This is a genomic window from Roseitalea porphyridii (assembly GCF_004331955.1).
Lineage (GTDB): Bacteria > Pseudomonadota > Alphaproteobacteria > Rhizobiales > Rhizobiaceae > Roseitalea > Roseitalea porphyridii.
In genome coordinates, this window is record NZ_CP036532.1 from 3,354,328 (window position 1) to 3,408,890 (window position 54,563).

At 66.6% G+C, this 54,563-nt stretch carries 62 protein-coding genes and 1 tRNA gene (2 of these 63 only partly in view); 37 read left to right on the forward strand and 26 right to left on the reverse strand.

Features of this window, described 5'->3' with window-relative positions:
* A protein-coding gene (gene acsA, locus E0E05_RS16375) for an acetate--CoA ligase (protein ID WP_131617666.1) crosses the window boundary here: on the reverse strand, positions 1–916 show its 5' portion. Its footprint begins 830 nt before the window's first position; only the first 916 of its 1,746 coding nucleotides appear in the window; the start codon lies at positions 914–916; the stop codon falls past the left edge of the window.
* Between the two features lie 359 nt (positions 917–1,275).
* Here acsA and atpD (E0E05_RS16380) point away from each other — a divergent pair, with 359 nt between their 5' ends.
* The 9 genes from atpD (E0E05_RS16380) to E0E05_RS16415 are packed head-to-tail and all read left to right on the forward strand — an operon-like array spanning position 1,276 to position 7,894.
* Complete coding sequence (atpD, locus tag E0E05_RS16380; protein ID WP_131617667.1) at positions 1,276–2,691, forward strand: F0F1 ATP synthase subunit beta; 1,416 nt, start codon at positions 1,276–1,278, stop codon at positions 2,689–2,691.
* A 7-nt stretch (positions 2,692–2,698) separates the two neighbouring features.
* Entirely contained in the window at positions 2,699–3,055 is a 357-nt protein-coding gene (locus tag E0E05_RS16385; RefSeq protein ID WP_210215734.1) for a F0F1 ATP synthase subunit epsilon, read from the forward strand.
* On the forward strand, positions 3,052–3,354 hold the full coding sequence (locus E0E05_RS16390; protein WP_131617669.1) for an AtpZ/AtpI family protein: 303 nt from the start codon (positions 3,052–3,054) through the stop codon (positions 3,352–3,354). The genes E0E05_RS16385 and E0E05_RS16390 overlap by 4 nt, the downstream gene beginning before the upstream one ends.
* Complete coding sequence (locus tag E0E05_RS16395; protein WP_131617671.1) at positions 3,347–3,646, forward strand: ATP synthase subunit I; 300 nt, start codon at positions 3,347–3,349, stop codon at positions 3,644–3,646. Before E0E05_RS16390 ends, E0E05_RS16395 begins: the two co-directional genes overlap by 8 nt.
* 3 nt (positions 3,647–3,649) lie before the next feature.
* Complete coding sequence (locus E0E05_RS16400; RefSeq protein WP_131617672.1) at positions 3,650–4,378, forward strand: F0F1 ATP synthase subunit A; 729 nt, start codon at positions 3,650–3,652, stop codon at positions 4,376–4,378.
* Between the two features lie 2 nt (positions 4,379–4,380).
* Positions 4,381–4,662 carry a F0F1 ATP synthase subunit C gene (locus tag E0E05_RS17430; RefSeq protein WP_063718552.1) on the forward strand — a complete coding sequence of 94 codons (282 nt, stop codon included), beginning with the start codon at positions 4,381–4,383 and terminating at the stop codon, positions 4,660–4,662.
* Positions 4,584–5,465 (forward strand): F0F1 ATP synthase subunit B family protein, encoded by an 882-nt coding sequence (locus E0E05_RS16405; RefSeq protein ID WP_158629401.1) that lies wholly within the window; start codon positions 4,584–4,586, stop codon positions 5,463–5,465. The genes E0E05_RS17430 and E0E05_RS16405 overlap by 79 nt, the downstream gene beginning before the upstream one ends.
* A complete protein-coding gene (locus tag E0E05_RS16410; RefSeq protein ID WP_280176646.1) occupies positions 5,458–7,002 on the forward strand; it encodes an alternate F1F0 ATPase, F1 subunit alpha in 1,545 nt (514 codons plus the stop codon). The genes E0E05_RS16405 and E0E05_RS16410 overlap by 8 nt, the downstream gene beginning before the upstream one ends.
* Positions 6,989–7,894 (forward strand): F0F1 ATP synthase subunit gamma, encoded by a 906-nt coding sequence (locus E0E05_RS16415; protein WP_131617674.1) that lies wholly within the window; start codon positions 6,989–6,991, stop codon positions 7,892–7,894. Before E0E05_RS16410 ends, E0E05_RS16415 begins: the two co-directional genes overlap by 14 nt.
* Positions 7,895–8,302: 408 nt before the next feature.
* Here the strand turns inward: E0E05_RS16415 and E0E05_RS16420 are convergent, their stop codons facing one another.
* Both E0E05_RS16420 and E0E05_RS16425 read right to left on the reverse strand, forming a co-directional pair.
* Complete coding sequence (locus tag E0E05_RS16420; protein WP_342212209.1) at positions 8,303–8,671, reverse strand: ABC transporter permease; 369 nt, start codon at positions 8,669–8,671, stop codon at positions 8,303–8,305.
* Positions 8,554–9,408 carry a ParB/Srx family N-terminal domain-containing protein gene (locus tag E0E05_RS16425; RefSeq protein ID WP_244597817.1) on the reverse strand — a complete coding sequence of 285 codons (855 nt, stop codon included), beginning with the start codon at positions 9,406–9,408 and terminating at the stop codon, positions 8,554–8,556. Before E0E05_RS16425 ends, E0E05_RS16420 begins: the two co-directional genes overlap by 118 nt.
* A 211-nt stretch (positions 9,409–9,619) precedes the next feature.
* Between E0E05_RS16425 and E0E05_RS16430 the strand changes: the two genes are divergently transcribed.
* From E0E05_RS16430 to E0E05_RS16440, 3 genes are all read left to right on the forward strand, one after another.
* A complete protein-coding gene (locus E0E05_RS16430) occupies positions 9,620–9,799 on the forward strand; it encodes a DUF3489 domain-containing protein (protein ID WP_131617675.1) in 180 nt (59 codons plus the stop codon).
* 152 nt (positions 9,800–9,951) lie between these two features.
* Positions 9,952–10,299, forward strand: coding sequence for a DUF2924 domain-containing protein (locus E0E05_RS17940; RefSeq protein ID WP_428977604.1), 348 nt, complete (start codon positions 9,952–9,954; stop codon positions 10,297–10,299).
* A 149-nt stretch (positions 10,300–10,448) separates the two neighbouring features.
* The gene (locus E0E05_RS16440; protein ID WP_192900422.1) at positions 10,449–11,456 is read left to right on the forward strand and encodes a restriction endonuclease; all 1,008 of its coding nucleotides are present in this window, start codon (positions 10,449–10,451) and stop codon (positions 11,454–11,456) included.
* Between the two features lie 99 nt (positions 11,457–11,555).
* Here E0E05_RS16440 and E0E05_RS16445 read toward each other — a convergent pair.
* A tRNA-Ser gene (locus E0E05_RS16445) sits at positions 11,556–11,645 on the reverse strand.
* A gap of 354 nt (positions 11,646–11,999) precedes the next feature.
* Here E0E05_RS16445 and E0E05_RS16450 point away from each other — a divergent pair.
* The 3 genes from E0E05_RS16450 (at position 12,000) to E0E05_RS16460 (ending at position 13,793) form a co-directional block, all read left to right on the forward strand.
* Complete coding sequence (locus E0E05_RS16450; RefSeq protein WP_131617676.1) at positions 12,000–12,695, forward strand: 50S ribosomal protein L21; 696 nt, start codon at positions 12,000–12,002, stop codon at positions 12,693–12,695.
* Positions 12,696–12,820: 125 nt separating this feature from the next.
* Complete coding sequence (gene rpmA, locus E0E05_RS16455; protein WP_131617677.1) at positions 12,821–13,081, forward strand: 50S ribosomal protein L27; 261 nt, start codon at positions 12,821–12,823, stop codon at positions 13,079–13,081.
* A 103-nt stretch (positions 13,082–13,184) separates the two neighbouring features.
* Entirely contained in the window at positions 13,185–13,793 is a 609-nt protein-coding gene (locus E0E05_RS16460) for a GNAT family N-acetyltransferase (protein WP_039723259.1), read from the forward strand.
* Positions 13,794–13,812: 19 nt separating this feature from the next.
* Here the strand turns inward: E0E05_RS16460 and E0E05_RS16465 are convergent, their stop codons facing one another.
* Positions 13,813–14,640 (reverse strand): endonuclease/exonuclease/phosphatase family protein, encoded by an 828-nt coding sequence (locus E0E05_RS16465; protein ID WP_244597822.1) that lies wholly within the window; start codon positions 14,638–14,640, stop codon positions 13,813–13,815.
* A gap of 121 nt (positions 14,641–14,761) precedes the next feature.
* On the opposite strand from E0E05_RS16465, the gene obgE reads away from it, so the two are divergent.
* From obgE to E0E05_RS16525, 12 genes are all read left to right on the forward strand, one after another.
* Positions 14,762–15,814 carry a GTPase ObgE gene (gene obgE, locus E0E05_RS16470; RefSeq protein ID WP_131617678.1) on the forward strand — a complete coding sequence of 351 codons (1,053 nt, stop codon included), beginning with the start codon at positions 14,762–14,764 and terminating at the stop codon, positions 15,812–15,814.
* A 3-nt stretch (positions 15,815–15,817) separates the two neighbouring features.
* The gene (proB, locus tag E0E05_RS16475; protein WP_131617679.1) at positions 15,818–16,933 is read left to right on the forward strand and encodes a glutamate 5-kinase; all 1,116 of its coding nucleotides are present in this window, start codon (positions 15,818–15,820) and stop codon (positions 16,931–16,933) included.
* Positions 16,934–16,998: 65 nt separating this feature from the next.
* Positions 16,999–18,285, forward strand: a complete 1,287-nt coding sequence (locus tag E0E05_RS16480; RefSeq protein WP_131617680.1) for a glutamate-5-semialdehyde dehydrogenase — start codon at positions 16,999–17,001, stop codon at positions 18,283–18,285.
* A gap of 44 nt (positions 18,286–18,329) precedes the next feature.
* Positions 18,330–18,986 carry a nicotinate-nucleotide adenylyltransferase gene (locus E0E05_RS16485; RefSeq protein ID WP_244597824.1) on the forward strand — a complete coding sequence of 219 codons (657 nt, stop codon included), beginning with the start codon at positions 18,330–18,332 and terminating at the stop codon, positions 18,984–18,986.
* A gap of 140 nt (positions 18,987–19,126) precedes the next feature.
* Complete coding sequence (gene rsfS / locus E0E05_RS16490; RefSeq protein WP_039723269.1) at positions 19,127–19,507, forward strand: ribosome silencing factor; 381 nt, start codon at positions 19,127–19,129, stop codon at positions 19,505–19,507.
* Between the two features lie 31 nt (positions 19,508–19,538).
* Positions 19,539–20,024: a 23S rRNA (pseudouridine(1915)-N(3))-methyltransferase RlmH gene (gene rlmH, locus E0E05_RS16495; protein ID WP_131617681.1), complete on the forward strand. Its 486-nt coding sequence runs from the start codon at positions 19,539–19,541 to the stop codon at positions 20,022–20,024.
* A gap of 78 nt (positions 20,025–20,102) precedes the next feature.
* Positions 20,103–20,516: a VOC family protein gene (locus E0E05_RS16500; RefSeq protein ID WP_131617682.1), complete on the forward strand. Its 414-nt coding sequence runs from the start codon at positions 20,103–20,105 to the stop codon at positions 20,514–20,516.
* A gap of 65 nt (positions 20,517–20,581) precedes the next feature.
* A complete protein-coding gene (locus E0E05_RS16505) occupies positions 20,582–22,003 on the forward strand; it encodes a murein hydrolase activator EnvC family protein (RefSeq protein ID WP_244597826.1) in 1,422 nt (473 codons plus the stop codon).
* A gap of 5 nt (positions 22,004–22,008) precedes the next feature.
* Positions 22,009–23,337: a S41 family peptidase gene (locus E0E05_RS16510; protein ID WP_131618107.1), complete on the forward strand. Its 1,329-nt coding sequence runs from the start codon at positions 22,009–22,011 to the stop codon at positions 23,335–23,337.
* Positions 23,338–23,438: 101 nt separating this feature from the next.
* Positions 23,439–24,671, forward strand: coding sequence for a divergent polysaccharide deacetylase family protein (locus E0E05_RS16515; RefSeq protein ID WP_131617683.1), 1,233 nt, complete (start codon positions 23,439–23,441; stop codon positions 24,669–24,671).
* 3 nt (positions 24,672–24,674) lie between these two features.
* Positions 24,675–25,208 carry an RNA pyrophosphohydrolase gene (locus E0E05_RS16520; protein ID WP_131617684.1) on the forward strand — a complete coding sequence of 178 codons (534 nt, stop codon included), beginning with the start codon at positions 24,675–24,677 and terminating at the stop codon, positions 25,206–25,208.
* Between the two features lie 75 nt (positions 25,209–25,283).
* Positions 25,284–25,787, forward strand: coding sequence for a GNAT family N-acetyltransferase (locus tag E0E05_RS16525; RefSeq protein ID WP_131617685.1), 504 nt, complete (start codon positions 25,284–25,286; stop codon positions 25,785–25,787).
* Positions 25,788–25,845: 58 nt separating this feature from the next.
* On the opposite strand, the gene E0E05_RS16530 is transcribed toward E0E05_RS16525, so the two are convergent.
* The 9 genes from E0E05_RS16530 to E0E05_RS16570 form a co-directional block, all read right to left on the reverse strand.
* Complete coding sequence (locus E0E05_RS16530; protein ID WP_131617686.1) at positions 25,846–26,253, reverse strand: F0F1 ATP synthase subunit epsilon; 408 nt, start codon at positions 26,251–26,253, stop codon at positions 25,846–25,848.
* A gap of 4 nt (positions 26,254–26,257) precedes the next feature.
* Positions 26,258–26,446, reverse strand: a complete 189-nt coding sequence (locus E0E05_RS16535) for a hypothetical protein (protein ID WP_039723247.1) — start codon at positions 26,444–26,446, stop codon at positions 26,258–26,260.
* Between the two features lie 55 nt (positions 26,447–26,501).
* Positions 26,502–27,950: a F0F1 ATP synthase subunit beta gene (gene atpD / locus E0E05_RS16540; protein WP_131617687.1), complete on the reverse strand. Its 1,449-nt coding sequence runs from the start codon at positions 27,948–27,950 to the stop codon at positions 26,502–26,504.
* A 17-nt stretch (positions 27,951–27,967) separates the two neighbouring features.
* A complete protein-coding gene (locus tag E0E05_RS16545; protein WP_131617688.1) occupies positions 27,968–28,843 on the reverse strand; it encodes a F0F1 ATP synthase subunit gamma in 876 nt (291 codons plus the stop codon).
* 36 nt (positions 28,844–28,879) lie between these two features.
* On the reverse strand, positions 28,880–30,409 hold the full coding sequence (gene atpA, locus E0E05_RS16550; RefSeq protein WP_131617689.1) for a F0F1 ATP synthase subunit alpha: 1,530 nt from the start codon (positions 30,407–30,409) through the stop codon (positions 28,880–28,882).
* A complete protein-coding gene (locus E0E05_RS16555; RefSeq protein WP_131617691.1) occupies positions 30,409–30,966 on the reverse strand; it encodes a F0F1 ATP synthase subunit delta in 558 nt (185 codons plus the stop codon). Before E0E05_RS16555 ends, atpA begins: the two co-directional genes overlap by 1 nt.
* Positions 30,967–31,175: 209 nt before the next feature.
* Positions 31,176–31,568: an AGROH133_08824 family phage infection protein gene (locus E0E05_RS16560; protein ID WP_131617692.1), complete on the reverse strand. Its 393-nt coding sequence runs from the start codon at positions 31,566–31,568 to the stop codon at positions 31,176–31,178.
* Entirely contained in the window at positions 31,568–32,503 is a 936-nt protein-coding gene (locus E0E05_RS16565; RefSeq protein ID WP_131618108.1) for a DMT family transporter, read from the reverse strand. The genes E0E05_RS16560 and E0E05_RS16565 overlap by 1 nt, the downstream gene beginning before the upstream one ends.
* Positions 32,504–33,044: 541 nt before the next feature.
* Entirely contained in the window at positions 33,045–35,243 is a 2,199-nt protein-coding gene (locus E0E05_RS16570; RefSeq protein WP_131617694.1) for a primosomal protein N', read from the reverse strand.
* Positions 35,244–35,331: 88 nt separating this feature from the next.
* Between E0E05_RS16570 and fsa the strand changes: the two genes are divergently transcribed.
* Positions 35,332–35,985 (forward strand): fructose-6-phosphate aldolase, encoded by a 654-nt coding sequence (gene fsa / locus E0E05_RS16575; RefSeq protein WP_131617695.1) that lies wholly within the window; start codon positions 35,332–35,334, stop codon positions 35,983–35,985.
* A 32-nt stretch (positions 35,986–36,017) separates the two neighbouring features.
* On the opposite strand, the gene E0E05_RS16580 is transcribed toward fsa, so the two are convergent.
* The 3 genes from E0E05_RS16580 to msrA form a co-directional block, all read right to left on the reverse strand.
* Complete coding sequence (locus E0E05_RS16580) at positions 36,018–36,998, reverse strand: endonuclease/exonuclease/phosphatase family protein (protein ID WP_131617697.1); 981 nt, start codon at positions 36,996–36,998, stop codon at positions 36,018–36,020.
* 41 nt (positions 36,999–37,039) lie between these two features.
* On the reverse strand, positions 37,040–37,942 hold the full coding sequence (locus tag E0E05_RS16585) for a lysophospholipid acyltransferase family protein (protein WP_131617699.1): 903 nt from the start codon (positions 37,940–37,942) through the stop codon (positions 37,040–37,042).
* 154 nt (positions 37,943–38,096) lie between these two features.
* The gene (gene msrA / locus E0E05_RS16590) at positions 38,097–38,747 is read right to left on the reverse strand and encodes a peptide-methionine (S)-S-oxide reductase MsrA (RefSeq protein WP_131617700.1); all 651 of its coding nucleotides are present in this window, start codon (positions 38,745–38,747) and stop codon (positions 38,097–38,099) included.
* 174 nt (positions 38,748–38,921) lie between these two features.
* Between msrA and E0E05_RS16595 the strand changes: the two genes are divergently transcribed.
* Complete coding sequence (locus E0E05_RS16595) at positions 38,922–39,635, forward strand: fused DSP-PTPase phosphatase/NAD kinase-like protein (protein WP_210215736.1); 714 nt, start codon at positions 38,922–38,924, stop codon at positions 39,633–39,635.
* Positions 39,636–39,752: 117 nt separating this feature from the next.
* A complete protein-coding gene (locus tag E0E05_RS16600; RefSeq protein WP_158629402.1) occupies positions 39,753–40,721 on the forward strand; it encodes an alpha/beta fold hydrolase in 969 nt (322 codons plus the stop codon).
* 4 nt (positions 40,722–40,725) lie between these two features.
* Here E0E05_RS16600 and E0E05_RS16605 read toward each other — a convergent pair whose 3' ends face one another.
* The 7 genes from E0E05_RS16605 to E0E05_RS16635 all read right to left on the reverse strand — a co-directional run bounded on the left by E0E05_RS16605 (position 40,726) and on the right by E0E05_RS16635 (position 47,282).
* Positions 40,726–41,505, reverse strand: coding sequence for a succinate dehydrogenase iron-sulfur subunit (locus E0E05_RS16605; protein WP_131617704.1), 780 nt, complete (start codon positions 41,503–41,505; stop codon positions 40,726–40,728).
* A gap of 174 nt (positions 41,506–41,679) precedes the next feature.
* A complete protein-coding gene (locus E0E05_RS16610; protein WP_131617705.1) occupies positions 41,680–43,272 on the reverse strand; it encodes a sulfatase-like hydrolase/transferase in 1,593 nt (530 codons plus the stop codon).
* Positions 43,273–43,444: 172 nt separating this feature from the next.
* Positions 43,445–45,292, reverse strand: coding sequence for a succinate dehydrogenase flavoprotein subunit (gene sdhA / locus E0E05_RS16615; protein ID WP_131617706.1), 1,848 nt, complete (start codon positions 45,290–45,292; stop codon positions 43,445–43,447).
* A 1-nt stretch (position 45,293) separates the two neighbouring features.
* On the reverse strand, positions 45,294–45,674 hold the full coding sequence (sdhD, locus tag E0E05_RS16620) for a succinate dehydrogenase, hydrophobic membrane anchor protein (protein ID WP_039725204.1): 381 nt from the start codon (positions 45,672–45,674) through the stop codon (positions 45,294–45,296).
* A gap of 11 nt (positions 45,675–45,685) precedes the next feature.
* Entirely contained in the window at positions 45,686–46,117 is a 432-nt protein-coding gene (gene sdhC, locus E0E05_RS16625) for a succinate dehydrogenase, cytochrome b556 subunit (protein WP_131617707.1), read from the reverse strand.
* A 207-nt stretch (positions 46,118–46,324) separates the two neighbouring features.
* A complete protein-coding gene (locus E0E05_RS16630) occupies positions 46,325–46,660 on the reverse strand; it encodes a hypothetical protein (RefSeq protein WP_131617708.1) in 336 nt (111 codons plus the stop codon).
* Between the two features lie 49 nt (positions 46,661–46,709).
* A complete protein-coding gene (locus tag E0E05_RS16635; RefSeq protein WP_131617709.1) occupies positions 46,710–47,282 on the reverse strand; it encodes a sigma-70 family RNA polymerase sigma factor in 573 nt (190 codons plus the stop codon).
* Positions 47,283–47,677: 395 nt separating this feature from the next.
* Between E0E05_RS16635 and E0E05_RS16640 the strand changes: the two genes are divergently transcribed.
* The 3 genes from E0E05_RS16640 (at position 47,678) to E0E05_RS16650 (ending at position 49,940) form a co-directional block, all read left to right on the forward strand.
* Entirely contained in the window at positions 47,678–48,151 is a 474-nt protein-coding gene (locus E0E05_RS16640) for an invasion associated locus B family protein (RefSeq protein WP_131617710.1), read from the forward strand.
* A 129-nt stretch (positions 48,152–48,280) separates the two neighbouring features.
* Positions 48,281–49,498 (forward strand): dual-specificity RNA methyltransferase RlmN, encoded by a 1,218-nt coding sequence (gene rlmN / locus E0E05_RS16645; protein ID WP_244598087.1) that lies wholly within the window; start codon positions 48,281–48,283, stop codon positions 49,496–49,498.
* A 1-nt stretch (position 49,499) separates the two neighbouring features.
* Positions 49,500–49,940, forward strand: a complete 441-nt coding sequence (locus E0E05_RS16650) for a hypothetical protein (RefSeq protein WP_131617712.1) — start codon at positions 49,500–49,502, stop codon at positions 49,938–49,940.
* On the opposite strand, the gene E0E05_RS16655 is transcribed toward E0E05_RS16650, so the two are convergent.
* Both E0E05_RS16655 and E0E05_RS16660 read right to left on the reverse strand, forming a co-directional pair.
* Positions 49,931–51,016, reverse strand: coding sequence for a TraB/GumN family protein (locus E0E05_RS16655; RefSeq protein WP_131617713.1), 1,086 nt, complete (start codon positions 51,014–51,016; stop codon positions 49,931–49,933). The genes E0E05_RS16650 and E0E05_RS16655 overlap by 10 nt on opposite strands.
* A gap of 54 nt (positions 51,017–51,070) precedes the next feature.
* Positions 51,071–52,009 (reverse strand): tyrosine recombinase XerC, encoded by a 939-nt coding sequence (locus E0E05_RS16660; protein ID WP_131617714.1) that lies wholly within the window; start codon positions 52,007–52,009, stop codon positions 51,071–51,073.
* Positions 52,010–52,090: 81 nt separating this feature from the next.
* Here E0E05_RS16660 and rimM point away from each other — a divergent pair, with 81 nt between their 5' ends.
* The 4 genes from rimM to E0E05_RS16680 all read left to right on the forward strand — a co-directional run.
* Positions 52,091–52,636 carry a ribosome maturation factor RimM gene (rimM, locus tag E0E05_RS16665; RefSeq protein ID WP_131617715.1) on the forward strand — a complete coding sequence of 182 codons (546 nt, stop codon included), beginning with the start codon at positions 52,091–52,093 and terminating at the stop codon, positions 52,634–52,636.
* Positions 52,633–53,346 carry a tRNA (guanosine(37)-N1)-methyltransferase TrmD gene (gene trmD / locus E0E05_RS16670; protein ID WP_131617716.1) on the forward strand — a complete coding sequence of 238 codons (714 nt, stop codon included), beginning with the start codon at positions 52,633–52,635 and terminating at the stop codon, positions 53,344–53,346. The genes rimM and trmD overlap by 4 nt, the downstream gene beginning before the upstream one ends.
* A 192-nt stretch (positions 53,347–53,538) precedes the next feature.
* Positions 53,539–54,069, forward strand: a complete 531-nt coding sequence (gene rplS / locus E0E05_RS16675) for a 50S ribosomal protein L19 (RefSeq protein ID WP_131617717.1) — start codon at positions 53,539–53,541, stop codon at positions 54,067–54,069.
* A 173-nt stretch (positions 54,070–54,242) separates the two neighbouring features.
* On the forward strand, positions 54,243–54,563 hold the 5' end (the start) of the coding sequence (locus E0E05_RS16680) for a transporter substrate-binding domain-containing protein (RefSeq protein ID WP_131617718.1). It continues 480 nt past the right edge of the window; only the first 321 of its 801 coding nucleotides appear in the window; it begins with the start codon at positions 54,243–54,245; its stop codon lies off the right edge, out of view.

Genomic DNA, 54,563 nt, shown 5'->3' on the forward strand with positions numbered 1-54,563 from the left:
AATACCAGATCTCGACCTTCTCGTCCCGGACTATGCCGTACCAGCGCTCCAGATCGAACTCGGCCTCGTCGACGATCATCGTCACCCGATGCACGAACGGCGCGATGATGCCATAGGATGTGCCCGTCACCCAGCCCGGATCGGCCGTGCACCAGTAGACCGCACCCGGCTTGAGTTCGAGCGCGTAGCGGCCGGAATGGGCGTGATAGACCACGGCCTGGTGGACGTGGACGGCGCCCTTGGGCTTGCCGGTCGTGCCCGAGGTGAAATGGATCAGCGCGGTGTCCTCGGGCCGCGTGTGGACCACCTCGAATTTGTCCGAGGCCGAATCCAGGGCCGGGCCCAGCGCCACGCACCCTTCCGGCGCCTCGTCCGCGTCGGCAATCAGCACCAGCTTCAGCGAGGGAATTTCGTCGCGCCATGGCGCGATCTTGCGCTTGTAGAGCGCGGCGGTCGTCAGAAGCACGTTGGCTTCGCCGATCTCCATGCGCGTGCGGATCGGCTCGGGCCCGAAGGCGGAGAACAGCGGCGTGAACACCATGCCCGCCTTCAGCGCGCCGATTGCCGCCGCGTAGAGTTCGGGGACCCGGCCCATCAGCGCAAACAGGCTGTCCCCACGCTCGATGCCGTGATCCCGGAGCACGTTGGCAAAGCGCGACGACAAAGCCGCCATGTCGGCATAGGTCAGCGCGCGCCGGCTGTCATCCTTGCCGATCCAGCGCATGGCGACCTGATCGCCATAGCCGTGCTCAACGTGACGATCGATGGCCTCATAGCCGATGTTTAACGCGCCGCCCGGCAGGCCATCGAGCAGCGCTTGTGCGTCGTCCCAGGAAAACGCCGCGCGTGTCGCGTCCGGGTCGGCCATGGCCGCGCCCGCCCGCTCCTGGCGGCCCTTGGTGATGATCTCCTCCATGCCGCAGTCCTCCCTGCTGCACGAACCAACCGTGCAGCAGGGCCGGACAGCGCGACATGACCTAGGTCAAGCGATCGGGCCGGGTGACATCGCCGTGTAAACGGCCGAATTCGGGTGGGCACCCACGGCTGCCCGCGGCCCGCCGCCGCTGTCGATTATCGACCACGGCATTAACCTTGATCAAGGACAGGCCGGCGGCGCTAATTCAGTTTCACATCAAGCATTGCGACGATGCGCGCAGGTCAGGCAGCCGGGAGTCGCGCAAGTGTGATACTTTGTGGCCGGCAGCGGTTCGCCCCTACGAGCGGGCGAGCGGGGCCGCCAGCCACGACGACTGTACATGCGGGGAGTGATCCGAATTGACCGGCGACCAGATCGGCCACATCGTTTCCCTTCAGGGCGGTATCGCCGACATCCGCTTCTCGGACGCGGTACCGGAAATCGGCTCCCGGCTGGTCACCCTGTCAGAGCCGGCGATGACGATCGAGGTTTCCAGCCTTCCGGGCGCCGACACCGCGCGCGGTCTGGTTCTCGATCCAGCGCCGGAGTTGCGTCTGGGGCTTGGCGTGCGCGACACAGGCGGGCCGCTGACCGTGCCTGTGGGGGGAGAGTTGCTCGGCCGCATGCTGAACATCTTCGGCGAGACGATCGACGGCAAGGCACCACTCGAAGACCTCCCGCGCCGCTCGATCCGTGGCCACAAGGTTCCGCTGGCCCACCGGCGCGTCGAAGGGGAGATGTTCCATACCGGCATCAAGGCCATCGACCTGCTGAGCCCGCTCGAAAGGGGCGGCAAGGCGGGCCTGTTCGGTGGCGCCGGTGTTGGCAAGACCGTTCTGATTACCGAGATGATTCACAACATGGTCGCCGAATATGAGGGAATCAGCCTGTTCTGCGGCATCGGCGAACGCTGCCGCGAGGCAGAAGAGCTCTATCGCGAAATGCATCAGGCCGGCGTTCTTGACCGAACCGTCATGGTGTTTGGGCAGATGAACGAAAGCCCCGGCATTCGTTTCCGGGTCGGGCACGCCGCGCTGACCATGGCCGAGTATTTCCGTGACGACCAACGACAGAACGTGCTGGTGCTGATCGACAACATCTTTCGCTTCGTCCAGGCCGGCTCAGAGGTCTCTGGCCTTCTGGGCCGTATTCCGTCACGCGTCGGCTACCAGCCAACGCTCGGCACCGAGCTTGCCGAACTCGAAGAACGCATCTGCTCCACCGACCGCGGCACGATGACGTCCATCCAGGCCGTCTACGTACCCGCCGACGACTTCACCGATCCGGCCGCCACGCATACCTTCTCGCACCTTTCGGCCTCAATCGTGCTGTCGCGCAAGAAGGCCTCCGAAGGGCTCTACCCGGCGATCGACCCGCTCAAGTCCTTCTCCAAGATCCTGACCCCGGGCGCGGTCAGCGATCGCCACTACCGGGTCGCGCGCGCGGTACGCAACACGCTCGCCGAATATGAGGACATGAAGGACATCATCGCGATGCTGGGGCTCGAGGAACTGTCCGAAAAGGACCGGGCGACGGTCCGGCGCGCGCGGCGTCTAGAACGGTTCCTGACCCAGCCCTTCTTCTCGACCGGACAGATGACGGGGCAAGCGGGCCGGTTCGTCGATCTGGAGGACACGCTGACGTCGTGCGAGCGGATACTCGCCGACGAGCTGGCGGGCCGTGAGGAAGGCGCTTTTTACATGATCGGTTCGGTCGAAGAACTGGAACACAACGGGAAGGCACTCGGCGATGCGGCTCAAGATCGTGACTCCTGACCGGATAATGCTGAACCAGCCGGTCAGCCGCATCGTGGCCGAGGGTCCGGACGGGGCCTTCGGCATGCTGCCCCTACATGTCGACTTCGTCACGCAGCTCGTTCCCGGAATCCTCGTCTACGAGGATCGACAGGGCCGTGAGCACTATGCCGGGATCAATTCAGGCACGCTGGTCAAATGCGGCGCGGAAGTGCTGGTCTCGACGCGTGGCGCCGTGCTCAGCGACGATCTAGAAAGACTGCGGCGGCGCGTCGCCGCCGAATTCAGGCAGACCGATGAAACCGAACGGGCCGCACGAGCAGCTCTGGCGCGCCTGGAAGCCCAGATGGTGCGCCGGTTCCGCGAACTGGATTTGCCCTCATGACGACGAACGAAGACGACAACACCGACCGGGACGAAGCCACCCAGATCGCCCACAAGGCTCGGCGCAAGCAAAGGGCGGAACGCGCGCATTCGGAAAGCCCATGGTTCGGCCTTGGTCTGTTCGGGCTTGTCGGCTGGGCGGTGGCGGTGCCGACGGTGGCCGGCATCGCGCTGGGGCTTTGGCTCGACGGGCGCATCGCCTCAGACACCTCGTGGACGCTGGTCTGCCTGTTCGCCGGCGTCGCACTGGGCTGTCTGAACGCCTGGTTCTGGGTGCAGCGGGAGAGTCGCGATGATTGAAGACGCCCAGTCTGTTGCGACCCTGGCGCTCGCCCTGGCGGGCGGTGCCGTTGTTGGCGCGCTTCATGCCCGCCTGCTCTGGCTCTCGGTCAACCAACTCATTCATGACGGCAGGATCTGGGTCTTCGCCGCCGGCGCGCTCGGCCGCCTGGCATTGATTGTTGTAGCAACGGCGTGGTTCCTCAACGTCGCTGATGGCCGACTGATCGACCTGGCGGTGGCGGTTGTCGGCTTTGTTACGGCGCGGATCGCCGCGACCCGGCTGGTCAAGCGCGGGTTCGAGGGGCGCTGAGCGATGGATATCAGTCCCGACCAATGGATCCTCTTGGAATGGCGCGACTGGCGGCTCAACGCCACAATCGTCTTCACTTGGGCCATTATGGCGTTGCTGGTCCTAGGCTCATGGTCGATCACTGCGCGCCTTTCGGAGGGCGAGACCGTCTCGCGCTGGCAGGTCATGCTCGAGGTCATCGTTTCGGGCATCCGCGACCAGATCGCCGATGTCGGTGCACACGAGCCGGCGCGCTATCTGCCGTTCATCGGGACTCTGTTCCTGTTCATCGCCACGGCCAACCTGCTGACGATCATCCCCGGCTACCAGCCTCCGACCGGCTCGCTGTCGACGACCGCCGCGCTAGCCGTTTGCGTGCTGATCGCCGTGCCGGTCTTCACCATCGCCCAGCGCGGCCTGGGCGCCTATCTGCGCAACTACATCCAGCCAACGCCTTTGATGCTGCCGTTCAACCTGATCGGGGAGTTCTCGAGGACATTGGCGCTGGCCATCCGTCTTTATGGCAATGTGATGAGCGGGACGATCATCGTCGGCATACTCATTGCCGTCGCGCCGTTCTTCTTTCCGGTGATGATGCAGCTTCTGGGGCTGCTGACCGGGTTGATCCAGGCCTACATCTTCGCCGTGCTGGCCATGGTCTACATCGCCTCGGCCACCCGCACGCGTCAGCGGAACGAGGATGGCGGACGGGCGACCAGCGGCGAAAAAACCGAAACGGAACAGGAGAGATGATCATGGACGCCGCCACATGGATCGCCATCGTGTCGATCGTCACCGCCGGGCTGACCATCGCCATCGGCTCGATCGGCCCGGCCCTCGCCGAGGGACGCGCCGCCTCCAACGCGCTGATGGCGATCGCCCAACAGCCCGACGAAGCAAACACCATAACCCGGACGCTGTTCGTCAGCCTGGCGATGATCGAATCGACGGCGATCTATTGTTTCGTGGTCGCGATGATCCTGATTTTCGCCAATCCCTTCACGGCCGCCGCAACACAAGCCGCCACGGGAGGTTAGCCGTGCACATCGACTGGCTGACCGTCACGGCCCAGATCGTCAACTTCCTGATCCTGGTATGGCTGCTTCAGCGGTTCCTGTACCGGCCGATCATTATCGCGATGGCACGGCGCGAAGCGCGTATCGAGGCCCGGCTCGCCGGTGCCAAGTCCGCCCGGCAGGATGCCGAGGACGAGGCGCAGGCCTGGCGGGACAAGCAGCGGGAACTGGACGATCGCAAGTCGGCAATCATTGAGGAGGCACGACGCGAGGCCGAAAGCATGCGCGCCCGGCTGGAAGAGGAGATACGTGCCGAGATGAAGGAAAGGCGCAGCGCCTGGGCCGAGCATCTGCAGGAGGAGCGTGAGGATGTCGCGCAGGCCCTGCGCAAGCGCATGGCGCGCCATGTCCAGGAAACGACACGCAGAATTCTCGCCGACTTCGCCGATGCCGATCTCGCCGGTCAGGTCGCCAAGGAGTTCGGCTTGAGGCTCGAGGCATTGGGCGACGACGACCGCCAGCGGCTTGCCGAGGCCGCCGCAAGAACCCGCAATCCGGCACTGGTCGAAAGCGGCGTCACGCTGACCGCGCCGGTGCGCGCACGCATCACGCGCGCGATTCACGAGCAGATCGCAGACGGCATGAAGGTGAATTATCGGACGGCCGAGGACGTGTTGATGGGGGTGCGGTTGACCGTTGGCGACCAGACGTTGGAATGGTCTGCGGGCGAATACCTGGACCGGGTCGAGACACTCGTCGCCGAAGCGCTGGAGACGGCCGGCCGTGCTGGCCGGATCGAAGCGCAGGAGCCATCGCGTGCTTGAGCGGTTCAGCGAGGATCTGTTCGGCCGGATGGAAGAGGTGCTTGCAGACACCAGGCCGGCCCTCAAGATCGCCGAGGTCGCGCGCGTGCTCAATGTCGGCAACGGCATCGCCGAACTGGCCGGCTTCACGGACCTTCGGGCGGACGAACTGGTCACATTCACCAGCGGAGAGATGGGCATTGCCTCAAATCTCGGCGAAGAGCGCACGGGCGTGATCGTCCTTGGCGACGCGTCGCGGATCCGACCCGGCGAAAAGGTCCGCCGTACCGGCCGCGTCGTCGATGTGCCGGTGGGCGAGGCGATGGTCGGCCGGGTCGTCGACGCGCTTGGCCGGCCCATCGACGAACGCGGGCCGATCCGCGCCGACCAACGCATGCCGATTGAAAGACCCGCCGCCCCCATCATCCACCGGGCGCCGGTCGACCAGCCACTGCCCACCGGCATCAAGGCGATTGACGCGGCGATACCCATCGGCCGGGGGCAGCGCGAACTGATCCTGGGCGACCGGCAGACCGGCAAGACAGCGATCGGCGTCGACGCCATCCTTAACCAGCGCGATACCGGCGTGCTCTCGATCTACTGCGCCATCGGCCAGCGCGCTTCGGCGGTGGCGCGTGTCGTTCAGTCGTTGATGGACGGCGGGGCGCTCGACCGCTCCATCGTCGTCGTCGCCGGCGGAGAGGACGCGCCGGGCCTGCAATTCATTGCGCCCTATGCGGCTACCACGATGGCGGAGGCGTTCATGGCCGCCGGCCGCGACGTGCTGATCGTCTATGACGACCTGACCCGTCATGCCCGGGCCTATCGCGAACTGTCGCTGCTGCTGCGCCGACCGCCGGGACGCGAGGCCTATCCGGGCGACATCTTCTACATCCACTCGCGGCTTCTGGAACGCTCGACCCGGCTCAAGGACGAATATGGCGGAGGCTCGCTGACCGCGCTGCCGGTCATCGAGACCCAGGCGCAGAACATCTCCGCCTACATTCCCACCAACCTGATCTCGATCACCGACGGGCAGGTCTACCTTTCGCCCGAATTGTTCGAAAAGGGACATCTGCCGGCCATCGACATCGGCGCATCGGTCAGCCGCGTCGGCGGCAAGGCCCAGCTCCCGGCCTACCGTGCCGTGGCCGGCGATCTACGCCTGTCCTACTCGCAGTTCGAAGAGCTCGAGAGCTTCGCGCGCTTCGGGACGCAGCTCGACGAGGATACCAGGGCCCGGCTCACCCGCGGACGGCGCGTGCGTGCGGTGCTGATGCAAGCCGAACGCGAGCATCTGGGGGTCGCCGAGCAGATCGCCGGGCTTCTGGCCGCGACGGAGGGGCTGTTCGACGAGATTCCGGTCGACCGCATCAGGCAGGCCGAGCAGGCCGCGCGGAAAGCCGCGCAACGCCATTGCCCGGAGATCTGCGCGCGGATCGAACGCGGCGGTGATCTCGAAGAGGCCGACCGCGAGGCGCTGGTCACGGAGATGGACACCGCACTTGTAGCCTTCAGACCGGCCCGGCAGGACGAGGACGGCGATGGAGACGCTTGAAGCACTATCGGCCCGGCTCGCCACGACCGAGGACATCAAGTCCATCGTTCGAACGATGAAGTCGCTTTCGTCGGCATCGATCCGCCAATACGAGCACGCCGTCGAAGCGATGAGCGACTACGAGCGGGCGATCGAGCTCGGCCTGAGGGCGGTGTTGCGCGACCGGCGGCGGCAGGGTGGCTGGTTACCGACCCGCGGCGAACGGCCGCCGGGGCGACGCCACGCGCTGATTGTCATCGGCTCGGATCGCGGCCTTTGCGGGCGCTTCAACGACCGGATCGCGCGCCACGCAAGGCTCGCCATCGACGCGGTGGCCTCGAACGGGGAGCAGGCGCGTCCGCTGCTCTGCGTTGTCGGACTGCGCGCCGCCGCAAGGCTCGAGGCAGCTGGGCACCCGGCCGACCGGCTGTTCATGCTGCCCGGATCGATCGCCGGCCTTGCCGGCTCGGTGCAAAAGGTGGCCATTGAGGTCGATCGCTGGTCTTCCGATGAAGGCGCAAACAGGGTCGACATCGTCTTCAACCGACGCAACGAGCATGCGCTGGCCGAACCGGTCCGGCGCGCCGTGCTGCCGGTTCCGCGTGACTATCTGGACGGGCTATCCCGCCAAGACTGGCCATCGCGCGGACTACCCCTTTTTCGTATGGATGCGGCGCGGCTGTTCAACTGGCTCATCGGCCAATTTCTGTTCGTCAGGCTTTACCAGTCGCTTGCGGAATCGCTGGCCAGCGAGCACGCCTCCCGCCTCGCGGCCATGCAGAACGCAGAACGCAACATCGACGACCGACGCGAGGTCCTGCAAGCGCAGTACCGCAAGAAGCGCCAGGAGACGATCACGCGGGAGTTGCTCGACGTCGTTGCCGGGTTCGAGTCGGTGCGTGCCCGGCGGTAGCGTTCTAGGCAGAGCCAAACTCGCCGGGTCACAACAGCCCCACCGAAAAGCAGAGATCAGCTCTAGCGGACGCCTCGGATGCTGACCGGGGGGCAATGGTCCGACAACGAACAGCGATCGAGCGAGGTCCGTGAAGCCGCGGCGTTTGCGGCCAAACGCCGGTGGCCCTGTCGGTTCGACGGGCCCCGTTGCGCCACTGTCACGCTGGTTTCACCTTCAGGCGCACGCTAGTCTTGGCCACGTCGTTCGGCCTGATGGCGACGCAAAGAACGGGTTCATTCGGCTTTGCATCAGTCCAAGAAGCCGCGAACTTGGTCCGAAACAAAGAAGAAGCCCCGCCGAAGCGGGCCCAGTTGCCGCAGACGTTAAAGTGCGGCGGCTGGGGCGCCGCTGATACCCGTCGGGCACCTATTCCTTGATGTACGGCTGGCCGTCCGCGGCGGGTGGTCGTGAGCGGCCGACAATGCCCGCCACCACGATGATCGTCGCGATGTAGGGCGACATGGCCAGGAACTCCGACGGGATCGGTGTTTGCAGCAATGCCAGCTTCTGCTGCATGGCGTCGGCGAAACCGAAGACGAGCGCGGCCAGCAACGCGCCAACCGGATGCCAGCGCCCGAAAATCATCGCGGCAAGGCCGATGAAGCCGCGGCCACCGGTCATGTTCTCGTGAAACCGTCCGACCGAGCCAAGCGTGAACCATGCCCCGCCGAAACCGGCGACCATGCCCGCGACGGTGACGTTGATGTAGCGGGTCTGATAGACATTGATGCCCAGCGTATCGGCAGCGCGCGGATACTCGCGTCGATCGGCTGGTCCGAACCGATGACCGCGCGCAGGAAGGCGCGATCACCGCCATCGCCACAGCCGAGCCGATGTTCGCCCAGCTGCCAGATGTCGCCCGGTTGCGTGACCGGGTCGGCTGGCACCGGCGGGATGGCCTCATCGTCCGGGTCGACCGCCATGGTCAGGGCAACATCGATCTCGCCCGGGGAGAAGCCGGTCAGATCGACACCGATCTCGCTGTCGAGCGCTGACAGCTCACCCAGCTCGATCCGCAGCATCTCGGTGTCCCAGGACGCGTTCAGCCCGATCTTGTTGTCGGCCAACCTCAGAGCGCGCTTTTGACGATCGGACATACCGGCAAGCGTGATTGTCGGCACGCGGCCAAGGTCGATCTGCTTGGCTGCCAGGAGCCGCCCATGGCCGGCGATGATCTCGCCGTCAGGGTCGATCAGGATCGGATTGACAGAGCCGAACGCCTCGATCGAGGCCGCGATCTGGTCGATCTGCCGCCTGGGATGGGTGCGCGCATTGTGTTTGAAGGGCCGAAGCTCGGAGGGGGTCGACAGACGACGGTCAGGTCCGATGGCACTTTGTGACCGACGGTCATGGGCACGCCTCTTGCGTGTCTTCTCGTTTGTTGGCCGCAGCATGGACCGATCCGTCGCGCCGCCAAAATCTGCTGGCAAATCCCGCTGGACTTTGGCGGCAAGCCGAGCACAGTTGTCCACAGCCTGGCACGCCGGGCTCTTCTCGGTAACGGCGGCCCTCGCCGCCCAATCGAGGAGAGCAGATCATGCCATCACCAAAAACCCAGACCGACCGGCCGGACGCCCGAACGGATCACGTCGAACCGCGTTGCAATCGCGGCGCTGACAAGGCCGGCGGACGTTCTGCGGCAGGCAAGCCCGGCCCGCCGGCCAGCCGACCAAGCTCGACAGAATCGTTCCGCAGCTCTCAAAGCCCAATGGCGCCAGTCTTGAAGCGTTGATGACACTGACCGGTTGGCAGGCCCATTCGGTCCGCGGCGCCCTTGCCGGCAGCCTCAAGCGCAAGGGGCACCAGATCGTCTCCGACAAAACCGATGGCGTCCGCCGCTACCGGATCGCGGTGACGCCATGAGGCCTCATCACGACCCCGATGCGCTGAGCGCCCTCATCGCAGAGCTCGACGATGCCGATCTCGATGGTCTGCGCGCCCGATGGCGCCATCATTAAGGACCGCCGCCCAAGCTGCGATCGGTCGAACTGCTCCGCCTGTCGCTGGCCTGGCGGCTGCAAGCCGCACAGCTGGGCGGTCTTGATGCCAAGGCACGCAAGCAGTTGCGCAAGCGCGGGCCCGTTCAGGCCGAGGGGCTCGATCTTGGCATCGGTGCCCGCCTCAGGCGTCAATGGAAGGGCACGATGGTCGAGGTGGTCGTCGAGGCTGACGGGTTCCGCTTTGATGGCACGCTCTATCCCAGCCTGTCGGCGGCGGCCGCCGCCATTGCCGGCACCCGCTGTCAGCTGCTCGATGAAGGGCTGCGCATTCGCCATCTCCGCGCCACCGGAGGCGGTGACATCGGCAATCAGCCGTTCGAGCGCGTCGTGATCGACGGTGGCGTTTTCCCCGGACATCGCTAATGCGTAGCCGATCGGTGGCGACCGACGCAATTGCAATCAGGCGCGCGGAAGCTTGGGACAAGCCAAGTGTTGATGTGGCCTGGAAACAAGAAATGCCGCTATGCTTCGTTCAATAGAGGCCAACGCAAAGTCACAAACGGGGGAAATCGATGTCCGCAGTATGGGGCGTGCACATGCCCGAAAGCTTGGGCTTCGATGCAGTGGAACAGGGCTTTGTGGCAATTGGCTGGCCCGAGCTTGGCGATCTGCGCCAAATCGGTGCGAGCCGGGAGGCGGTGAAGGCGGCGGTGGCCGAGGCCTACCCTGACCTTAAGGAAGGCAGCATTCCGGTTACCGCCGGCGTCCTCTTCCGCTTTGTGCACGAAATCGAGGCCGGCGATGTCGTCATCTATCCATCAAAGCATGACCGCCAGGTCAACATCGGCCGCTTCACAGGCGAAATCGAGCATGTGCCTGTCGACGAAATGCCGAACCGGCGCAGGGTCGAATGGCTCGGTCACTTTCCACGCAGCGATTTCTCGCAATCCGCTCTTTATGAAATCGGATCGTTCCTGACGCTCTTTTCGGTGCGGACGCACGTGGCCGAGTTCCTTGCCAAGGTTGCTCTGGCTTCCCCGCGTCAAGCGGAGGCCGAAGAGGTCGCTTCGGCCGATGATGACAGCGTCACTGGAACGGTGTCGCGGCAAGCCGTCGAGACAACACAGGATTTCGTGGTTCGAAGACTGCACAATGGGTTGAGTGGTTTCGAATTCGAGCATTTCACGGCGCACCTTCTCGAATGCATGGGCTACACGGCACGCGTTTCCGAGAAGACCGGCGATGGCGGAGTGGATGTGATCGCCCATACCGACGAGCTCGGTTTCGAACCTCCGATCATAAAGGTCCAATGCAAGCGACGCACCGATCAGATTGGCGAGCCTGAAGTCAGCCAGTTGCTCGGCACATTAGGCGAAGGGGAGTGCGCGCTATTCGTCACGCTTGGCTCATATAGCCGGGCCGCGCGGGCATTGGAACGCAACCGACCCAAACTCCGGCTGATAGACGGCGAGCAACTCGTCCGACTGTTCATGGAGAACTACGCCAAGTTTTCGGCCCGATATCGAACCCTTATTCCGCTCAGGCAGGCCTATATTCCCGATGTTGTGGCGGAGGAATAAGGGGCGAAGTCACAGTCTTAGCGAGTGGGGCAAACTGTGGGGCACGCCCGTATTACAATCCCATAACCATTTCAAAAAACGGGTGAACTCGGCGAGCAATGGCGGAGAGGGAGGGATTCGAACCCCCGATAGAGTTGCCCCTATACCGCATTTCGAGTGCGGCGCTTTCAACCACTCAGCCACCTCTCCGCACGCGGTGCCGCGCTCTCTAGCGCCAAGGACGGGCGAAAACAAGACCGCTCAGGGCCATTGTTGGCCGCCGGCGCTTGACTTTTCGCCGCCCGCCGATCATAGGAACGGCCAGCGTGGCGCGGGCATTCCGCGCCGCTGTGTTTTGGTGCGGCGCGGGTCGCGGTTGCGCGAACCGACTACGCCCGCCAGATAGGAACAGCGGCCCGGCCGGACAAGCGGCGGGCCCCGCCAATGGAACGACAGAACGACAACCGGAACGACTGAACAAGAAGACGGCCGGCGTGCCGGGCGCTCCGCAGGATCGGGGCGGCGATCGCGCCAGAGCCGGGCCGAACACGAAAGGAAAAAACGATGTTCGCAGTCATCAAGACCGGTGGCAAGCAGTATCGCGTCGCCACCGACGATGTGCTCACCCTCGAAAAGCTCGACGGCGATGCCGGCGAGATGGTCGAGTTCAATGAAGTGCTCGCCGTGGGCGACGGTGACGACGTCACCATCGGCAGCCCGCGCGTCGACGGCGCCATGGTGACCGCCGAGGTGGTCACCCAGGGGCGCGGCAAGAAGGTGATCGCCTTCAAGAAGCGCCGCCGGCAGAATTCGCGCCGCAAGCGCGGCCACCGGCAGTACCTGACCACGGTGCGCATCTCCGAGATTCTCACCGGCGGCGCCAAGCCGTCCGGGAAGCCGGCAGCCAGGAAGGCTGCAGCGGCCGCCGACGCCGCGCCCGCCAAACCCGAGAAGGCCGAAAAGGCAAGCCCGGCCAAGGCACCCGCCAAGGACGACAAGGCACCCGCCAAGGACGATACGGCGACGTCGGCGTCCGATGCACCGCTGTTCACTGCCCCCGAGGGCGAGAAGGACAAGCTGACCGAGATCAAGGGCATCGGTCCGGTCGCCGAGCGCCAGCTCAACGAGCAGGGCATCACCACGTTTGCGCAGATCGCCGCGCTCAGCGCCGACGACATTGCCCGCATCGACGAGGCGATGCCGTTCAGCGCCGCGCAGATCGAGGACTGGCAGGCTCAGGCCAAGCAGATGGCCGGCTGACCGGCCCGCTCCGAAGGTGCGCTGCACAACAGCTTCGCCCTTGAACCCCCCGCCGGAAATGCCCATAAGGAGCATGTGCCGGTTCGGAAAAGAAGAAGAGCCGTTCGCGGCAGGAGATTGAAGACATGGCACACAAGAAAGCTGGTGGATCGTCGCGCAACGGTCGCGATTCGGAGTCCAAACGTCTTGGCGTGAAGAAATTCGGCGGCCAGTCGGTGACCGCAGGCAACATTATCGTGCGCCAGCGCGGCACCAAATGGCACCCGGGCACCAATGTGGGCATCGGCAAGGACCATACCCTGTTCGCCCTCACCGACGGTGCCGTCGAGTTCAGCCGCAAGGCCAACGGCCGCACCTACGTATCGGTGATGGCGGCCGCCGACTGACCGGGCAGCCCAGGCACCCGGCGTTCCAACACCCGGGATTGCACCATTCGTGAACGGGGAGTTGGGACGCAACCAACTCCCCTTTTTGATTCGGACACGACCCATGATCAGTACCGCAAACAAGCCAGACGCCTTTCGGCCCGATCGGCGGTCCTTTTCGCTGAATACGCCGGTGCTCACCACCGAGCGTCTGGTTCTGCGCATGCCGGTGCTCGACGATGCGGACGAACTGGCGGTGATCGCCAACAGCCGCGACATCGCGGAAATGACCGCGCGCATGCCGCATCCCTATACGCGCGCGGACGCGGTCAAATACATCAACGCCGTCCATGACGGCCGGGTCGAGGGCTATGTCTATGCGGTCACGATCGCCGAGACCGGCCGCCTGATCGGCATGTGCGCGGTGACCAACCGGCCGCCCTCGGGCGATCTGGAAGTCGGCTACTGGCTCGGCCGCGCCTGGTGGGGCCAGGGTTATGCATCCGAAGCGGCAAGCGCCGTGGTCGATCTCGCCTTCCGGGTAACCGGCACAAACGTCATCTATGCCGGCTCGCGGACGGTCAATCCGCGCTCGCGCCAGGTGCTGATCAAGCAGGGCTTCGAGTTCACCGGCCTTGACGAGATCGACACGATCGCCGCCGGGCGCGTCGCCATCGAGCGCTATCGGCTGAGCCGGGAAAACTGGCTGGCCCGCAAGGTCGAAACCGGCTGAACGGGCCTCGTCGCCCGCTTCAGCCGGCGATCTCGATCCACACGGGCATATGGTCGGAGCCTTCGGCATCGCGATCGATGCGCACGCCGGAGACCCGCTCGGCCAGCGCCCGGTTGCAGAAGGCATAGTCGAGCCGCTGCTTGGCCGCCGCCGGCTGATCGTACATCGGCCGCCAGCTCCAGCCCGGGTCGGCGGCGGTCGCATCGACCACCGATCCGTCCTCGACCATGAAGCCGTACTCGTCCGAATCCGGTTCGCAGTTGAAGTCACCCATCAGCACGAAATCGCCGCGATCGTCCACCTCCGGCAGCCCGTAGACATGCGCGCCGGTGATCGCGCCCCCCGTCTGCGCGTAGTGGTCGGCGATCGCCCTGACGGCACGGACCTGGGCCATGCGCTCGCGCGCATCGACATGGTCGAGATGGATCGAATGAAACCGGATCGGCCCGACCGGCGTGTCGATCAGCGCCTCGAGCGCCCCGCGCTGCAGGTTCAGCTTGTCCTTGCGCCAGGTTCGGGGCAGCAGGTGGCCCCGGACCGCTCTCAGCGGCCAGCGCGCCAGCACCATGTTGCCGAACTGGAACCGGCGGTTCACCGCGCGCCCGTCTTCCATGGCGCTCCCCGCATCGACATCGGCCGCCGGATGGTAGCTGGAGAAATGCTCCGGCAGGCGCTCGGCGATGGCGGCCGCCATGTCGATGGCGCCGGTCTTGGGGTGGCCGCGCGTGACCTCCTGCAGGCAGATCACGTCGGCCGCGCGCACCGCGGCCACGATCCGGTCGAGGTCGAAGCCACCGTCGAGTCCGATGCCGTACTGGATGTTGTAGCTGACTGCGCTGATCGTCATGGCATCCCCGTTGCCCGTTCGATAACACTCGCAAGAGCCGGTCCGATCGGCTACAGACTGCCGTCCGTGGCCGGCTCCCGCCCGACCCGCCGACCCATACAGCGGCAAGCGTGACACTGCGATGAAATTCCTCGACCAGGCCAAGGTTTACATCCGATCGGGCGACGGCGGCGCCGGAGCGGTATCGTTCCGTCGCGAGAAGTATATCGAGTTCGGCGGCCCGGACGGCGGCGACGGCGGTTGTGGCGGCGATGTCTGGGTGGAAGCGGTCGAAGGGCTGAACACGCTGATCGACTACCGCTACAAGCAGCATTTCAAGGCCAAGACCGGCGCGCACGGCATGGGCAAGAACCGCACCGGTGCCGGCGCGCCCGACATGGTGCTGAAGGTTCCGGCCGGGACGCAGGTTCTGGAAGAGGACAACGAGACGCTGATCTGCGATCTCGTCGCGGTGGGGGACCGCCACCTTCTGGCGCGGGGCGGCAATGGCGGCTTCGGCAACGCCCATTTCAGGTCCTCGACCAATCAGGCGCCGCGCCGGGCGAACCCCGGCCAGGAAGGGCAGGAACGCTGGATCTGGCTCAGGCTCAAGCTGATCGCCGACGCCGGCATCATCGGCCTGCCCAATGCCGGCAAGTCCACCTTCCTTGCCTCCGTGACGGCGGCCAAGCCGAAGATCGCCGACTATCCGTTCACCACGCTGCATCCCAATCTGGGCGTCGTGCGCATCGATGCACGCGAATTCGTGATGGCCGACATTCCGGGCCTGATCGAGGGCGCCTCGAGCGGCGCCGGTATCGGCGACCGGTTCCTGGGCCATATCGAGCGCACCCGCGTGCTGCTGCACCTGATCTCGGCGCGCGAGGACGATGTGGAAGCGGCCTATCGTACCGTGCGCGACGAACTGGAGGCCTATGGCCACGGCCTTGCCGAAAAGCCCCAGGTGCTGGCGCTGTCACAGATCGACCTTGCCGACGAGGCGATGCGTGTCGAAAAGGCCGCCCGGCTCAAGACCGTCAGCGGCCGCGATCCGCTGCTGTTGTCCTCCGCCACCCGCGAGGGCGTCGAGGAGACGCTGCGCGCGCTGATGGCGGTGATCGAGCAGGCAAGGGACACCGATCGCAAGGCCGAGGAGCAGGCCGAGCCCTGGCAGCCGCTCGACGGGGAGCACTGAGCCGTGAGCCTTGCCGCCCACAAGCGCATCACCGTCAAGATCGGTTCGGCCCTGCTCGTCGACCGCGTGCATGGCCTGCGCGCCGGCTGGCTCGACAGCCTGTGCGACGATCTGGCGAGCCTGGCCGCCAAGGGCCACGACATCCTCGTCGTCTCGTCGGGGGCGATCGCGCTCGGACGGACGATCCTGTCGCTGGCGCGCGGACCGCTCAAGCTGGAGGAGAGCCAGGCGGCGGCGGCGACCGGCCAGATCGCCCTCGCCCATGCCTGGAACGCCTCGCTCGCCCGTCACGCGATCACCACCGGCCAGGTGCTCGTCACCCTCGACGACACCGAAACGCGACGCCGCTACCTGAACGCGCGCGCGACGATCGGCGCGCTCCTGAAGTTCGGCGCCATTCCCGTGATCAACGAGAACGACACGGTGGCGACCAGCGAGATCCGCTATGGCGACAATGACCGGCTCGCCGCGCGCGTCGCCGTGATGATGAATTCGGACCTTCTGGTCCTCCTGTCGGACGTCGATGGTCTCTATTCGGCCCCGCCCTCGCAGGACCCGGAAGCCGAGCACATCGCGCACGTCGCCGCCATCACGCCGGAGATCATGGCCATGGCCGGCGACTCCGCATCCGAAACGGCGCGCGGCGGCATGCGCACCAAGATCGAGGCCGGGCGGATCGCGACCAGCGCCGGCACCGCCATGGTGATCACGCGCGGCACGCTGAACCATCCGCTCACGGCGCTCGAAGAGGGCGCGCGCGCCACCTGGTTCGCGCCCTCGCCAGCGCCCGTCTCCGCCCGCAAGGGCTGGATCGTCGGCAAGCTCGAGCCGCGCGGCCGGCTGACCGTCGATGCCGGGGCGCTCAGGGCGCTCCGGCAGGGCAAGTCGCTGCTGCCGGCGGGCGTGCGCCGGGTGGAGGGCGATTTCGCCCGGGGCGACACCGTCGCCATCACGGTCGAGGGCGGCGACGAGGTGGCCCGCGGCCTTGCCGCCTACGATGCCGGCGAGGCGCGCGCCATCGCCGGCCGCAAGACCGACGAGATCGAGGCGATCCTCGGCCATGCGCCGCGCGCCGCCATGGTGCACCGCGACGATCTCGTCATGAACGCCAGCGCCTGATCGCGCCGTTGCCCTCGTTCGGGGCGCCATGTAAAAGACGGGCCTTGGAAAAGGGGATCGATCCCATGCTGACCCGCGCGGACAATGCCAACATCGACATCGCGGCCCTGATGGCCGACATGGGCGCGCGAGCGCGCGTCGCCGCCGCGCCACTGGCGATCGCCACCACCGGGCAGAAGAACGCCGCCCTGAACGCCATGGCCGACGCGCTGATGGACGGCCAGGCCGATATCCTCGCCGCCAACCGTTCCGACATGGAAGCGGGGCGCGAGGCGAACCTATCAAGCGCCTTTCTCGACCGGCTCGAACTGACGCCCGACCGCATCGCCGCCATGGCCGAGGGCGTCCGCGCGATCGCCGCGCTCGACGATCCGGTCGGCAGCGTCATCGCCGCCTGGGACCGGCCGAACGGGCTGCACATCGAGCGGGTGCGCACCCCGCTCGGCGTGATCGGCGTCATCTACGAGAGCCGGCCGAACGTGACGGCCGACGCGGGCGCGCTGTGCCTGAAGGCGGGCAACGCGGTGATCCTTCGCGGCGGCTCGGATTCGGTCCACTCCTCGCGCGCAATCCATGCCTGCCTTGTCGACGGTCTCGAAAAGGCGGGCCTTCCCGCCGACGCGATCCAGCTCGTCCCCGTCACCGACCGCGCCGCCGTCGGCGAAATGCTCAAGGGTCTTGGCGGATCGATCGACGTGATCGTGCCGCGCGGCGGGCGCGGCCTCGTCGAGCGCGTTCAGACCGATGCGCGCGTGCCGGTCTTCGCCCATCTCGAAGGGCTGTGCCACATCTATGTCGACGCGTCCGCCGATCGCGACATGGCCGTGAACATCGTCGTCAACTCGAAGATGCGCCGCACCGGCATCTGCGGCGCCGCCGAGACGCTGCTGGTCGACCGCAAGGCGGCGGGCACCATGCTGGCGCCGATCCTCGACGCGCTCGATGCGGCCGGCTGCGCGATCCGCGCCGATGCCCAGGTGCGCGCCGCGTGGCCGAAGGCCGAACCGGCGAGCGATGCGGACTGGACGACCGAATATCTCGACGCGATCATATCGGTCGCCCTCGTCGACGGGGTCGGCGGTGCGATCGACCATATCGCGCGCCATTCGTCCAACCACACCGAGGCCATCGTCGCCGAGGACGCGGGCGCCGTCGAACGGTTCATGGGCGAGATCGATTCGGCGATCCTTCTGCACAACGCCTCGACCCAGTTCGCCGACGGCGCAGAGTTCGGCATGGGCGCCGAGATCGGCATCGCCACCGGCAAGATGCATGCGCGCGGGCCGGTCGGCGTCGAGCAGCTCACCTCGTTCAACTACCGCGTTCGCGGGTCCGGCCAGACGCGGCCCTGACCATCAACTGACGCCGGCCCGGCGCGCAGGGGACAGCCACAGCCATGACGTTCGACCATGAAGGCGTGGACAGCGCGACCCTGCGCATGCCGCATGTCGAACCGGGCATGGCGGTCGGCCTGTTCGGCGGCACGTTCAACCCGCCCCATGACGGACACCTGCTGGTCGCAGAACTGGCGCTGCGACGCATGGCGCTCGACCAGGTCTGGTGGATGGTCACGCCCGGCAACCCGCTCAAGCGAAATGACGGGCTGCCGCCGCTCGCCGACCGGATCGCCTGGTGCGAGCGGATGAACGAGGACCCGCGCGTCAGGATCACCGCGTTCGAGGCGCGCTACAACGTGCAGTACACCGCGCAGACGCTGGCTCTGGTCAAGGCGCGCAATCCGGGCGTCCGCTTCGTCTGGATCATGGGCGCCGACAATCTGGCCACCTTCCACCACTGGCAGAACTGGCGCGGCATCGCCATGACGTTTCCGATCGCGGTGATCGACCGGCCGGGCTCGACGCTGTCGTTCCTGTCCTCGGTGATGGCCAAGACCTTCGCCCATGCCCGCATCGACGAGAGCGACGCGGCGCTTCTGGCGCATCTGCGGCCACCGGCCTGGACCTTCATCCACGGACCGCGTTCGCCGCTGTCCTCGACGGCGATCCGCGCCGGCACGCAGACCGCCCGCGGCGGCGATGTCGCGTCCGGTTAACGCAAGGTAAACCAACTTGTCTTGAAACTGTGAGGTGCCCGTGCCTATTTTGTGGGTGTGGGCGCCGAATCGTCCATATGTGTCCCGTGTTCATTGAAAGGAAGCTCTTGAGAACACAGACCCTGAAGAAGGCGGACACCATGCCTTCGCCCTCTGATCCCGACGGCCGCGCCGTTGCGGACCAGATCCTTCGGACCGTCCTGGCGAGCCTGGACGACTCCAAGGCCGAAAACACCGTCTCCCTCGACATCCAGGGCAAGTCACTGCTTGCCGACTACATGGTCATCACATCGGGCCGGTCGCACCGCCATGTCGGCGCGGTGGCCGATCACCTGTTGCGCGCGCTCAAGGATGCCGGGTTCGGCGCGGCACGCGTCGAAGGCCAGGCAAGCGCCGACTGGGTGCTCATCGATACGGGCGACGTGATCGTGCACATCTTCCGTCCCGAGGTGCGTGACTTCTACGCGCTCGAGAAGATGTGGGCCGAGGACAACCAGGCGGAGGCGGACACGCTGCACTGAGCAGCCGTCCGCGCGCCGCAGCCATTTCGCCATGCAGCTGATCGTGTTCGCCGTCGGCCGCATGAAGAAGGGCCCTGAGCGTGAACTGACCGGCCGCTACGCCGACCGGCTGGACAAGGCCGGCCCCGCCGTCGGCCTGACCTGGGGCGGCGTCACCGAGATCGCCGAAAGCCGCGCCGCCACCGGGGAGCAGCGCAAGACCGAGGAAGCCGGGCCGTGCCTGGCGCTCGGCGCCGAACGCGGAACCGCGTTGATCGCGCTCGACGAGACCGGCAAGTCACTGACATCGAACGATTTCGCAACGCGCCTGTCGGACATGCGTGATCACGGCACGCGCCGTCTGGTGTTGGCGATCGGCGGTCCCGACGGCCATGCGCCGGCCGTGCGCGATCGCGCCGATCTGACGCTCTCGCTCGGCCGCATGACATGGCCGCACCAGATCGTCCGCATTCTTCTTGCCGAGCAGCTCTACCGCGCCGTCACCATCCTCTCCGGCCATCCCTATCATCGAAGCTGACGCGGGCGATTCACATCCGCCGCGAAGCGGTCTAGATTCGCCCTCAGACAGGCAAATCACGCGCCCGAAAGGCAACCGATGGCCGAAACCTTCCCCGCCGCCGGCATGGAGATGACGCACATTCTCGTCGTCGGCGACATCGACGCATCGCGCAGCTTCTATCGCGATGTGCTCGGCGCCGAGGTTGTCCGCGAGTATGGCGGCACGTCCGTCGTACTGCGTTTCGCCGAAAGCTGGCTCCTTCTGGTCACCGGCGGCGCGCCCACGGACGACAAGCCGGACGTGACGATGGCGCCGCCGGCCGACGCGAACACCGTCGCTCATGCCATGACCATCCGCGTTCCGGATTGCCGCGCCGCCTACGAGACACTGTCGGCGCGCGGCGCCCGTTTCCTCACCCCGCCCCGTGACCGGGGCATGGAAGTGCGCTGCTTCTTCCGCGATCCGGACGGCCACCTGTTCGAGATCAGCGAGGCGGTCGGGCAATCGTGACGGCAGGGGTTCGCATACCTCCCGGTCGGCGTGCCTCTCCGGCCTTCCGCGCGCGGCTTCGGGCCGTGTCCCTTGGCGCCTTGCTTGCCGTGGGACCGGTGGTCGGTCACGCCCAGCCTGTCGGCGCGCCGGACAGCGATGTCGTGACGGCCGACATGGAAGCGCGCCTTGGCCGGTCCGTCGAGGAACTGGACGCGATCCTGCGCGAGCGCGGCGTCGCCGACGAGCGGGCCGCCGAACTGGCCCGCGAGATCGAGGCGATCCGTTCCGACCGGGCCGACATCACCACCGCGCTGATCGCGGCGGCCAAGACCGAGCGCAAGCTCGGGCTCGATATCCTGGCGCTCGAAGACGAACTGGAGAGCCTTGAGGCGCAGGCCGAGGATCTGCACGTCAGCCTTTGGGAACGGCGCGCGCTTCTGGCCGAGGTGCTTGCGGCGCTTCAGCGCATGGGGCTGAACCCGCCGCCGGCGATCCTGGTCACCCCTGACGACGCGCTCGCCTCGGTGCGCAGTTCCATCCTGCTGGGCGCGGTGGTGCCCGAGATGCGCGACCAGACCGCGCGGCTGGCGGACGACCTGACCGAACTCGCCCGGCTGACCGGCTCGATCGAGGAAGAACGCACGCGGCTGGAAACGGCGCGGGCGGCCCAGGCCGACGAACAGGCGCGGCTGACCGTGCTGGTCGAGGAAAAGCGTGCGCTCGAACGTCGCACCGCCGAAGCGCTCGCCGAACAGGAACAGCGCGCCGCCGCGCTCGCCGACCAGGCGCGCGATCTTCAGGCCCTGATCATGTCGCTCGAAGAGGACATCCAGTCCGCCCAGGAGGCGGCGGAACGGGCGCGGATCGAGGCCGAACAGGCCGAACGCCAAGCGCGCGAGGCGCGCATCGAGGCCGAGCGCCAGGCGCGCGAAAGCGAGGAGCGCGCCGCCCGGGAACGTCTCGAGGCGGCCCGCGAGGCCGAACGCGTGGCAAGGGAACGGCTCGAGGCGAGCCGGCAGCGTGCCGAGGAACTGGCCGAACGGCAGACGCGCATGGCCCCCTCCACCCCGTTCGCACAGCTGACCGGCGCGCTCGAGCGACCGGTGGCGGGCCGCACAATCACCGCATTTGGTGACGATGACGGTCTTGGCAGCCGGGCTCGCGGCGATACGTTGCAGACGACAGCTAACGCAATCGTGACGGCTCCGGCCGACGGATGGGTGCTTTATGCCGGCCCGTTTCGGGCTTATGGTAACCTTCTGATACTGGACGCAGGTGGCGGATACCATATGGTTTTGGCAGGCATGGACCGGATCGAGGTTTCCCAGGGCCAGTTCGTGGCCGCGGGCGAGCCGGTCGGCATCATGGGCTCGATCCGCCTTGCCGGCGTAACGGCGGCGGCCGCTGAAAATGACAGTCCGACGCTCTATGTTGAGTTCAGGAAGAATGGCAACCCGGTCGACCCCTCCCCCTGGTGGGAACGGACCGGCGCAGGAAGGACATGACCAAGATGTTTCGCAGAGCTAGCCTTTTGTTCGCCGGCGCGCTGGTCGGCGCCGCCTCGACGCTTCTGGTCGCCGGTCAGCCGCTCATGCCGGCGAATGCGGCGGGAACCGAGACCTATCGCCAACTGGCGATCTTCGGTGACATCTTCGAGCGCGTGCGCGCCAATTACGTCGAGGAACCCGACGAGAAGGAACTCGTCGAGAGCGCCATCAACGGCATGCTCACCTCCCTCGATCCGCATTCGTCGTTCCTCAACGCCGAGGACGCCGAGGACATGCGCACCCAGACGCGCGGCGAGTTCGGCGGCCTGGGCATCGAGGTCACCATGGAAGACGAACTCGTCAAGGTGATCACGCCCATGTACGGCACCCCGGCCGAGGACGCCGGCGTGCTGGCCGGCGACCTGATCTCGCGCATCGACGGCGAGGAAGTGCGCGGCCTGACGCTTCAGGAAGCGGTCGAGAAGATGCGCGGGCCCGTCAACACGCCCATCGACCTGACCATCCTGCGCGAGGGCGTCGACGAGCCGCTCGAGATCACCATCATCCGCGACATCATCAAGCTGCAGGCGGTGAAGTTCCGCGCCGAAGGCGATATCGGCTACATGCGGGTCATCTCCTTCACCGAGCAGACCTATGACGATCTGCGCGACGGGCTCGAGCAGATCACCGAGGAAATCGGCGAGGACAACCTGCAGGGTCTAGTTCTCGATCTGCGGCTCAACCCGGGCGGTCTTCTCGATCAGGCGATCAACATCTCCGACGCCTTCATGGACAAGGGTCTGATCGTCTCCACCCGCGGCCGCGACGATCGCGACAGCCGGCGCTTCTCGGCTCGTGGCGGCGACCTGCTCGACGGCAAGCCGATCGTCGTGCTGATCAATGGCGGCTCCGCATCGGCCTCCGAGATCGTCGCCGGCGCCCTTCAGGATCACCGGCGCGCGACCGTCGTCGGCACCCAGTCCTTCGGCAAGGGGTCGGTGCAGACCATCATCCCGCTTGGCGAGGCCGGCGCGCTGCGTCTGACCACGGCGCTCTACTACACGCCGTCGGGCAACTCGATCCAGGGCACCGGCATCACGCCGGACATCGAGGTCCAGCAGACGCTGCCCGAGGAACTGCAGGGACGCGAGGACGAACTGGCACGCGGCGAATCGGATCTTCGCGGCCACATCCAGGGCGAGGCCGAGGACGAGAACGGCTCGGGCTCCATCGCCTACGTTCCGCAGGAGGCCGAAGAGGACGACCAGCTTCAGTACGCGCTGTCGCTGCTGCGCGGCGAGGTCGCCCATGCCGCCTTCCCGGCCGATCCGTCCAAGGCGCTGCCGAACTGATCGGCGGCCGCCATTGCCAAACGCGCCATGGCGCATAATCATCGGGGCCACCGCCGAGCGGTGGCCCTTTTGATTCGCCCGGCCGGATCCCGGAACCTCGCATGACCGACCTTCACGCGCCCTTGGGCCGCGACAAGCCAGCACCGAAGCGGCCCCGCGAGCGGGGTCCCCGGCGTGGCGCACGGTCGACGCGCTTCGGCCTCGTCGCGGCCGCCGTCCTGCTGCTCATCGCGGCCGGGGGTAATCTGGCGGTGCTTCTCGCCGGTGATCCGGCCCCGCAGACGGCGCTGCTGCGACTGCCCGAACCGGAACCGACGGCGCCGGACACCGAGGTGACGACGGGCGCCGTGGCACGAAATACTGCGCGGCAGGAGACCGGCGGCGATCGGGCGGCAGTCGGCGGCAGCAACACCGTGAACCGGACCCCGGACCTGCCGCTGCCCACCTTCGACGATGGCGGAGACCAGGTTTCGCCCGGCGGACCGAAGATCATCACCGTGCGCGATCCGGCCGCCGCCAACATCGGCCAGCCGCTGCAGGTGGCGCACCTGCCCGAGGACGCCGCGCTCGAGGACAGTGCGTTCGGGCCGTTGCCGGTGCGAACCGAGGACGGTCGCCAGCCGATGGAGATCTACGCGCGGCCATGGTCGGGCACGAGGGGCAAGCGCATCGCCATCGTCATCGGCGGCCTTGGCCTGTCGCAGACCGGCAGCCACCGCGCCATCGAAGCGCTGCCGCCCGAGATCACCCTCGCCTTCGCGCCGACAGGAAACTCGCTGCAGCGCTGGATGCGTGAAGCCCGCAAGAAGGGCCACGAACTGCTCGTGCAGGTGCCGATGGAGCCGCACGGCTATCCGGACGTCAATCCCGGCCCGCGCACGCTGCGCCTGGCCTCGTCGGCCGAGACGAACCTGGAAAACCTTCACTGGGCGCTCGGCCGGCTGACCAACTACACCGGCGTGATGAACTATATGGGCGCCCGTTTCGCCGCCAGCGAAGACGCGATGGCGCCGGTTCTGGGCGACCTCGCCTACCGCGGCCTCCTGTTCTTCAACGACGGCGCCGCCGGGACCGACATGCTCGCCGACGTGGCCCGCCAGCGCGGTGTGCCCTATCTGCAGGCCGACATCGTCATCGACGCCTCGCGCGATCGCGCCGACATCGAGGCCCGGCTGAAGGCACTCGAGGAACTGGCGTCCGCGCGCGGCTATGCGGTCGGCAGCGGCTCGGCGCTGGAACTGACCGTCGGCACCGTCGCGGACTGGGCCAACGATGCCAAGAAGCGCGGCTTCGAACTGGTCGGCGTCGCGTCCCTTGCCAGCGAGAACCGGTGATCGATGGCGTCACGAACCCGTCCCGTGCCGGCCGAGACCCTGCCCTACCGGCCCTGCGCCGGCATGATGGTGCTCAATCGGGACGGGCTGGTCTGGATCGGCCGGCGCATGAAGGAAGGCAACACCGAATATTCGGGCGCGCCGCTGCTCTGGCAGATGCCGCAGGGCGGCATCGATCCCGGCGAGGATCCGCTACCGGCCGCGCGCCGCGAACTGTTCGAGGAGACCGGCATCGAGACCGTCGAACTGATCGAGCGGGCACCGCGCGTGATCCGCTACGACCTGCCGGCGCACATGATGGGCATCGGCCTGAAGGGCAGGTATCGCGGCCAAGAACAGCACTGGTTCGCGTTCCGCTTCCTTGGCGACGAGAGCGAGATCCGCATCAACCCGCCGCCGGACGGCCACAAGCCGGAGTTCGACGCCTGGAAATGGACCGACATGGCAACGCTCGCCGACAACATCGTCGACTTCAAGCGCGATGCCTACCGGCAGGTGGTGACCATGTTCGGCCACCTTGCGGGCACGCGGGCCTGAACAAGGCGCCCGCGTCGCGCGCCATCCGCGCCTGCCTTTGCTTGATTGTCATCGGACGTGGCTACATGATGGGCCATGATCATCAACAAGACCGTCTTCCGCCCGTCGACGCCCGAAGACCGTATCGCCGTGCGCGCGGTGCACCGGCGCGCCTTCGGCCGGGACGCCGAGGCCGATCTGGCGATCGCGTTGGTCGAGAGCGAGACGGTCACCATCGATCTCGTTGCAAAGATCGACGCCATGGTGGTCGGCCATGTCGTCCTTTCGGAACTGACCGGGCCGGACCGCGCACTGGGACTCGGACCGCTTGCGGTCGACCCCGAGTGGCGCGACTTCAAGATCGGAACCGAACTGGTTCGCCGCGCGCTCGAACATGCCCGCCGCGACGGCTGGCGCAGCGCGTTCGTTCTCGGCGATCCGGTCTATTACGGCCGGTTCGGTTTCAAGCGCGCGCTCGCCGAACCGGTGCAGTGCGCCTATCAGGGCCCCTATCTGCAGGCGCTCGAACTCGCGCCCGGCGGGCTCGGCGGATATCGCGGGTCGATGGCCTACCCGCCGCAATTCCACGCTGTCGACTGAAACGAAAAGAGCGGCCGGCGGCCGCTCCTGATCGATCGGATGACGGAAGACGCCGTCCTCAGGCGGGAAGGATCGCCCCCTGCAGCGTCGTCAGCTGATCGAGATAGGCCTGCGCCTTGCTGCGGCTGTCATCGTCCTTGGCATCGTCGAGGTCCTCGCGCGCGTCCTGGATGCGCTGCTCCAGATCGGAGCGGTCGATGTCCGAGACACGGACGGCCGACTCCGCGAGCACCGTGCAGGCTTCGGGCGTGACATCGACGAAGCCGCCGAACACCACATACTTGTCAGCCTGTCCGTCTGTCTGCTTGACCTCGGCAACGCCCGGCTGAAGCGTCGACATGGTCGGCGCATGGTTGGCGAGCACGGTGAAATAGCCGTCCGCGCCCGGCACCACCACCTCGGACACCTCGGTGGAGACGAGCAGTTGCTCGGGGGAAACCAGTTCGAATTGGAAGCCTTCGGCCATCGTCTCAATCAATCTCTTTGGCGAACGAGCCCACCACGCCCAGCGCGGCACCGATCAGCCCGCCGACGATCACGTTCATCGCCACGCTGTTGTCCGGGAAGATGCCGACGAACTCGTCGAGCGAGTTCGGCCCGATCAGGAACCCGACAAGCGCGCCGGCAAAGGCAAGCTGGGCAATCAGGTTGATGTTCATCGGCTCGTTCCTCCACGCCGGCCGCCCTCATCGGCGGCCGAACACGGTTCTAGCATCAGGCGGCCTCGGCCGCCAGCTTCTGCGCCTTCTCGACGGCTTCCTCGATCGTGCCGACCATGTAGAAGGCCGCTTCGGGCAGGTGATCGTATTCGCCCTCGACCAGGCCCTTGAAGCCCTTGATCGTGTCGGCGAGGTCGACCAGCTTGCCCGGCGAACCGGTGAACACTTCGGCCACGAAGAAGGGCTGCGACAGGAAGCGCTCGACCTTGCGGGCGCGGGCCACGGTCAGCTTGTCCTCTTCGGACAGTTCGTCCATGCCCAGGATCGCGATGATGTCCTGCAGCGACTTGTAGCGCTGCAACGTCGACTGCACCGCGCGCGCGACATCGTAATGCTCCTGTCCGACCACCTGCGGGTCGAGCATGCGCGAGGTGGAGTCGAGCGGGTCGACCGCCGGATAGATGCCCTTTTCCGAGATGGCGCGGTTGAGCACCGTGGTCGCGTCAAGGTGCGCGAACGAGGTCGCCGGCGCCGGGTCGGTCAGGTCGTCGGCGGGCACGTAGATCGCCTGCACCGAGGTGATCGAACCCTTGGTGGTCGTGGTGATCCGCTCCTGCAGCGCGCCCATGTCGGTCGCCAGCGTCGGCTGATAGCCGACGGCCGAGGGAATGCGGCCCAGGAGCGCCGACACTTCCGAGCCGGCCTGGGTGAAGCGGAAGATGTTGTCGACGAAGAACAGCACGTCCTGGCCCTGGTCGCGGAAATATTCGGCGATCGTCAGACCCGTCAGGCCGACGCGGGCGCGGGCGCCGGGCGGCTCGTTCATCTGGCCGAAGACGAGAGCCGCCTTCGAGCCCTCGCCGCCGCCTTCCTTGTTGACGCCCGATTCGATGAACTCGTGGTAGAGGTCGTTGCCCTCGCGCGTGCGCTCGCCGACGCCGGCGAACACCGAATAGCCGCCGTGCGCTTTGGCGACGTTGTTGATCAACTCCTGGATGAGCACCGTCTTGCCGACGCCGGCGCCGCCGAACAGGCCGATCTTGCCGCCCTTGGCGTAGGGCGCCAGAAGGTCGAGCACCTTGATGCCGGTGACCAGGATTTCGGATTCGGTCGACTGGTCGATATATTCGGGCGCCGGCTGGTGGATGCCGCGGATTTCCTCGCCCTTGACCTCGCCGGCCTCGTCGATCGGCTCGCCGACGACGTTGATGATGCGGCCCAGAAGCTGCGGGCCGACCGGCACCGAGATCGGCTTGCCCGTGTCGGTCACCGCTTGGCCGCGCACAAGACCCTCGGTGCCGTCCATGGCGATGCAGCGGACGATGTTCTCGCCCAGATGCTGCGCCACCTCGAGCACCAGCCGCTGGCCCATATTGTCGGTTTCCAGCGCGTTGAAGATTTCCGGCAGCGCATCGTCGAACTTGACGTCCACGACCGCGCCGATGACCTGTTCGATCTTGCCGACCGCGCCTTCGGCCGCTTTCTTGGCTGCTGCTTTTGCCATCTGTCGGACCCTTCCTTCTAGAGCGCTTCGGCGCCCGAAATGATCTCAATGAGTTCCTTGGTGATCTGCGCCTGACGCTGGCGGTTGTAGTCCAGCGTCAGCTTGTCGATCATCTCGCCCGCATTGCGCGTGGCGTTGTCCATCGCCGTCATCCGCGCGCCCTGCTCGGACGCACCGTTCTCGAGCAGCGCACGGAAGATCTGAACCGAGATGTTGCGCGGCACCAGATCGGCGAGGATCGCGCCCGCATCGGGCTCGTAATCGTAGATCGCGTCGGTGCCCTCGGCGGAAGCTTCTTCCTGGCTCGAGGCGGGGATGATCTGCTGGCCGGTCGGCACCTGGCTGATCACCGACTTGAATTCGGAATAATAGAGCGTGGCGACGTCGAATTCGCCATCCTCGAACAGCTTGATCACCTTTTTGCCGATCGCGTCAGCATCCGCGAAGCCGACATTCTTGACCTCGCGCAGGTCGATGCGGTCGATGATCAGCGAGGCAAACTCGCGCTTGAGGATGTCAAAGCCCTTCTTGCCCACGCACAGGATCTTGACCTGTTTGCCCTCGTTCTGCAGCCGGCGCACATCCTCGCGCGTCTTCTTGGCGATCGAGGAGTTGAAGCCGCCGCAAAGTCCGCGCTCGGCGGTGCAGCAGATCAGCAGGTGCGTTTCGTCCTTGCCCGTGCCGGCCATCAGCGGCGGCGCTTCCTCGCAATCAACCGAAGCGGCGAGATTGGCCAGCACCACGCCCATGCGCTGCGAATAGGGACGCGCCGCCTCGGCCGCCTCCTGCGCGCGGCGCAGCTTGGCGGCGGCGACCATCTGCATCGCCTTGGTGATCTTCTGCGTCGCCTTGACGGAGGAGATCCGGTTGCGGAGATCCTTCAATGAAGGCATCGGTCAAACCCTTTCGAGTGCAGCGCCTTCGTTGCGTCAGCCAAAGCTCTTGGCAAACGCGTCGATCGCGGCCTTGAGCTTGTCCTCGATCTCGTCGGTGAGCTTCTGCTCGGTGCGGATGGCGTCGAGCACGTCCTTGCCTTCGCCGCGCATGTGCGTCAGCAGGCCCTGCTCGAACTCGCCGACCTTGTCGACCGGCAGCTTGTCCAGGTAACCCTTCACACCCGCATAGATCACCGCCACCTGCTCTTCGGTCTTCAGCGGAGAGAACTGCGGCTGCTTGAGCAACTCGGTCAGGCGCGCGCCGCGATTGAGCAGACGCTGCGTGGCCGCGTCGAGGTCCGAACCGAACTGGGCGAAGGCGGCCATCTCGCGATACTGGGCAAGCTCGCCCTTGATCGAACCGGCAACCTGTTTCATCGCCTTGATCTGTGCCGACGAACCGACGCGGCTCACCGAAAGGCCGACGTTCACGGCCGGACGGATGCCCTGGAAGAACAGGTCGGTCTCGAGGAAGATCTGTCCGTCGGTAATCGAGATCACGTTGGTGGGAATGAACGCGGAGACGTCGTTGCCCTGGGTCTCGATGATCGGCAGGGCGGTCAGCGAACCGGCGCCATTGTCCTCGTTCAGCTTGGCCGCGCGCTCCAGAAGCCGCGAGTGCAGGTAGAACACGTCGCCCGGATAGGCTTCGCGGCCCGGCGGGCGGCGAAGCAGCAGCGACATCTGGCGGTAGGCGACGGCCTGCTTGGACAGGTCGTCATAGCCGATCAGCGCATGCATGCCGTTGTCGCGGAAATATTCGCCCATCGCACAGCCGGCGAACGGCGCCAGGAACTGCAGCGGCGCCGATTCCGAGGCGGTCGCGGCGACGATGATCGAATAGTCGAGCGCGCCGCGCTCCTCGAGCACCTTGACGAACTGCGCCACGGTCGACCGCTTCTGGCCGACGGCGACGTAGACGCAATAGAGCTTTTCGTTTTCCGGGCCGTTGTCGTGGATCGGCTTCTGGTTGAGGAACGTGTCGAGCAGGATCGCGGTCTTGCCGGTCTGGCGGTCGCCGATGACCAGTTCGCGCTGACCGCGGCCGACCGGGATCAGCGCATCGATCGCCTTCAGGCCCGTCGACATCGGCTCGTGCACCGACTTGCGCGGAATGATGCCCGGCGCTTTCACGTCGACGCGGCGGCGCTCGGATGCGTTGATCGGGCCCTTGCCGTCGATCGGGTTGCCGAGCGGGTCGACGACGCGGCCGAGCAGTTCCTTGCCGACCGGTACGTCGACGATGGCGCCCGTACGCTTGACGGTGTCGCCTTCCTTGATGTCGCGGTCGGAGCCGAAGATCACCGCGCCGACATTGTCGCTCTCAAGGTTCAGCGCCATGCCGCGCACGCCGCCGGGGAATTCGACCATCTCGCCGGCCTGAACCTGGTCGAGACCGTAGATGCGGGCAATGCCGTCGCCGATCGACAGCACCTGTCCGATTTCGGAGACTTCGGCCTCTTCACCGAAATTCTTGATCTGGTCCTTGAGGATTGCGGAAATTTCCGCGGCACGGATGTCCATCAGCCGACCTCTTTGAGTGCAAGCTTGAGTGAGGAGAGTTTGGTTTTCAGCGACGTGTCGATCTGGCGCGAGCCCAGCTTGACGATCAGACCGCCCAGGATCGAAGGGTCGACCGTCACGGACAGCTTCACGTCCTTGCCGGCCACCTCTTTCAGCGTCGCCTTGAGCTGTTTTTCCTGCGTCGCGTTCAGTTCGGCGGCGCTCGTCACCTCGGCGGTCGCCTCGCCACGCTCGCGCGCGGCGATGTCGCGGAAGGCCCTGATCATCGCGGGCAGGGCGAAAAGACGCCGGTTGCCCGCGACCACGTGCATGAAGTTCGACGCGAGCGGTTCCATCTTAGCCTTGGCCAGGATCGCGTCCATGGCGGCGGCCTGCTCGTCGGCGGAAAAGACGGGGCTCTCGATCAGTCGCTTGAGCTCGGCGCTTTCGGAGATCAGCGTCTCGAAGTCACCCAGAGCCGCCTCGACCGCGTCCACCTTTCCGGCTTCGGCGGCAAGCTCGTGCAGCGAGCGGGCATAGCGATCGGCAACGGAGGAAGTCGGAGATAGGCTGGCCACCGCGCTGGAAATCCCTGTCTTTGGGCATGTGTCGCGCTGCCGCTGGAAGGCAAGTCAACACATTGAAGTGATTATGCTTTTTGTGGGCAGCCGGGAAAGCGGTCGTCCCCTCCGGCGGCCGGTTCAGCGCCGTCTAGCATAGCGCTTTTGGCGGTGCAAGGCGAACCGGTCACCCTTTTGTCGCAGGGCAAAAAGCGCCGTTGACCGGTTCAGCGCAGGTAACCGAGCCCATAGGCGAGCGGTGCGGCGGCAAGGGCGATTTCGAAGGCGAGCGAGCCCCAGTTGAAGCTCGTGTTGCCCCGGTCGGCGAAGATCGAAACGAACCGTCCGAGCGCGGTGAAGGCCCAGCCCGCGCCCAGCACCAGCCAGACGAAGGGCTGCTGGAACACGATCGCCCCGATCCCGACGCCCAGATAGAACCCGCTCATCGTCGCCCGGCTTTCCGACAGCGCCTCGGGCACGTCCGGGCGGGTCTGCAGGCGCAGGATCCGGTAGGTGGCGCGCGGGGCGAAGAAGCAGATCAGGCCGAAGACGATGGTGATGACCGCCGATGTCCAGGCGAGCCATTCGCCGGGCGTCTGCGGTGGAATGAGAGTGAGCATCAGGGAACCTTCTCGGAAGCGGAACGCGCGGCGAGCCGGCCGCGACGGGCGAGTTCACGCTCGCGCGCCATCAGATAGAGCCCGCTGGCGACGACGACCAGCATGCCGGTGATCGTCCAGCCGTCGGGAATGTCGGCGAACAGCAGGAAACCGATCAGCGTCATCCAGACCATCTGCGAATAGATGAACGGCGTGATCTTGGAGGCGTCGGCCAGCGCGCTGGCCCGAATCAGCGCCATGTGGCCGATCATCCCGGCAAATCCGGCGAGCACGAACGCGATCCAGTCCGACGGCCGGGCCGGCATCATCGCCTGATCGACGGCGAACGGAGCGAACGCGACCACGCCGAACAGGCACGAATAGAAGATCAGGCTCTCGGGCGTTTCGACCGCCGCGAGCTTCCGCGTCAGGATCAGATAGACCGAGTAGGCGATCATCGCGGTCAGGATGTAGACAGACGGCCAGTCGAAAACCGCCGTTCCCGGCCGCAGGACGATCAGAACCCCGACGAACCCGACGAGGATCGCCGCCCAGCGGCGCGGGCCTGCCCATTCGCCCAGCATCGGCCCGGCGAGCGCCGCCACGACGATCGGCGACGCGAGCAGCACGGAGACGGTCTCGGCAAGCTGCAGATATTGCAGCGCCAGGAAGTTGAAAGCGGTCATCGACGGCAGCAGCAGGCCCCTGAGAATCTGCAGGGCGGGCCGCTGCATGCTCCAAAGGCGCCGGTTCGACCAGCCGCGATAGACCGTGAACAGGACCACCGCCTGGATCGCAAAGCGCACCCAGACGACGAACAGCACCGCCTGCCCGCCCGTGACGAGCCATTTGGCGCTCGCGTCGAGCACCGAAAAGCAGAAGAAAGCGAACAGCGCGATGCCGATCGCGAGCGGCGGCATGGCCTGTTCGTAGGTGGTTGGCTTGGCGATGGACATCTGGCGCACGCGTTGGTCGCGGCAGCCATGGGGGAGACCGCCGCGCAAGTCAAAGGAAACGGCTTACAGAATACTCTGCGGGTCGACATCGACCGCCACGCGCACCGAGCCAAAACTCTCTGTGGGAGAAAGAACAAACCACGAATATCGTCTTGACCAGGAACGCGGGTTAGCCATAGTTCGACTCGATAGAAATCCGGCCGAAAGGAGTTCTCTCTTGGAAGCGTTTTTCTACACCCCGACCCGTGATGTCTGAGCATCACATCACTCAGGCTCATTAAAGGGACACGGACAAGCGGTGAATGAAAAGCCTCGGTCGTGATGGGTCGAGGTTCGCAGAATAGCAGGGCAGATGCCCTGAGGGATCTCGGCCCACCTCAGACGTGGCATACCTGAGACAACCCTCGCGTAGCGGATTGCGAATAAGCTGTGAGGCGGCAGAGCTGTGAGCCGCATCTGTTGTGGACGGACCCGGCGGCGTAATGCCAATGGCCACTCCTGAGCGGCAGGTGTTCATGGGAGCCTGCCGTCGCATCCACTCTTACAGAAAGCTCTGCGGGTCGACATCGACCGCAACGCGCACCGAGCCGCGCGGGTTCGGCGCGGCGGCGATCATGGCGCGCAGATAGGCCTGCATGTCGGCCCGCTCCGAGCCATGCACCAGCAGCCGGAACCGGTGCCGGCCGCGCACCAGCGCGAGCGGCGCCTCGGCCGGTCCCAGCACCATGATGTCGCCCGAGGCGGGCGCGGCGGCGCGCAGCGCCCGACCGTGCGCCTCCGCGCTCTGGCGGTCATTGGCCGACACGATGATCGCCGCCAGCCGGCCGAAGGGCGGCATCGCGCCACGTTTCCGCTCGGCGATCTGCGCGGCGTAGAAGGCTTCAAGGTCGCCGTCGGCGCAGGCTTTCAGAACCGGGTGCTCGGGCTGGTAGGTCTGGATCAGGCCATGGCTCTTGCGGCCGGTCCGCCCGGCCCGGCCCGTGACCTGCGACAGGAGCTGGAAGGTCCGCTCGGCCGCGCGCGGATCGCCATTGGCAAGGCCCAGATCGGCGTCGACCACGCCGACCAGCGTCAGCAGCGGAAAATTGTGGCCCTTGGCGACCAGTTGCGTGCCGATGATGATGTCCGCTTCGCCCTTGGCGATCGACTCCATCTCCAGCCTGAGCCGTTTGACGCCGCCGACCATGTCCGAGGACAGCACGATCACCCGCGCTTCGGGAAAGTGCGCCAGCGTTTCCTCGGCGATGCGCTCGATCCCCGGCCCGCAGGCGACCAGATGGTCGAACGTGCCGCATTGCGGACAGGCCTCGGGCACCGGCTCGTGATGGCCGCAATGGTGGCACTGGAGCTGGCCGCGAAACCGGTGCTCGACCAGCCAAGCCGAACAGTTCTCGCAGGCGAACCGGTGCCCGCAGGCCCGGCACAGCGTCAGCGGCGCGTAACCACGCCGGTTGAGGAACAGGAGCGACTGCTCGCCGCGCTGAAGCGTTTCGGCCATCGCCTCCAGCAGCACCGGGGACAGGAAACCGCCCCGCGCCGGCGGGCTCTTGCGCATGTCGACGAGCGCGACGTCCGGCAGCGCGGCATCGGCGAACCGCCGTGGCAGGCGCACATGCCGGTAACGCCCCTCGAGCGCATTGTGCCGGGTTTCCACCGACGGGGTCGCCGAGACCAGCACCGCAGGGCAATGGGCGAGCTTGGCGCGCACCACCGCCATGTCGCGGGCATTGTAGTAGACGCGATCCTCCTGCTTGTAGGCGGCGTCATGTTCCTCGTCGACGACGATCAGGCCGAGATCGGCGAACGGCAGAAACAGCGCCGAGCGCGCGCCCGCCACCACCCGGACCGACCCTTCAGCCACCTGCCGCCAGACCTTTTCGCGTGTCTTCGGCGGCAGGTCCGAATGCCAGGGCGCCGGCGGCGCGCCGAACCGCGCCTCGAACCGGTCGATGAAGCTTTGCGTCAACGCGATCTCCGGCAGCATGACCAGCACCTGCCGGCCCGCTTCGAGCGCCGCCGCGATCGCCTCGAAATAGACCTCGGTCTTGCCCGCGCCGGTCACCCCCTCGAGCAGCGTGACGGAGAACGCATGCGCGGCCACTTCGTCCGCGAGCGCCTTCGCCGCCTGCGCCTGCTCGCCTTGCAGATCCGGCGCCCCATAGGCCGGATCGGGCGCCGCGACGACCGGCTGCGGCGGCAGCGCGATCTCCTCGAACGCGCCGGCTTTCGTCAGCCCGTCGACGACCGACAGCGACACGCCCGCCGCATGCGCCAGGCCCGACCGCGTCCAGGCCATCGGGCTGCTCTCGCCGGCCAGCGCCAGCACGCGTTCGCGCGCCGCCGTCATCCTCTCGGGGCGCCGCTCGGTCAGCTGCAGCCCAGGGACCGGCGGTTCGGGCTCGAACGCGGCGGGCACGCGCAGCACCATGCGCGCCACCATGCCCGGCGCCGACAGCGTGTAGCGCGCCACCCAGCCGATGAACCGGCGCATGTCGCCGGTCAGTGGCGGACAGTCGAAGACGGCGGTGACGGGCCTGAGCTTTTTCGGATCGACCGCGGCGTCCTCGCCCGCCCCGTCCCAGACCACGCCCGGCACCTGGCGCGGCCCCAGCGGCACCTGCACGATCGTGCCGGGCCCGGCCTGCATGCCCTCGCCGAGCGCATAGGTATAGGGCTCGGGCGACGGGGTCGGCACCAGCACGGGAACGGTTTGCGTCGCGGTGGACGAATCGGCGGACATGGCCCGTGACCTTGCCGCCTGATTGCTCTAAACGGAACCCGAATGCGCGGCGCGGCCGCATCCATCACGAAAGGCGGGAAAGGGACCCATGAAGTTCTTTGTCGACACGGCGGACGTCAACGAGATCCGCGAACTCAACGATATCGGCCTTCTCGACGGCGTCACCACCAACCCCTCGCTGATCATGAAGGCGGGCCGGCCCTACGCCGAGGTGACGAAGGAAATCTGCGACATGGTCGAAGGGCCCGTCTCGGCAGAGGTCACGGCCACCGATTTCGACGGCATGATGCGCGAGGCCGAGGTGCTCGGCAAGATCGCCGACAATGTCTGCATCAAGCTGCCGCTGACCCTTGACGGGCTGAAGGCCTGCCGGGCGCTCACCCAGGGCGGCCGGCAGGTGAACGTGACGCTGTGCTTTTCGGCCAATCAGGCCCTGCTCGCCGCCAAGGCGGGTGCGACGTTCATCTCGCCCTTCATCGGCCGGCTCGACGACATGGCGATCGACGGCATGGAGCTGATCGAGGAGATCAGGACGATCTACGACAATTACGGCTTCGAGACCGAGATCCTCGCCGCCTCGATCCGCACGGTCAACCACGTCAAGCAGGCCGCGATGATCGGCGCCGACGTCGCCACCGTGCCGCCGGCGACGCTGAAGGCGCTGGTCAAGCATCCGCTTACCGACAAGGGCCTGGCCGCGTTCCTCGCCGACTGGGAAAAGACCGGCCAGACGATCGCCTGACCCGAGACGGCAGATCGGCTGCCGAAGGGCCGTCAGCCCGTCGCCGTGGCCGGATCGAAGAATTCGGCGTAGGCCAGGTAGTGGTCCGAACCCTGGTCCTTGGGCGAGTTGATCACGTCGGCATGGCCGGTGCTCAGCGCCCAAAGCGCCTGCGAGCACAAAATGTAGTCGATCTGCGCCCACTCCTCGACGCGGCTGCCGTCCGCCTGCGGCCTCTTCCACATGTGCGTGTCGCGCGGCCGCCTGACCGGTGAGGCGGGCGCCTCGTCCGGCTGATCGATGACCGTCAGCGCGTCGACCACGCCGAGCACGTTGTTTTCGCCCAGAAGCGGCTGCAGCGGCGTGCTGTCGGGCGTGTCGTTGAAGTCGCCGACGATCACGAACCGGTCGCGCGTGACATCGACGGCGCGGGAGACGATGTCGATCACCTCGTTCACCTCGGCGCTGCGCTTGATCGTGTTCAGCGCCTGCTCGGCCTCGTATCCGGCCGGGTCCGAGAACGGGTCGATGCCGGTGTATTTCGACTTGAAGTGACAGATGAAGGCGGTCAGCACCAGCTCCTCGCGGTCCTCGTCGAGGATCTCCACCTGCAGGCAGTCGCGACCGAACTGATAGAGCGCGCCGTCCGATCGCCGGAACTTGTGGAAGCGGTGGCTGGTGATCCGCCCGATGCGGAAATGCCGCGTGCAGATCAGGCCCAGATCGATGCCGCGCGGGTCGTTCGACGGCTGCGAGACGACGCCCGTCTTGGCGCCATAGTCGGGTCCGACGCTCGCCTGCACGAAGTCGAGCAGGGCGCCGAAGCTCTCGATCTCCTGCAGGCCGACGATATCGATCGGCCGGCTCCCGACGCCGTTCTCGCGAATGCGCACGCCCATGTCGTAGAGCTTGGACCGGGATTTGGGCACCGTACGGAACAGCCCGTAACGGTCGTCGCCGACCGAATAGGGGTCGTCGAACCTGTCGAACAGGTTCTGCACGTTGTAGGTGCCGATGCGAAACCGCTCCGGCATGATGTTCTCCTCACCCGGGCCGGTCGCGCGTGACCGACCACCTAACCCGCGAAGACGGCCTTCGGATCGTCCTTGAGCTGGTGTTCGCAGTGATCCTGCAACTTGACGGTCAGATCCTGCACGTCGCCGGCGAGCGTTTCAGGATCGATCGGCGCGCCGAGCGTCATGCCGAACGTCTTGCCCGTCTTGTTGAGCAGTTCGTGAAAGACCGTCATGTCGCGCAGTTCCGGATTGCGGTGCGCAAGCAGATAGAACAGCCATGAGTTGCGCGCCGTCATGTGCATCGGCACGATCGGCACATGGTAGCGCTTGGCCATCTGGATGCCGGTCGCCATCCAGGGCCGCTCGCGCAAGGCGCCGTGCGACCAGTAGGCGATGCGGCCCGACGGAAACAGGACGATCGCCCTTCCGTCCTTGAAGGCCCGGTTGGTGCGCACCAGAGTCTCGCGGCTCTTGGAGTGCGATTTCTGGTCGGCGCGCCATTCCACGGGGATGATGATGTCGGCCAGCCCCTTGGAGACGCGGATCGCGTCGCGGTTGGCGAAGAACATGAAGTCCGGACGGATGCTCTTGAGCATGTCGTGCACGGCGATCCCGTCGGCGATGCCGGTGGGATGGTTCGAAACAAGGATGAACGCACCTTCGCGCGGCAGGTGCTCGGTGCCGGTCACGCGCACATCGAGGCGCAAGAGGTCGGAGACGTAACCGAAGCAGTCCAGCCCCTTCATGTCGGCGACCGCGTCGGCCATCCGAACGGCCTGATCGTAATGCAGGACCTTGTAGAGCGCCGGCCGCAGAAGCGGCCAGATCGGGCTCCGGACGAGCGTCTGGCCGCGCTCGGCGATCAGTTCGTCGACGATATGCGCATGGGTAACGTCACCGCGCGCCTCGGTACGGCCGTTGATGACACCCGCGAAGGTCGATGTCGCGCTCTGGATTTCCATGGCCATGACGTCCGGTCGGAATTAACCGTCCCTTGCCGATTATTGTATCGGCATTATGACACAGGTCTCAAGGCCATGAAAACGCTGCCGTTCACTTTGAGTGTACGGCGCTGGAAAACCTTGTCAGGCGATGGCCGAATCGGTCCCGGACCGGTCAGCTCTGCTGCTTTTCGACGCCGCGATAGGCCTGATCGCCCCAGATCTCGCGCACCCGCTCGTCGCGACCGCAGGCATCGCGGTACTTCACATAGGCATCGGCGCGCGTGATGATCCCGAACCGGGTGAGGACGCTCTCCTGGCTCTTGTAGTAGTTCTGGTGATAGTCCTCGGCCTGCCAGAAGGTCACCGGCCCTTCGACGGGCGTCACGATCGGCTGGCCAAGAACCTGCGATGCTTCGTTGACCGCTTCGATGGCCGCCTGCTTCTCGGCGTCGTCGGCGGCATGGATCGCGGTCTCGTAGGAACGGCCCCGGTCGCAGAACTGGCCGCCGGCATCGAGCGGATCGATCGTGCGCAGGAAGATTCCCACCAGCGTCCTGTAGTCGGTCACCGACGGGTCGTAGTCGATCCTGACGACCTCGCGGTGGCGGCCATGGTTGCGGTAGGTCGGGTTGTCCATCTCGCCGCCGGCATAGCCGGAGACGGTGCCGACGACGCCGGCCACCTTGTCGAAATCGGCTTCCACGCACCAGAAACAGCCGCCGGCGACGACCAGCGAGCGCGTTTCGGCCTGCGCGGGCGCAACCAGCGCGGCCACGGCGAAGAGCCCGCTCAGGGCGAGCGTGCGAAGGAATGTCAGCGGCATGATCTGCTCCTTTGTCCTGATCCCCACTTATCCCCTGCACCCGGCCGTGCAACTCAATCCGGCACACGAATGTGTGAGGCGCGCCGGTGCGCCCGCCCGCACGCGCCGCTTGTCAAAGCCCCTGGCGGTGCCTATTCAGGCCGCGCCCGAACGATGCCGAAACGGCCACGCACCTTGCTTGCACGACTGAAGACCGCGTTTCGCGAACGCCAGGAACAATGGCGCGACGTCTGGATTGCCGACCTCGACAAGCCCGGCAACCGTCAGCGCGCCCATTGGGACATGATGATCTTCGATCACGGCTTCCTGCGGCTGACCTGGCGCAACATCGACGAGTTCGCCCCCGGCGTGTGGCGCTCGAACCAGCCCTCGCCCACCCAAATCGCCGCGCTGGGCCGCAGCGGCATCCGCACGATCGTCAATCTGCGCGGCGCGTCGAGCTGGGGCACCTACCATCTCGAAAGGGTCGCGTGCGAGGAGGCGGGCATCCGGCTGATCGACAGCCGGCTCTACTCGCGCATGCCGCCCTCGGTCGAGGAGGTGGAATCGCTGTTCGCCGTCTTCGAGGCCGCCGAAAAACCGCTGCTGATGCATTGCAAGTCCGGCGCGGACCGGGCGGGCCTCGGCGCCGCGCTCTATATGCTCTGGGCCGGCCGTCCGCCCGAGGAGGCCGCGCGACAACTGTCGCTGCGATATCTGCACATCCGGCACGCCAAGACCGGCGTGCTCGACCGCTTCATCGATACCTATGCGCGGGCGCACCGGGAAACGGGCATCGCGTTCACGGAATGGCTCCGCACCGACTACGACAAGGAGGCGATGATGGCCGAGCATGATTCGAGCGGCCTCGCCAACCTCGTCGTCGACCGCATTCTGCGGCGCGAGTGAGCCCGGCGCGGCTGCAGGCGGCCTTCGCCGATTTGACCCCGATCAACGCCATCGCATGACCGCCGGCGCATGGTGCCCGCGCCCGTCGGGTATCCTTGCAGCCGGAAGGTGCCGATTATGCGCATATGGCATGCCGCGCTGGTCTTGGTCACGCTGGTCGTCATCGTTGCGGCCGTCGCGGTCGTTATGGCGTACCGGTCCGACATCGGCGCCGCCCGCGCGCGGCTTGCGGCCTACGATGTGACCCGGATCGAGACGCGGAGCGGACCGCTGGCCTATGCCGAGGCGGGGACGGGGCCGGCAGTGCTGATGATCCACGGCTCGGGCGGCGGCTATGATCAGGGGCTGGCGATGACGCGGCCGCTTGCCGAGCGCGGATACCGCGTGATCGCGCCCTCGCGCTTCGGCTATCCGGCAACGCCCTATCCGCAGGACCCGTCACTGCAGGCCCAGACGGACGCCTACGTGGACCTTCTCGATGCCCTTGGCCTTGAGGACGTGGTTGTCATGGGCGGTTCGGCCGGCGCAATCTCGGCCGTCGCGTTCGCCATCGACCACCCCGAGCGAACAAGGGCGCTGGTCGCCGTGGTGCCGGCCATACCCATACCCGGTCAGGCCCCCGTCGAGCCATGGTCACCTCTTCAGGAAAAGCTCGTCAGAGCCGCGCTGCGGTCCGACTTCCTGTTCTGGGCGGCGATCACCCTGTTCCCGGACCAGGTGACCGAAGCGGTCCTTGCCACCGAGCCGGCCCTTGTCGCGGCGGCAAGCGAAGGGGAGCAGGCGCGCGTCGCCGCCATTCTCGACGCAATCCTTCCGGTCAGCCCCCGTGCCGAGGGCCTGCTTCACGACACCGCCGGCGTTTCCGGAATCAGCCTGGATTACGCCGCCGTCACCGTCCCGACGCTGGCGATTTCCGCCGAGGACGATCTCTATCGGACCGACGAGGGCGCCCGGGCTCTCGCCGAGGCGGCCAGCGACGCCGAACTCATCGTCTTTGCCGATGGCGGCCATGTCTGGGTCGGTCGAAACGCCGATCTGTTCGACGCGATCGACGCGTTTATCGGCGGTCTCGACGAAGCCCGGTGAAGGGTCACACCCGCCGTTCGACCATCATCTTCTTGATCTCGGCGATCGCCTTGGCCGGGTTCAGGCCCTTCGGGCAGGCCTGGGTGCAGTTCATGATGGTGTGGCAGCGATAGAGCCGGAAGGGGTCTTCGAGCTGGTCGAGCCGGTCGCCGGTCGCCTCGTCGCGGCTGTCGATCAGCCAGCGATAGGCCTGCAGCAGCGTCGCCGGGCCCAGATAGCGGTCGCCGTTCCACCAGTAGGACGGGCACGCCGTCGTGCAGCAGGCGCAAAGGATGCATTCATAGAGCCCGTCGAGCTTGGCCCGATCCTCGTGGCTCTGCCGCCATTCCTTTTCCGGAGCCGGCGTCGTCGTCTTCAGCCAGGGCTCGATCTGCCGGTGCTGGGCGAAGAAGTGGGTCAGGTCGGGCACCAGGTCCTTGACCACCGGCATGTGCGGCAGCGGGTAGACCTTCACCGCGCCGTCGACCTCGTCCATGCCCTTGGTGCAGGCGAGCGTGTTCGTGCCGTCGATGTTCATCGCGCAAGAGCCGCAAATGCCCTCGCGGCAGGACCGGCGCAGCGTCAGCGTTGGGTCGATCTTGTTCTTGATCCACAACAGGCCATCGAGAACCATCGGCCCGCAATCGTCGAGGTCGACATGGTAGGTATCGAGCCGCGGATTGGCATCATCGTCGGGCGACCAGCGATAGATGCGGAACTCCTTGATGTTGTTGGCGCCCTGGGGCCGCGCCCAGGTCCGGCCGGGCTCGATCGTAGAGTTCTTGGGAAGCGTCAGTTCAGCCATGGAGTTCTCGTGCTGCGGTGCAATGCGCTGCGGTGATAGGCGACCATGGCCGATCGATCAAGTTGGACCAAGGTGCCGTCACCGGGTGCGATCTGGCAGGAGATTGGGGCGGCGGCACGTTCCGGTCAATCGGCCGGGGCATGATGTCACGGGCGGCGCATCGAATGGCGGCGTTCAGACGTCCGGTCCGATCGCCCACAGCCGGTTGCGCAGTTCGGTATCGGCGTAGATCGCCCGGTCGAGCCCGTCGAGCCCGTGCTCCTCGACCAGCGTCGGGCCCGCCGCGAAGGCCGACACGCCGACACCGGCGCGCCCGTCGACGGGCGCGTAGCCCATCAGGTCGAGCAGCGTCGGATAGATGTCCATCATCGTCATGTCGCGTTCGATGACCTGCGGCTCGATGCCGGGACCGAAGGCGAAGAACAGGTTACGGCGATCGTGGTTCTGGAGCTGCCGGTAGATGGTGTTGCGCATCGCCAGATGATCGCTCTGGACGACGACGATGGTGTCGTCGAGATAACCACCCGCTTCCAGCCGCGTCAGCATCTCGGCCAGAAGTTCGTGCGTGCAGCGGAAGGCCCGCAAAGTCGGATCGGCCAGCCGCGCAACCGTCGGCCGACTGCGGCACGAGCGCGACACGAAACCCTTCGGTGCATGGCCGCCGATGTTGGTGACGGAAATCGCCCACGGCTCGCCGGACCGGTCCATGCGCGCGATCTCGCGCTCGGCGGCCGCATAGACGTCCTCGTCGTCCAGTCCCCATTCATTGCCGCCCAGCGGGAAGTCCGGGCGCAGTTCGGGAAAGCCGAGCCGGTTCGTCCAGCCGTGACTGGCCACGAACTTGTCGGTTCCGGCAAATCCCAGCGGCGCCGCCTTCATGAAGGTGGTCCGGTAGCCGTCGCGCGACAAGAGATCCGCAAGGCATGTCGCGGCCGGCAGGAAGCTGCGGTCGAGCACGTGGAAACTGTTTGTGCTGACCAGGCCGAGCGGCATCAGCGGCGTGCCGCAATGGGCGGCCACCTGTCCCGCCAGCGTCCAGTTGGTCAAGGCGGCCTCGTGAAGATTGCCAAGTTCGATGCCGCGCGCGGCGAACGGCGCGAGCGGCGCGAGAACGTCGCCGAAACCGCTCCCCTCGCCCAGCTTGGCCTCGCTGCTCTCAAGAAAGACATGGATCAGGTTCGGGCGTTTGCCGCCCGGCGCCGGCAATTCGGCGGTGTCGACGAAACGGCTCTGGATCAGTTGCTCGGAGGCCGCCTGCGCATCGCCGACATATTCGAGTGTGGCAAAGGTGAACGGGTTCAACAGCAGCAGCGGCGCGACCAGCACACGGTCGAACTTGCGGAAGCGGTGATCAACGGCCGCGATCATCCAGACACCGGCGATCAGCAGCACGCACGAACCAAGTTCGAAGATCCATTGCTGCAGGAACGCCCCGACCACGCCGTTGGCGCGCGTGCCGTACTCCATGTGGAACAGGATCGGACCGATGCCGAAATGCCCGAACGCCATCGTCATGAAATACCAGAAGGCGAACAGGACCACCGGCAGCAGAACAAGCGGCGGCAGAAACCGCAGCGGGAGCCGGTTCGGCTCGGTGGGCGCGAAAAAGCTCGCCAGCATCACGACCGCCGCCACGCCGATACTGGCCGTCGTCAGGGAGATGGCGAAGAGGCTCTGTGCGACCAGGCCAAGCGCGACCGCCGTCAGCGCGACGGCACCCATCCAGAGCCCTTGAGTTCTCGATCGCTGCTTGTCGGCCACGCTCATGGCTTGCTCCCTGTCGACGCGGCGACATTGAGCGCGCAAGGCATTTCGTTTCGCTTAAGGCACCGCACATCCGCCGCCCGTCAACGGGTCGCGGACGCGCGACATGGCTAACAGAGCGTTGATTTCGTCGGAACTGCCCGGCGGTCGGGCAGCACGGCGGAACGTGTCGAGCTCAATACACCCGCGCCTTGGGCGCGATCTTTTCGAGCGCGATGCCCTCGGCAAGAAGATCGGTGTGAACCGGCCGGTAGTCGAGCGTCACCGCGCCGGTCTCGCTCATCCATGACAGGGTGTGCTTGCGCCAGTTCTCGTCGTCGCGCCCGGCCATCGGCCCGTCCTTGAAATCCTCGCGGGCATGGGCGCCGCGGCTCTCCTTGCGCGCCTCGGCCGAATAGACCGTGGTGATCGCACAGGCCATCAGGTTTTCCAGTTCCAGCGTCTCGACCAGGTCCGAGTTCCAGATCATCGACCGGTCGGTGACGTTGAGGTCGGCCAGTCCCTGAAAGGCGGCGTCCATGCGTCGGCAGCCCTGTTCGAGCGTCTCCTGGGTGCGGAAGACGGCGGCGTCCTCCTGCATGATCTTCTGCATCTTCTCGCGCAGTTCCGCCGTCGGCGTGCCGCCCGAGGCGTGCCGCAACCGGTCGAAGCGGTCCATGATCTTCTCGCACGCCGCCTCGTTGATGGCCGGCACCGGAGCCTCGCGGTCGATCACCTCGCCGGCGCGGATCGCGGCGGCGCGGCCGAAGACGACAAGATCGATCAGCGAGTTCGACCCCAGCCGGTTGGCGCCGTGCACCGAGGCGCAGCCGGCTTCCCCGACGGCCATCAGGCCGGGGGCGATCCGGTCGGGCTCGCCCTCGGTCGGGTTGAGCACCTCGCCCCAATAGTTGGTAGGGATGCCGCCCATATTGTAGTGGACCGTCGGCAGCACCGGGATGGGATCCTTGGTGACGTCGACGCCGGCGAAGATCTTGGCGCTTTCGGAAATGCCGGGAAGCCGCTCGGCCAGAACCGCCGGATCGAGATGGTCGAGGTGCAGGAAGATGTGATCGGCGTTCTTGCCGACGCCCCGGCCTTCGCGGATTTCCATCGTCATGCAGCGCGAGACGACGTCACGCGAAGCCAGATCCTTGGCCGAAGGGGCATAGCGCTCCATGAAGCGCTCGCCTTCCGAATTGACCAGATATCCGCCCTCGCCACGCGCGCCCTCGGTGATCAGGCAGCCCGCGCCATAGATGCCGGTCGGGTGGAACTGCACGAACTCCATGTCCTGCAAGGGCAGGCCGGCGCGGGCGATCATGCCGTTGCCGTCGCCGGTGCAGGTGTGCGCAGAGGTCGCCGAGAAATAGGCGCGGCCATAGCCGCCGGTCGCCAGCACCACCATCTTGGCCGAAAAGCGGTGGATCGTGCCGTCGTCGAGGTTCCAGGCGACAACGCCCGTGCAGGCACCCTCATCGTCCATGATCAGGTCGATGGCAAAATACTCGATGAAGAACTGCGCGTTGTTCTTCAGGCTCTGGCCGTAGAGCGTGTGCAGGATGGCATGGCCCGTGCGGTCGGCGGCCGCGCAGGTGCGCTGCACGGGCGGGCCTTCGCCGTAATTCTGCATGTGGCCGCCGAACGGCCGCTGATAGATGCGCCCGTCCTCGGTGCGCGAGAACGGCACGCCGTAATGTTCGAGCTCGTAGACGGCCTTGGGCGCTTCCATCGCCAGATACTGCATGGCGTCGACATCGCCGAGCCAGTCCGAGCCCTTGACGGTGTCGTACATGTGCCACTGCCAGCTGTCGGGCGTCATGTTCTGAAGGCTCGCGGCAATGCCGCCCTGCGCGGCGACCGTGTGCGAGCGCGTCGGAAAGACCTTGGTGATGCAGGCGGTGCGAAGCCCCTGTTCGGCCATGCCGAGCGTCGCCCGCAGGCCCGCCCCGCCGGCGCCGACCACGACGACGTCGAACTTGTGGTCCTCGAACGTGTAGGCGCGGCCGTTCGCGCCCGCCGCGCCGTTGCCGTTGGTGCTCATGTCAGCTTCCGAAACCCATTTTCAGTATGGCGAAGATCGCCGTCAGCGCGACGATGATGGTGAAGGCGATGTTGGCGAACAGCAGCGTGAACTTCAGCGCTTCGCCGTGGAAATAGTCCTCGATGATCACCTGCATGCCGAGCTTGGCGTGGTAGAGCGCCGAGACCACCACGGCGAGCATGACGACCGCGACGAACGGATTGCCGAAGGCGGCGGTGACCGAGGCGTGGTCGCGTCCGACCAGCGACATCAGGATGAAGACGAAGGCGATCAGCAGCGGCACGTTGGCAAGGCCGGTCAGGCGCTGCCGCCAGAAATGCTCGGTGCCGTCCTTGGCCGAGCCAAGGCCCCTGGCGCGCTTGAGCGGTGTCATGATCGACATGGGCGGTCTCCTCAGCGTGCGATCAGGGCGATCAGCCAGATCAGGACGGTCAGCGCGGCCGATCCGACGAAGGTGGCGTAGGCGAGCCGGGTCGAGACCGGCTTGCTGTCGAAGAGGCCCATGTCCCAAAGGAAATGCCGCACGCCTCCCAGCATGTGATGCATCAGCACCCACGTGTAGCCGAACAGGATCAGAAGGCCGAACCACGAACTCAGGAACCCGTTCGCCCAGGCGAATGCGCCCGGCCCCGCGGCGGCCGCGACCAGCCACCATGCGATCAGCAAGGTGCCGAAATAGAGCGCCGCACCGGTGGCGCGATGCAGGATGGAGGCGACCATCGTGGGAATGAAACGGTAGACGCTCAGGTGCGGCGACAGCGGCCTGGGTCTGGCGTTTTTCGTGCCGGCCTGGCCTGCGCCGGCCGATGAGCTTGTCGAGGACACGGCTTTCCCCTTGATCGTCCCGATTGCGCGACGGCGCTGCCCCGGGGCGCGCCGCTTCTGTTTGAGGCTCGTTCTAGAGCGCGTTTCGCACTGCGTCAAAGGCCCTGCGTCACGATGCCATGGGCAATTGGTCTCAAGCGCGGAAAGGCGCCGAAAGCGTTTTTCTTTCAATCGATTGTAGAGCGCCCCGCGTCGCGGATGCGCCAATCAGCGGCGGCAGTCGGTCGGTGCGCCGCCCGAGCCCTGCGCGAACCAGCTCGCCGTGCGGCCGGCGAAGACCAGCGCATAGCCCGTCTTGGCGTAGCGTTCGCGCTGGCCGGGCGGATCGGGCGGCAGCGACACGGTGAAACCGCGGCTGTCGTCCACCTCGATGCCGCTGCCGGTGCGGCGGATCGTCAGTTGGACGCCCTTGGTGCACGACCAGTTGGCGAGCCGCGGCTGGCTGCCCTGGGTGACACCGACATCGCCACCGCCGACGCAGGCGGCGAGCGGCACGGTTGCGGCGAGCGCGGCGGCGGTCAGGAAAACACGAATCGTAGCCATGGGCGCTGATTACGCCACGCAACCGGGCACGGCAAGCCGATGCGCCCTCTCAGAAATCGGTATCGACCCTGGCGTCCTGCTCGAGCGCCCGCCGCAGCCGGCCGAAGGCGAGGCGGATGCGCGACTTCACCGTTCCGAGCGGCAGGCCCGTCTCCTCGGCGATGCGGCTGTGCGAATAGCCCAGGAAGAACGCCATCCGGACCAGGCCCACCTGCTCCTCGGGCAATTCGGCCATCGCCTCGCGGACACGCTCGTCGCGCTGTTCGTCATCCATGGTCGCGTCCGGCAGCACCGGCTCGGCCGGCTGCAGCATCGGATCGTCCGGATCGAGCAAGCCGCTCTTGTCGCGCCGGACCGCATCGATCCGCCGGTTCCGCGCCACCCGGAACAGCCAGGTCGACAGCGACGACTTGGCCGGATCGAACAGGTGCGCCTTGTGCCACAGCACGATCATGACCTCCTGCGCGATGTCCTCGGCCGCTTCGTCGCCGAGGCCGAGCCGGCGCAGATAGGCCTTGATCCTGGGGGCGAAGAAGTCGAACAGCTCGGTGAACGCCAACCTGTCGCGGTCGTTCGCCACGCGCGCGGCGAGCGCGGCAAAGTGTCTGTGCTGTTCGCTCATAGGACGGTTCTGGTTCCGGTCAGGTGGACCCGCGCGGCGGTATCGGGCGGCGGCGACCGCCCGCTCGGCGCGCTCAGCCGACATTCAACCAATTTGCCGAACAAAGTCAAACTGTTGCCGTTTTCGTTCACGACAAGCGCCGGCACGGGCCGTGACCGGGGGCGGACACGGCCCGACTTGCGGCGATCTTTCAATGCCGACAAGCCGTTTCGGGCCGGGCCTTGGTGGAACCGTTTAAGATTTGGTAACCATCTTTTGGCCATGCTGGACGGCAAAGGCGAACGGTTGAACCGGGCGCGCAACGGCGATGCCTTCACGTCGATGCGGCGCCCTCCGAAAACCTGGTAGGGACTATGCTTCACGCACAACGAGTTACGACCGCGACCATCACGGCCATGATGGTGCTGCTGGGCACGATTGCCGCGCAGGCGCAATCGCAGGAGCGCATCGGCCAGTTCAACGATTGGGGCGCGATCAGCTATCAGTCGCCGAACGGCAAGGTCTGCTACGTGGTGTCCGTGCCGCTGACCAAGCAGCCGAGCAACGTCAACCACGGCGACAACTTCTTCGTGGTGACCCAGCGGCGCGGCCAGAACGTGACCTTCGAGCCGCAGTTCATCGCCGGATACGCGCTGCGCGAGGGCTCCAAGGTGACCGTCACCGTCGACGGCAGACCCTTCTCCTTCTTCACCAAGGACAATGCGGCCTGGACCGACAACGCCGCCGAGGATCCCGCCCTGGTCGCGGCCATGAGGGCCGGCGCCCGCATGGTGGTCGAGGCGACGTCCCGGCGCGGCACCGACACCACCTACGAATACTCGCTTTCGGGCGTCACCGCCGCGCTCGACGCCATCGGCTCCTGCCAGTAGCCGCACTGTTCCGCGCGCCCCTGCGGGCCGGGCGAGCCGGCCCGTCCTTGCGTTACGGGCCTTCATGGCACATATGCGCCTGATACCGAATGCAGGCGGAAACGCACCGAAATGGCCGCAACGCTCGACATGCGCGATGACACCGTACGCGCGGCGCTTTCCGCCGCGCAGACGGCGCGCGTCGACGAACGGCCCTCGCTCGTCGGCCTGACCCGCGAAGGGCTCGGCGACGCGCTGCGCGAGATCGGCGTGCCCGACCGTCAGATCAGGATGCGCGTCAGCCAGCTCTGGCATTGGCTCTATGTGCGCGGCGTCGGCGAATTCGCCGCCATGAGCAACGTCTCCAAGGACCTCAAGACGGCACTCGCCGAGCGCTTCACGATCGCCGGCCCCGAGATCGTCGAGGAGCAGGTGTCCGCCGACGGAACGCGCAAATGGCTGCTGCGCTTTCCGCCCCGTGGCGCCGGCCGTCCCGTCGAGGTGGAAACCGTCTACATTCCCGAGGAAGGCCGAGGCACGCTTTGCGTCTCGAGCCAGGTCGGCTGCACGCTGACCTGCACCTTCTGCCACACCGGCACGCAGAGGCTCGTGCGCAACCTGACCGCCGGCGAAATCGTCGCACAGGTTCTGCTCGCCCGCCGGCGGCTCGGCGATTTTCCCGATGCCGACACGCCGCAGGGCGCGATCGTCCCCGCCGAGGGGCGCAAGGTCTCCAACATCGTCATGATGGGCATGGGCGAGCCGCTCTACAATTACGATCACGTGCGCGACGCCATCAAGGTGTTCACCGACGGCGAGGGCCTGTCGCTCTCCAAGCGCCGCGTGACGCTGTCCACTTCGGGCGTGGTCCCGAAGATCGTTCCCATCGGCGAAGAGACCGGCGCGATGCTGGCGATCTCGCTGCACGCGGTCAACGACGAGTTGCGCGACGTGCTTGTGCCGATCAACAGGAAGTATCCGCTCGCCGACCTGCTCGATGCCTGCCGCGCCTATCCGGGCCTGTCGAACGCCCGGCGCATCACCTTCGAATATGTGATGCTCAAGGGCGTCAACGATTCCATGGCCGACGCGAAGGAACTGGTCCGGCTGCTGCGCGGCATTCCGGCCAAGATCAACCTGATCCCGTTCAACAAGTGGCCCGGCTCGGACTATGAATGTTCGGACTGGGACCAGATCGAGAAGTTCGCCGACTTCATCAATGCGCAGGGCTACGCTTCGCCGATTCGCACGCCGCGCGGCCAGGACATCCTTGCCGCCTGCGGCCAGCTCAAGTCGGAATCGGAACGCATGAAGAAGACCGAGCGTCTCGCCTACGAGGCGGCGATGATCGCCGGCCACGGCGACTGATATGCCGGCCCTGCGCCGGCTCGGGGTGATCGCGCTCGGCTATCTGCTCGCATCGGTCGCCGCCGGCATCGCGATGTCCACGACGGTCTGGACGAGCGGCCCGTTGACCGAACCGGTTCCCGCCGGGCTCGCCAGGGCGGTGGCCTCAGGTGCAATCATCATCGCGCCCTTCGTCGCCCTGATCGCGCTTCTTCCCGCCCTCGTGCTGGTGCCGCTGCTCGAACGCAATCGCGTCCGCGCGGCCGGTGTCTACGTCGTGCTTGCCGTGCTCACCGGGCTCGGCGCGATCGTCCTGATCGGTCCGTCGACGAGCGCCATCGAACTGGTGATGGGATCGACCGCCGGTCTGGCTGCGGGAATCGTCTACTGGGCGGTGGCGGGACGTCGGGCGGGCGACTGGGGCACGGCGCGCGGCCGCGATGCCACCGGCGGTCACTCGTAGACCGGTGTGACCGTGTAGCCGGCGTCCTCGAGCAGCTTTGCCAGACCCTCTTCGCCCGGCAGGTGCAGCGCGCCCACGGCGACGAACGCGCCGCCCTGTTCCAGCAGGGGCGTCACGCGTTCGGCCATGGTTCGGTTGCGCGAGGTGATCATCGTCCGCTCGAATGCAGCATAGCCGCCCTCGTCGCCGGTCGCCTCTGGCGTCAGAACGCGCAGGGTCGGCCAGACCGTGCCGGTGCGGCCGTCCTCGTAGAGCGCGATCATCGTTTCGATCACGTCGTCGATGCGCTCACCGAGCGCGACCGTCTCGACCAGCCCGCTGACATGGAACTCCATCGGAAGCGAGGCCATCGCCTCGAGCTGCTCGATGACCGTCTCGAGCCCGACAAGGTCCTTGCCGGACGCTTCGGCGCGCCGGGCAAGTGCGATGTCGAGGATTTCGAGCCCTGCCTGCTTGCGCGCCGTCTCGCACTCGGGCAGCGCCACCATCGCGGCGACGAGCCACGGCTTCATCCGGTCGACCAGCGCCAGTTGCAACCCCCGCTCCGACAGCCCTTCCTGAAGGCGCGCCCGGTCGGCATCGCTGAGATAGTCGCTGATGCGCTCGTCGCCGGTGAACATGGTCAGTTCGGGCCGGCTCATCAGCGCCATCTGCGCCTTGGAAGGATCGAGGATCTCGGTCGTCTCGATCACCACCGTGTTGGCGGCGGTAAAGGCCGCTTCGGCGAACGGCGGAAGTTCGGTGACGCGCGGATCGGTCATGTGCATCGTGCCGAACAGGAACGACGGCGCCACGCCGTCGCGTTCGATCCGGTAGAGTATGGCATCGCCATGGATCACGTCCGCGCCCTCGGCGAGCACGCGCGCATGCGTTTCCGGTTCGGTCTCGGCCAGTTCGGCAAGAAGGTTCTCGCCGGTGCAGGCCGCCGAGGCCGGTTGTTCGGCCCGCGCCGATACGGCAAGCGCCGTCAGCAGCACCATCGCCACGAACAGCGTGTTGATCAGGGCGATCAGCCTGAGCGCCACGCCGGACCAGCGGTCGACTGCGGCGGATGAAATTTGTGCGATCCGTGTCATCCGTTCACCATAGGGCGGCGTTGCGACCAATCGGTTAAGCGATATCGTAAATTGTCACGCACGCGGGTGGGCGGCACGCCAGGCATCCAGCAGACGCTGCGAATCGACGCCCGTATAGACCTGCGTCGTCGACAGGCTGGCATGGCCGAGCAGTTCCTGGATCGTGCGCAGATCGCCGCCCGACCCAAGAAGGTGGGTGGCGAAGGAATGGCGCAGCGCGTGCGGCGTCGCCGTCTCCGGCAGGCCGAGCGCCCCGCGCAGCGCCCGCATGTCGCGCTGGAGCACCGCCGGCTGCAGCGCCCCGCCGCGCGCGCCCCGGAACAGCGCCGTGCCGGGCGCCAGATCGTAGGGGCACAGGTCCCGGTAGGCATCGATCGCCTCGAACACCACCGGCAGCAACGGCACGGTGCGCGTCTTGCCGCCCTTTCCGGTTACCGCGATCGAGCGCGCCGACCGGTCGCGCAGATCGGCGCCGTCGAGCGCCAGCGCCTCGCCGATCCTGAGGCCGCAGCCGTAAAGCAGCGTCAGCACCGCCGCGTTGCGGGCCCGCATCCAGGGCGCCGCGTTGAGCTGTTCGCCCGCCTCGACGACCCGACTCGCATCGACCGCGGTCAGCGGCTTGGGCAGCGATTGGGGCTGGCGGGGCGCGCGCATCGCCGTCGCGGCGGCCGCGTTCGCAAGCCCCTCGCGTTCGAGATGCTTCAGGAAGGATCGCACGCCGGCAAGACAGCGCCCGATCGTGCGCACGCCCGCTCCCTGCCCGCGCCGGCGCGTCAGGAATGCGCGCAGGTCCATCGGCCTGAGACCGGCGATATCCTTCAGGCCGGGCGGCCCGCCCTGATGATCGGCCAGGAAATTCAGGAACTGACGCGTGTCGCGCTCATAAGCTTCCAGCGTGTTGGCCGCCAGCCGCCGCTCGCCGGCCAGCTTGTCGAGCCAGGCCTTGCGGGCGGCGAGCAGATCGGGCCGGGCGGGCAGCAGCGTTTCCCTCATGCACCAAACCTAGACCGGCATCGTTACCGCTTGCTTGACGGCGCGCTTGGCCCGGCGGACAGAACCGGCTATCGGCGTCTCATGAACGACAAGCCGACCAATCCGGTCCTGATGGGCGTGATCGGCGCGCCGCACGGCGTGCGCGGACAGGTGCGGGTCCGGTCCCATACCGGCGATCCGCTGGCGCTGGGCGACTACGGCCCGCTTTTCGACACCGCCGGCCGCCGTTACGAGGTCGCCGACATCCGGCCGGCCAAGGGCGTCGTCATCGTCACCTTCGCAGGCGTGACGGGCCGCGATGCGGCCGAGGCGCTGGGTGGCACCGAACTGTTCGTCGACCGGAGCCAGCTTCCCGATGAAGAACTCGACGAGGACGAGTTCTTCATCGAGGACCTGATCGGGCTGACCGCCGTGAGCGCGGACGGCGCTGCGCTCGGCCAGGTCATCGCCGTGCACGATTTCGGCGGCGGCGACGTGATCGAACTCAGGCCCGAACGCGGCGGCCGCACCGAACTCTACCCGTTCACACGCGCCGTCGTGCCCGAGATCGACCTCGACGCGGGCAGGCTGACGCTGGTCCCGCCCGGCGAAATCTTCGCAAGGCCCGAAGAGGACGAAACGCCGTGACCTTCCGCGCTTCGGTGCTGACCCTTTACCCGGACATGTTTCCGGGCACGCTCGGGCAGGCGCTGGCCGGCAAGGCGCTGGCCGACGGGCTGTGGTCGCTCGAGGTCACCCAGATCCGCGATTTCGCCACCGACCGGCACCGCAGCGTCGACGACACGCCGGCCGGTGGCGGCGCCGGCATGGTGCTGCGCGCCGACATCCTTGCCCGCGCGATCGACCATGTTTCGCCGGCCGATGACCCGCGCCCGCGCCTTCTGATGAGCCCGCGCGGCCGGCCGTTCGACCAGGCGATGGCCCGCGATCTCGCCGCCGGCCCCGGCGCCGTGATCGTCTGCGGCCGCTTCGAGGGAGTCGACGAGCGGGTCATCGAAGCCCGAGGCCTGACCGAGGTTTCGATCGGCGATTATGTGCTGTCGGGCGGCGAGGTCGCCGCCCAGATCGTGCTCGACGCGGCCATCCGCCTGCTGCCGGGCGTCATGGGCAACCAGGTGTCGGGTGAGACCGAAAGCTTCGAGACCGGCCTGCTCGAGCACCCGCACTACACGCGGCCGGCCGAATGGGAGGGCCGTTCGATCCCCGAGGTCCTGACCTCCGGCAATCATGCACGCATCGAGGCGTGGCGCCGGGAACGGGCCGAGGCGCTGACGCGCGAGCGGCGGCCCGATCTGTGGGCGGCATACACGGCCAAAAAACCGCCGCCGGAGAGGTGACAATGATGTCAATCTCCTGTATGAGCGCGCGGAATTTCGGCCCTGCCGAAGTCTTTGCAGCAATTACGGGCAGGACCAACGCTCCGGTTCGGGAATGATCTTGAACCAGGCGGCACGATGCGGTCGATCCTTCGACGATTGTGCGCCCCGGCGAGCGCTCTGGCGGCTCAAAAGAACAATGAGGACAGACCGATGGACGTGATCCGTCAACTCGAGGCCGAACAGGCCCAGAAGATCGCCGATAAACGCACCTTTCCCGATTTCTCGCCGGGCGACACGCTGCGCGTGCAGGTTCGCGTGACCGAAGGCAAGCGCACCCGTCTGCAGGCCTTCGAGGGCGTGTGCATCGCGCGCGCCGGCTCGGGCCTGAACGAGAACTTCACCGTGCGCAAGATTTCCTATGGCGAAGGCGTCGAGCGCGTGTTCCCCGTGTTCTCGCCGCTGGTCGAGCAGGTTGAAGTCGTCCGCCGCGGCAAGGTGCGCCGGGCCAAGCTCTATTACATGCGCGCGCTGCGCGGCAAGAAGGCCCGTATCGCCGAGAACACCGGCGTGCGCGCCCGCAAGCTGAACGAGGCCGAGCGCAAGGCGCTGGCCGACGAGCGTGCCCGCATCGAGGCCGAGAAGGTCGCCGCCGCCGAGGCGCTGGCCGCCGAAAAGGCAGCCGAGGAAGCGGCGGAAGCCGCAAAGGCGGCCGAAGGCGAGAACGCCGACAACAACGCGTAACGCACCCCGGCGAACGCCGGTCGACGATAGGGGGCGGCCCGTTCGGAGCCGCCCTTTTTCGTGCCCGGGTCTCCGGCCGCCGCCGTACGCCCTTGCGCGGCACGCTGCGGCGCGGCACTGTGTCGTCTGGCCCGGACGTGCCGGGACCAGCGTTCTCAAAGGAGAGTATCGTCATGCCGAGAGCCCGTCTCGCCCCCGTTCTGGCGGCCGCCGCCGCCCTCGTGACCGTCACCGCCGCCGCCGCGCAGGACCTGCCCGATCTTGAAGGGCGCACGATCACCGTGGTCACCGAGAATGCCTACCCGCCGCTGCAGTTCCTCGACCCGGAAACCGGCGAGCAGATCGGCTGGGAATATGACGCCATGGCCGAGATCGCCGAGCGCCTGAACGCCGAGATCGAGTACCAGAACATCTCTTGGGACGCGATGATCCAGGCGGTTTCCGACGGCCAGTACGATATCGGCATGACCGGCATCACCATCCGCGAGGACCGT

What these genes read in the sequence shown, in the direction of transcription:
- E0E05_RS16630 (WP_131617708.1), bottom strand. Translation starts at nt 46,660, where the DNA reads ATGGCTACGATTCGTGTTTTCCTGACCGCCGCCGCGCTCGCCGCAACC.
- E0E05_RS16580 (WP_131617697.1), bottom strand. Translation starts at nt 36,998, where the DNA reads ATGCCGGAGCGGTTTCGCATCGGCACCTACAACGTGCAGAACCTGTTC.
- E0E05_RS16500 (WP_131617682.1), top strand. Translation starts at nt 20,103, where the DNA reads ATGGCCGAAACCTTCCCCGCCGCCGGCATGGAGATGACGCACATTCTC.
- rlmH (WP_131617681.1), top strand. Translation starts at nt 19,539, where the DNA reads ATGCAGCTGATCGTGTTCGCCGTCGGCCGCATGAAGAAGGGCCCTGAG.
- atpD (WP_131617687.1), bottom strand. Translation starts at nt 27,950, where the DNA reads ATGGCAAAAGCAGCAGCCAAGAAAGCGGCCGAAGGCGCGGTCGGCAAG.
- E0E05_RS16485 (WP_244597824.1), top strand. Translation starts at nt 18,330, where the DNA reads ATGACGTTCGACCATGAAGGCGTGGACAGCGCGACCCTGCGCATGCCG.
- E0E05_RS16660 (WP_131617714.1), bottom strand. Translation starts at nt 52,009, where the DNA reads ATGAGGGAAACGCTGCTGCCCGCCCGGCCCGATCTGCTCGCCGCCCGC.
- E0E05_RS16450 (WP_131617676.1), top strand. Translation starts at nt 12,000, where the DNA reads ATGTTCGCAGTCATCAAGACCGGTGGCAAGCAGTATCGCGTCGCCACC.
- E0E05_RS16635 (WP_131617709.1), bottom strand. Translation starts at nt 47,282, where the DNA reads ATGAGCGAACAGCACAGACACTTTGCCGCGCTCGCCGCGCGCGTGGCG.
- E0E05_RS16385 (WP_210215734.1), top strand. Translation starts at nt 2,699, where the DNA reads ATGCTGAACCAGCCGGTCAGCCGCATCGTGGCCGAGGGTCCGGACGGG.
- sdhA (WP_131617706.1), bottom strand. Translation starts at nt 45,292, where the DNA reads ATGAGCACCAACGGCAACGGCGCGGCGGGCGCGAACGGCCGCGCCTAC.
- E0E05_RS16585 (WP_131617699.1), bottom strand. Translation starts at nt 37,942, where the DNA reads ATGGAAATCCAGAGCGCGACATCGACCTTCGCGGGTGTCATCAACGGC.
- E0E05_RS16565 (WP_131618108.1), bottom strand. Translation starts at nt 32,503, where the DNA reads ATGTCCATCGCCAAGCCAACCACCTACGAACAGGCCATGCCGCCGCTC.
- E0E05_RS16515 (WP_131617683.1), top strand. Translation starts at nt 23,439, where the DNA reads ATGACCGACCTTCACGCGCCCTTGGGCCGCGACAAGCCAGCACCGAAG.
- E0E05_RS16525 (WP_131617685.1), top strand. Translation starts at nt 25,284, where the DNA reads ATGATCATCAACAAGACCGTCTTCCGCCCGTCGACGCCCGAAGACCGT.
- E0E05_RS16610 (WP_131617705.1), bottom strand. Translation starts at nt 43,272, where the DNA reads ATGAGCGTGGCCGACAAGCAGCGATCGAGAACTCAAGGGCTCTGGATG.
- obgE (WP_131617678.1), top strand. Translation starts at nt 14,762, where the DNA reads ATGAAATTCCTCGACCAGGCCAAGGTTTACATCCGATCGGGCGACGGC.
- E0E05_RS16650 (WP_131617712.1), top strand. Translation starts at nt 49,500, where the DNA reads ATGCCGGCCCTGCGCCGGCTCGGGGTGATCGCGCTCGGCTATCTGCTC.
- E0E05_RS16520 (WP_131617684.1), top strand. Translation starts at nt 24,675, where the DNA reads ATGGCGTCACGAACCCGTCCCGTGCCGGCCGAGACCCTGCCCTACCGG.
- E0E05_RS16400 (WP_131617672.1), top strand. Translation starts at nt 3,650, where the DNA reads ATGGATATCAGTCCCGACCAATGGATCCTCTTGGAATGGCGCGACTGG.
- E0E05_RS16545 (WP_131617688.1), bottom strand. Translation starts at nt 28,843, where the DNA reads ATGCCTTCATTGAAGGATCTCCGCAACCGGATCTCCTCCGTCAAGGCG.
- E0E05_RS16395 (WP_131617671.1), top strand. Translation starts at nt 3,347, where the DNA reads ATGATTGAAGACGCCCAGTCTGTTGCGACCCTGGCGCTCGCCCTGGCG.
- E0E05_RS16600 (WP_158629402.1), top strand. Translation starts at nt 39,753, where the DNA reads ATGCGCATATGGCATGCCGCGCTGGTCTTGGTCACGCTGGTCGTCATC.
- fsa (WP_131617695.1), top strand. Translation starts at nt 35,332, where the DNA reads ATGAAGTTCTTTGTCGACACGGCGGACGTCAACGAGATCCGCGAACTC.
- E0E05_RS16510 (WP_131618107.1), top strand. Translation starts at nt 22,009, where the DNA reads ATGTTTCGCAGAGCTAGCCTTTTGTTCGCCGGCGCGCTGGTCGGCGCC.
- E0E05_RS16570 (WP_131617694.1), bottom strand. Translation starts at nt 35,243, where the DNA reads ATGTCCGCCGATTCGTCCACCGCGACGCAAACCGTTCCCGTGCTGGTG.
- rpmA (WP_131617677.1), top strand. Translation starts at nt 12,821, where the DNA reads ATGGCACACAAGAAAGCTGGTGGATCGTCGCGCAACGGTCGCGATTCG.
- sdhD (WP_039725204.1), bottom strand. Translation starts at nt 45,674, where the DNA reads ATGTCGATCATGACACCGCTCAAGCGCGCCAGGGGCCTTGGCTCGGCC.
- rsfS (WP_039723269.1), top strand. Translation starts at nt 19,127, where the DNA reads ATGCCTTCGCCCTCTGATCCCGACGGCCGCGCCGTTGCGGACCAGATC.
- atpA (WP_131617689.1), bottom strand. Translation starts at nt 30,409, where the DNA reads ATGGACATCCGTGCCGCGGAAATTTCCGCAATCCTCAAGGACCAGATC.
- rplS (WP_131617717.1), top strand. Translation starts at nt 53,539, where the DNA reads ATGGACGTGATCCGTCAACTCGAGGCCGAACAGGCCCAGAAGATCGCC.
- E0E05_RS16415 (WP_131617674.1), top strand. Translation starts at nt 6,989, where the DNA reads ATGGAGACGCTTGAAGCACTATCGGCCCGGCTCGCCACGACCGAGGAC.
- msrA (WP_131617700.1), bottom strand. Translation starts at nt 38,747, where the DNA reads ATGCCGCTGACATTCCTTCGCACGCTCGCCCTGAGCGGGCTCTTCGCC.
- E0E05_RS16640 (WP_131617710.1), top strand. Translation starts at nt 47,678, where the DNA reads ATGATGGTGCTGCTGGGCACGATTGCCGCGCAGGCGCAATCGCAGGAG.
- E0E05_RS16440 (WP_192900422.1), top strand. Translation starts at nt 10,449, where the DNA reads ATGTCCGCAGTATGGGGCGTGCACATGCCCGAAAGCTTGGGCTTCGAT.
- E0E05_RS16530 (WP_131617686.1), bottom strand. Translation starts at nt 26,253, where the DNA reads ATGGCCGAAGGCTTCCAATTCGAACTGGTTTCCCCCGAGCAACTGCTC.
- E0E05_RS16655 (WP_131617713.1), bottom strand. Translation starts at nt 51,016, where the DNA reads ATGACACGGATCGCACAAATTTCATCCGCCGCAGTCGACCGCTGGTCC.
- E0E05_RS17430 (WP_063718552.1), top strand. Translation starts at nt 4,381, where the DNA reads ATGGACGCCGCCACATGGATCGCCATCGTGTCGATCGTCACCGCCGGG.
- E0E05_RS16390 (WP_131617669.1), top strand. Translation starts at nt 3,052, where the DNA reads ATGACGACGAACGAAGACGACAACACCGACCGGGACGAAGCCACCCAG.
- E0E05_RS16480 (WP_131617680.1), top strand. Translation starts at nt 16,999, where the DNA reads ATGCTGACCCGCGCGGACAATGCCAACATCGACATCGCGGCCCTGATG.
- E0E05_RS16465 (WP_244597822.1), bottom strand. Translation starts at nt 14,640, where the DNA reads ATGACGATCAGCGCAGTCAGCTACAACATCCAGTACGGCATCGGACTC.
- rimM (WP_131617715.1), top strand. Translation starts at nt 52,091, where the DNA reads ATGAACGACAAGCCGACCAATCCGGTCCTGATGGGCGTGATCGGCGCG.
- rlmN (WP_244598087.1), top strand. Translation starts at nt 48,281, where the DNA reads ATGCGCGATGACACCGTACGCGCGGCGCTTTCCGCCGCGCAGACGGCG.
- E0E05_RS16605 (WP_131617704.1), bottom strand. Translation starts at nt 41,505, where the DNA reads ATGGCTGAACTGACGCTTCCCAAGAACTCTACGATCGAGCCCGGCCGG.
- E0E05_RS16560 (WP_131617692.1), bottom strand. Translation starts at nt 31,568, where the DNA reads ATGCTCACTCTCATTCCACCGCAGACGCCCGGCGAATGGCTCGCCTGG.
- E0E05_RS16535 (WP_039723247.1), bottom strand. Translation starts at nt 26,446, where the DNA reads ATGAACATCAACCTGATTGCCCAGCTTGCCTTTGCCGGCGCGCTTGTC.
- E0E05_RS16460 (WP_039723259.1), top strand. Translation starts at nt 13,185, where the DNA reads ATGATCAGTACCGCAAACAAGCCAGACGCCTTTCGGCCCGATCGGCGG.